General features: G+C 46.7%; 47 protein-coding genes and 3 pseudogenes (2 of these 50 cut by a window edge). 35 read left to right on the forward strand and 15 right to left on the reverse strand.

Annotated features, from left to right (window positions below):
• From PKOR_RS12390 to PKOR_RS25285, 16 genes and pseudogenes are all read left to right on the forward strand, one after another.
• On the forward strand, window positions 1-2,531 hold the 3' portion of the coding sequence (locus PKOR_RS12390) for a SusC/RagA family TonB-linked outer membrane protein (RefSeq protein WP_052738838.1). Its footprint begins 910 nt before the window's first position; the window shows 2,531 of its 3,441 coding nt (coding positions 911-3,441); its start codon lies beyond the left edge, outside the window; it ends in the stop codon at window positions 2,529-2,531.
• Between the two features lie 18 nt (window positions 2,532-2,549).
• Entirely contained in the window at window positions 2,550-4,196 is a 1,647-nt protein-coding gene (locus PKOR_RS12395; RefSeq protein WP_158453768.1) for a RagB/SusD family nutrient uptake outer membrane protein, read from the forward strand.
• A gap of 174 nt (window positions 4,197-4,370) precedes the next feature.
• Window positions 4,371-5,762 carry a DUF1593 domain-containing protein gene (locus PKOR_RS12400; RefSeq protein WP_235336217.1) on the forward strand — a complete coding sequence of 464 codons (1,392 nt, stop codon included), beginning with the start codon at window positions 4,371-4,373 and terminating at the stop codon, window positions 5,760-5,762.
• Between the two features lie 90 nt (window positions 5,763-5,852).
• Window positions 5,853-7,274, forward strand: coding sequence for an alpha-L-fucosidase (locus PKOR_RS12405; RefSeq protein ID WP_084694780.1), 1,422 nt, complete (start codon window positions 5,853-5,855; stop codon window positions 7,272-7,274).
• A gap of 142 nt (window positions 7,275-7,416) precedes the next feature.
• Window positions 7,417-7,545: pseudogene (locus PKOR_RS26185) on the forward strand (DUF5060 domain-containing protein); the annotation flags it as partial.
• A 158-nt stretch (window positions 7,546-7,703) separates the two neighbouring features.
• Window positions 7,704-8,975, forward strand: a complete 1,272-nt coding sequence (locus PKOR_RS25600) for a glycoside hydrolase family 140 protein (protein ID WP_476704246.1) — start codon at window positions 7,704-7,706, stop codon at window positions 8,973-8,975.
• An 81-nt stretch (window positions 8,976-9,056) separates the two neighbouring features.
• Complete coding sequence (locus tag PKOR_RS12420; protein ID WP_046311126.1) at window positions 9,057-10,085, forward strand: cellulase family glycosylhydrolase; 1,029 nt, start codon at window positions 9,057-9,059, stop codon at window positions 10,083-10,085.
• Between the two features lie 97 nt (window positions 10,086-10,182).
• Window positions 10,183-12,294, forward strand: coding sequence for a right-handed parallel beta-helix repeat-containing protein (locus PKOR_RS12425; RefSeq protein ID WP_084694781.1), 2,112 nt, complete (start codon window positions 10,183-10,185; stop codon window positions 12,292-12,294).
• 184 nt (window positions 12,295-12,478) lie between these two features.
• Window positions 12,479-13,834 carry an alpha-L-fucosidase gene (locus PKOR_RS12430; protein WP_235336226.1) on the forward strand — a complete coding sequence of 452 codons (1,356 nt, stop codon included), beginning with the start codon at window positions 12,479-12,481 and terminating at the stop codon, window positions 13,832-13,834.
• A gap of 62 nt (window positions 13,835-13,896) precedes the next feature.
• Window positions 13,897-16,629, forward strand: a complete 2,733-nt coding sequence (locus PKOR_RS12435; protein ID WP_084694782.1) for a PQQ-dependent sugar dehydrogenase — start codon at window positions 13,897-13,899, stop codon at window positions 16,627-16,629.
• Between the two features lie 278 nt (window positions 16,630-16,907).
• Window positions 16,908-17,108 carry a Gfo/Idh/MocA family oxidoreductase gene (locus tag PKOR_RS25610; protein ID WP_235336238.1) on the forward strand — a complete coding sequence of 67 codons (201 nt, stop codon included), beginning with the start codon at window positions 16,908-16,910 and terminating at the stop codon, window positions 17,106-17,108.
• Window positions 17,093-17,860, forward strand: coding sequence for a hypothetical protein (locus tag PKOR_RS12440; protein ID WP_235336245.1), 768 nt, complete (start codon window positions 17,093-17,095; stop codon window positions 17,858-17,860). The genes PKOR_RS25610 and PKOR_RS12440 overlap by 16 nt, the downstream gene beginning before the upstream one ends.
• A 62-nt stretch (window positions 17,861-17,922) precedes the next feature.
• The gene (locus PKOR_RS25265) at window positions 17,923-18,762 is read left to right on the forward strand and encodes a HEAT repeat domain-containing protein (RefSeq protein WP_200897365.1); all 840 of its coding nucleotides are present in this window, start codon (window positions 17,923-17,925) and stop codon (window positions 18,760-18,762) included.
• Window positions 18,763-18,929: 167 nt separating this feature from the next.
• Window positions 18,930-19,913 carry a HEAT repeat domain-containing protein gene (locus PKOR_RS25270; RefSeq protein ID WP_200897366.1) on the forward strand — a complete coding sequence of 328 codons (984 nt, stop codon included), beginning with the start codon at window positions 18,930-18,932 and terminating at the stop codon, window positions 19,911-19,913.
• Between the two features lie 15 nt (window positions 19,914-19,928).
• Entirely contained in the window at window positions 19,929-20,300 is a 372-nt protein-coding gene (locus tag PKOR_RS25275; protein ID WP_200897367.1) for a hypothetical protein, read from the forward strand.
• Window positions 20,297-21,337: pseudogene (locus PKOR_RS25285) on the forward strand (3-keto-disaccharide hydrolase). The gene PKOR_RS25275 and the pseudogene PKOR_RS25285 overlap by 4 nt, the downstream one beginning before the upstream one ends.
• Before the next feature lie 98 nt (window positions 21,338-21,435).
• Here the strand turns inward: PKOR_RS25285 and PKOR_RS12450 are convergent.
• A complete protein-coding gene (locus tag PKOR_RS12450) occupies window positions 21,436-22,311 on the reverse strand; it encodes an AraC family transcriptional regulator (RefSeq protein ID WP_046311130.1) in 876 nt (291 codons plus the stop codon).
• A gap of 537 nt (window positions 22,312-22,848) precedes the next feature.
• On the opposite strand from PKOR_RS12450, the gene PKOR_RS12455 reads away from it, so the two are divergent.
• On the forward strand, window positions 22,849-26,280 hold the full coding sequence (locus PKOR_RS12455; protein WP_046311132.1) for a HEAT repeat domain-containing protein: 3,432 nt from the start codon (window positions 22,849-22,851) through the stop codon (window positions 26,278-26,280).
• A gap of 86 nt (window positions 26,281-26,366) precedes the next feature.
• Here the strand turns inward: PKOR_RS12455 and PKOR_RS12460 are convergent, their stop codons facing one another.
• Complete coding sequence (locus tag PKOR_RS12460; protein WP_046311134.1) at window positions 26,367-26,996, reverse strand: L-threonylcarbamoyladenylate synthase; 630 nt, start codon at window positions 26,994-26,996, stop codon at window positions 26,367-26,369.
• A gap of 78 nt (window positions 26,997-27,074) precedes the next feature.
• The gene (locus PKOR_RS12465; RefSeq protein WP_046311136.1) at window positions 27,075-27,632 is read right to left on the reverse strand and encodes a GNAT family N-acetyltransferase; all 558 of its coding nucleotides are present in this window, start codon (window positions 27,630-27,632) and stop codon (window positions 27,075-27,077) included.
• Window positions 27,633-27,777: 145 nt separating this feature from the next.
• Here PKOR_RS12465 and PKOR_RS12470 point away from each other — a divergent pair, with 145 nt between their 5' ends.
• Both PKOR_RS12470 and PKOR_RS12475 read left to right on the forward strand, forming a co-directional pair.
• Window positions 27,778-28,371: an outer membrane beta-barrel protein gene (locus PKOR_RS12470; RefSeq protein ID WP_046311138.1), complete on the forward strand. Its 594-nt coding sequence runs from the start codon at window positions 27,778-27,780 to the stop codon at window positions 28,369-28,371.
• An 18-nt stretch (window positions 28,372-28,389) separates the two neighbouring features.
• Entirely contained in the window at window positions 28,390-28,938 is a 549-nt protein-coding gene (locus PKOR_RS12475) for an RBBP9/YdeN family alpha/beta hydrolase (protein ID WP_046311139.1), read from the forward strand.
• A 39-nt stretch (window positions 28,939-28,977) separates the two neighbouring features.
• Here PKOR_RS12475 and PKOR_RS12480 read toward each other — a convergent pair whose 3' ends face one another.
• The 5 genes from PKOR_RS12480 to fabG form a co-directional block, all read right to left on the reverse strand.
• A complete protein-coding gene (locus PKOR_RS12480) occupies window positions 28,978-29,643 on the reverse strand; it encodes a pseudouridine synthase (RefSeq protein ID WP_071843143.1) in 666 nt (221 codons plus the stop codon).
• A 17-nt stretch (window positions 29,644-29,660) separates the two neighbouring features.
• Window positions 29,661-30,242 (reverse strand): GNAT family N-acetyltransferase, encoded by a 582-nt coding sequence (locus tag PKOR_RS12485; RefSeq protein ID WP_046311141.1) that lies wholly within the window; start codon window positions 30,240-30,242, stop codon window positions 29,661-29,663.
• A 126-nt stretch (window positions 30,243-30,368) separates the two neighbouring features.
• Complete coding sequence (locus PKOR_RS12490) at window positions 30,369-32,273, reverse strand: vWA domain-containing protein (RefSeq protein ID WP_235336261.1); 1,905 nt, start codon at window positions 32,271-32,273, stop codon at window positions 30,369-30,371.
• Between the two features lie 209 nt (window positions 32,274-32,482).
• The gene (locus tag PKOR_RS12495) at window positions 32,483-32,992 is read right to left on the reverse strand and encodes a hypothetical protein (protein WP_046311145.1); all 510 of its coding nucleotides are present in this window, start codon (window positions 32,990-32,992) and stop codon (window positions 32,483-32,485) included.
• 161 nt (window positions 32,993-33,153) lie between these two features.
• On the reverse strand, window positions 33,154-33,900 hold the full coding sequence (fabG, locus tag PKOR_RS12500; protein WP_046311147.1) for a 3-oxoacyl-[acyl-carrier-protein] reductase: 747 nt from the start codon (window positions 33,898-33,900) through the stop codon (window positions 33,154-33,156).
• Window positions 33,901-34,181: 281 nt separating this feature from the next.
• On the opposite strand from fabG, the gene PKOR_RS12505 reads away from it, so the two are divergent.
• Window positions 34,182-35,519 (forward strand): peptidoglycan DD-metalloendopeptidase family protein, encoded by a 1,338-nt coding sequence (locus tag PKOR_RS12505; protein ID WP_046311149.1) that lies wholly within the window; start codon window positions 34,182-34,184, stop codon window positions 35,517-35,519.
• 322 nt (window positions 35,520-35,841) lie between these two features.
• Here PKOR_RS12505 and PKOR_RS12510 read toward each other — a convergent pair whose 3' ends face one another.
• On the reverse strand, window positions 35,842-36,450 hold the full coding sequence (locus PKOR_RS12510) for a tetratricopeptide repeat protein (protein ID WP_046311150.1): 609 nt from the start codon (window positions 36,448-36,450) through the stop codon (window positions 35,842-35,844).
• Between the two features lie 201 nt (window positions 36,451-36,651).
• Between PKOR_RS12510 and lpdA the strand changes: the two genes are divergently transcribed.
• From lpdA to PKOR_RS12550, 10 genes and pseudogenes are all read left to right on the forward strand, one after another.
• On the forward strand, window positions 36,652-38,046 hold the full coding sequence (gene lpdA, locus PKOR_RS12515; protein WP_046311152.1) for a dihydrolipoyl dehydrogenase: 1,395 nt from the start codon (window positions 36,652-36,654) through the stop codon (window positions 38,044-38,046).
• 138 nt (window positions 38,047-38,184) lie between these two features.
• Window positions 38,185-38,361: a hypothetical protein gene (locus PKOR_RS25065; protein WP_158453769.1), complete on the forward strand. Its 177-nt coding sequence runs from the start codon at window positions 38,185-38,187 to the stop codon at window positions 38,359-38,361.
• Window positions 38,362-38,379: 18 nt separating this feature from the next.
• Complete coding sequence (locus PKOR_RS12520; protein WP_046311154.1) at window positions 38,380-38,721, forward strand: DUF3108 domain-containing protein; 342 nt, start codon at window positions 38,380-38,382, stop codon at window positions 38,719-38,721.
• Window positions 38,722-38,774: 53 nt separating this feature from the next.
• A pseudogene (locus tag PKOR_RS26190) lies at window positions 38,775-38,933 on the forward strand (hypothetical protein); the annotation flags it as partial.
• Window positions 38,934-39,252: 319 nt separating this feature from the next.
• Window positions 39,253-40,365, forward strand: a complete 1,113-nt coding sequence (locus PKOR_RS12525; protein WP_046311155.1) for a fatty acid desaturase family protein — start codon at window positions 39,253-39,255, stop codon at window positions 40,363-40,365.
• A gap of 78 nt (window positions 40,366-40,443) precedes the next feature.
• Window positions 40,444-41,562, forward strand: coding sequence for a fatty acid desaturase family protein (locus PKOR_RS12530; RefSeq protein ID WP_046311157.1), 1,119 nt, complete (start codon window positions 40,444-40,446; stop codon window positions 41,560-41,562).
• A 123-nt stretch (window positions 41,563-41,685) separates the two neighbouring features.
• The gene (locus tag PKOR_RS12535; RefSeq protein WP_046311159.1) at window positions 41,686-42,207 is read left to right on the forward strand and encodes a GNAT family N-acetyltransferase; all 522 of its coding nucleotides are present in this window, start codon (window positions 41,686-41,688) and stop codon (window positions 42,205-42,207) included.
• 104 nt (window positions 42,208-42,311) lie between these two features.
• Window positions 42,312-43,292 (forward strand): YpdA family putative bacillithiol disulfide reductase, encoded by a 981-nt coding sequence (locus PKOR_RS12540; RefSeq protein WP_148561682.1) that lies wholly within the window; start codon window positions 42,312-42,314, stop codon window positions 43,290-43,292.
• Between the two features lie 2 nt (window positions 43,293-43,294).
• Window positions 43,295-44,107 (forward strand): 4,5-DOPA-extradiol-dioxygenase, encoded by an 813-nt coding sequence (ygiD, locus tag PKOR_RS12545; protein WP_046311160.1) that lies wholly within the window; start codon window positions 43,295-43,297, stop codon window positions 44,105-44,107.
• A gap of 398 nt (window positions 44,108-44,505) precedes the next feature.
• Window positions 44,506-45,840, forward strand: a complete 1,335-nt coding sequence (locus PKOR_RS12550; RefSeq protein WP_046311162.1) for a DEAD/DEAH box helicase — start codon at window positions 44,506-44,508, stop codon at window positions 45,838-45,840.
• 106 nt (window positions 45,841-45,946) lie between these two features.
• Here the strand turns inward: PKOR_RS12550 and PKOR_RS12555 are convergent, their stop codons facing one another.
• The gene (locus tag PKOR_RS12555; RefSeq protein WP_046311163.1) at window positions 45,947-46,843 is read right to left on the reverse strand and encodes a DMT family transporter; all 897 of its coding nucleotides are present in this window, start codon (window positions 46,841-46,843) and stop codon (window positions 45,947-45,949) included.
• A gap of 78 nt (window positions 46,844-46,921) precedes the next feature.
• On the opposite strand from PKOR_RS12555, the gene PKOR_RS12560 reads away from it, so the two are divergent.
• The 5 genes from PKOR_RS12560 to PKOR_RS12575 all read left to right on the forward strand — a co-directional run bounded on the left by PKOR_RS12560 (window position 46,922) and on the right by PKOR_RS12575 (window position 52,583).
• A complete protein-coding gene (locus tag PKOR_RS12560) occupies window positions 46,922-48,067 on the forward strand; it encodes an AI-2E family transporter (protein ID WP_046311165.1) in 1,146 nt (381 codons plus the stop codon).
• A gap of 81 nt (window positions 48,068-48,148) precedes the next feature.
• On the forward strand, window positions 48,149-49,417 hold the full coding sequence (locus PKOR_RS12565) for a replication-associated recombination protein A (protein WP_046314432.1): 1,269 nt from the start codon (window positions 48,149-48,151) through the stop codon (window positions 49,415-49,417).
• Window positions 49,418-49,434: 17 nt separating this feature from the next.
• On the forward strand, window positions 49,435-49,638 hold the full coding sequence (locus tag PKOR_RS24755) for a hypothetical protein (RefSeq protein ID WP_158453770.1): 204 nt from the start codon (window positions 49,435-49,437) through the stop codon (window positions 49,636-49,638).
• A 163-nt stretch (window positions 49,639-49,801) separates the two neighbouring features.
• Window positions 49,802-51,565, forward strand: coding sequence for a signal peptide peptidase SppA (gene sppA, locus PKOR_RS12570; protein WP_046311166.1), 1,764 nt, complete (start codon window positions 49,802-49,804; stop codon window positions 51,563-51,565).
• 202 nt (window positions 51,566-51,767) lie between these two features.
• The gene (locus PKOR_RS12575; RefSeq protein ID WP_046311168.1) at window positions 51,768-52,583 is read left to right on the forward strand and encodes a purine-nucleoside phosphorylase; all 816 of its coding nucleotides are present in this window, start codon (window positions 51,768-51,770) and stop codon (window positions 52,581-52,583) included.
• Between the two features lie 75 nt (window positions 52,584-52,658).
• Here the strand turns inward: PKOR_RS12575 and PKOR_RS12580 are convergent, their stop codons facing one another.
• The 5 genes from PKOR_RS12580 to PKOR_RS12600 all read right to left on the reverse strand — a co-directional run.
• A complete protein-coding gene (locus tag PKOR_RS12580) occupies window positions 52,659-53,093 on the reverse strand; it encodes a CPBP family glutamic-type intramembrane protease (protein WP_338047482.1) in 435 nt (144 codons plus the stop codon).
• Between the two features lie 38 nt (window positions 53,094-53,131).
• Window positions 53,132-53,440 (reverse strand): hypothetical protein, encoded by a 309-nt coding sequence (locus tag PKOR_RS12585; protein WP_046311172.1) that lies wholly within the window; start codon window positions 53,438-53,440, stop codon window positions 53,132-53,134.
• Between the two features lie 166 nt (window positions 53,441-53,606).
• On the reverse strand, window positions 53,607-54,392 hold the full coding sequence (locus PKOR_RS12590) for a DUF4249 domain-containing protein (protein WP_158453771.1): 786 nt from the start codon (window positions 54,390-54,392) through the stop codon (window positions 53,607-53,609).
• Window positions 54,393-54,421: 29 nt separating this feature from the next.
• The gene (locus tag PKOR_RS12595; RefSeq protein WP_046311176.1) at window positions 54,422-56,731 is read right to left on the reverse strand and encodes a TonB-dependent receptor; all 2,310 of its coding nucleotides are present in this window, start codon (window positions 56,729-56,731) and stop codon (window positions 54,422-54,424) included.
• A 231-nt stretch (window positions 56,732-56,962) separates the two neighbouring features.
• Window positions 56,963-57,671, reverse strand: partial view of a TolC family protein gene (locus PKOR_RS12600; protein WP_046311178.1) — the 3' portion only. 644 nt of this gene lie beyond the right edge of the window; 709 of the gene's 1,353 nt are visible here — the last part of the coding sequence; its start codon lies beyond the right edge, outside the window; its stop codon occupies window positions 56,963-56,965.

The raw sequence follows: 57,671 nt of genomic DNA on the forward strand, positions 1-57,671 counted from the left end.
GGGGATCAAACGGCGTAATAATTATCACTACCAAGTCAGGAAAAGGCGGGACAGGCAGTTTTAATGTTGATTATTCACAGGGTATTTCAGACCTGACCCGCACAGCTGAAGACATAGGCTTTGTAAACAGTGCGGAATATTTTGCTTTGATGGACCAGGCGAGAGCTAATTCAGGGCTTGGGCCGTTTGACCCCATGCGAAACGTAAACCTGTTTCCTAGTCCTGGAGGCGGTGTGGCTGTTGATCCCATTACACGTGAGCAGGCAGAAAACACAAACACCGATTGGTTTGATCAGATTCTTCGCACAGGCAGTTTTCGTGATGTAAACGTGTCAGCCAGCCGAGGAGCTGAAAATCTTTCCTTCTTTACCTCAGCTAATTACCGCGAGGATGAAGGTGTTTTAAAGAATAACAAGTTTCAGCGTTTTTCTGGGCGTATCAACTTGGATTTCGAACCTGTAAAAAACCTGCGCACCGGCACAAGGCTTAATTTTGCCTACACTAATAACAACCGGGCTAAGTCTCTTGGTACTGGTATGTCAAATGGTTTTGGTTTCTCTCAGGCCGCAACATATGCTTTGCCTTGGTACCCTGTGTATCGCTTTGATGATCCTACACAGTACTGGAACCCGGTTGCATCTGTTAACCTGGCGGCGCAAAGTGATCCAAACAACATTCGTGATCAGGTGGACCAGTACAGAGGCATAGGCGGCGTGTGGGCCGAGTATTCCCTTCCTTGGGTGAAAGGTCTTTCTGTAAGATCAGAAGGGTCCTTCGATTTGATTCAGGCAAATACAGTTTATTGGGTGTCGCGTAACATCAGAAGTAGTACGGCCGAGAACGATGGCTCTTATGCACAGGAAAATGCTACTACCGTACAAAACTACAACTACAACCTGTACGCCAACTATATTCTTGATTTTGGTGAAAAGCATAACCTGAGCCTGACTGCTGGTACCGAATCTCAGCGTACATCAAGGTATAGCCGCAATATGTCTGGTATGAACTTAACAGGTTCTTACCAAGAATTAGGTAACCCTGGGTTAAGAACAGGTATGAGTGCAGGCCTAGGCGGTGAGCGCTACATACGTGCCTACTTTACCCGTGCTAATTATAAACTGCTGGATAGGTACTTGTTTGGTGTGAGCTTCCGTCGTGATGGCTCATCTGCTTTCAGCGAAGATCTGCGTTGGGGTAATTTTGCGGCTGTTTCAGCAGGTTGGATTATCTCTGAAGAGGAGTTTATGCGCTCTATTCCTTTTGTGAACTTCCTTAAAGTACGAGGTAGCTTTGGCCAGACAGGTAACCAAAGCATTCCAAGCAATGTGGATGTGATGACGTTCCGTGGAGACCGTAAGTATGGTTACGATGACATGGGTGGAAGTTTAGGTACACAAGTGTCGAATATAGGAGCGGCAGACATCACTTGGGAAACAACAGACAGTTATGACTTTGGATTAGATTTCGGAATTCTTCAAAACAGGGTGTCCGGCTCTGTTGCTTATTACCACCGAAACGTAACAGATCTGTTGTTGCAGGTTCCGCTACCTCCTTCCGTGCAGCCGAGCCAAATTTGGGCGAATATAGGAGATATGCAGAACAAGGGCTTTGAATTTAACATCTCTACTATAAACGTAACAGCTGGAGATTTCCAGTGGAGAACAAATATTAACCTTACGACCAACTCCAATAAAGTTATAAGCTTGAACCCACAGGCAGACAAGACAGGCAGCGGTATTATTGATGGCAACACGCTTACTAGAACAGGTGAAAGACTAGGCACCTGGTATATGGCAGACTATGCTGGCATAGATCCAGAAAAAGGTGTGGAGCTGATCTGGGAGCTAGACAAAGAAGTATTCGAAACAACTGGCCAAACTGTTAGAACAGGAAACACAATTCCTGCCACCATCAACAACCTGACTAACAATAGGTTCTTCCTGAAGGACAAAACAACGCTTCCAACTTATTTCGGGGGCTTCGATAACACCTTTACCTTCAAAGGCTTTGATCTAAATGCCTTATTTACCTTCTCAGGAGGAAATTACCTGTACGATAACTCTGAAAAGGCTACAAGCTATGCTGCTTACGGGCAAATGCTGTTGAGAAAAAGCCTGATAGGGAATACTTGGACTCCTGAAAACAGAGATGCTGAGTATCCTGAGTTGCGTTGGGACCACCAGTACTTGTACGACGATGAAGGAAACCCAAGCACAGGTACCAACTATAATAATGAAACACAGATACATAACAAGTATTTGTACAAGGGAGACTACATCAGATTGCGCAATGTGCAGCTAGGTTATACATTCTCTTCAGCATTTACGGAGCGCCTCAGAATACAAGGACTTCGGGTGTTTGTGTCAGGAACTAACCTTCTGACTTTCACGAACTTTCCAGGATGGGATCCTGAAGTAGTAACTAACGTTGGAAGTGGGCAGTCAGCTAACCTAAACCAAGGATTTATAAGCTCAAACCTGCCTGTACCCTCATTGAAAACATATACTGCTGGAGTTTCATTTAAATTTTAAAGTTTTAGAATCATGAGCATGAAAAATATTTCGAAACAAAGCCGTTGGATGCTTGCCATCGTTCTGCTCCTCATGTCTGTGAGTTCCTGTAAGGATGATGAGTTTTTCGAACAAACGAACCCACCCGAAACTCCTTGGCTAAACGTGAACGAGTTTGAGAGAGCCGTGATCGGAGCTTATGCTGCTTTGCTTACAGACTATTGGGGAGCCCCTATAAGTAGCCACAATTTTGTAAAGATTATTGGGTCGGATGTTACCTACTGGATTCCTGGTGAAGGAGGAAACATGGACTCAGATGCTATGTACTACCGCAAAACAAACCAGGAGACTGGCTATGCATCAGGTTTCTTTTCTACTAGTTACAGTGTTATCAACAATGTTAACGTCGCGCTTGATTTTATAGCCCAGCACAATGGAGATCCTTTCCCTAATGCTTCGCAAGCAGATAAGGAGCACAACTTGCCACGCATTGAAGGAGAGCTACTATTCCTTCGTGCTGTTACCTATCGATCTTTAGCTGCTATACACCTGCCTTGGTACAAAACAGAAGGAGGTAATGATGCACGCATCTTACCTTTGAGAACTACATTTCCAAGTACTGGAGAAGAAGCTGCTAGCTCTAAGATTGGAACAGTGGAGGAGATATGGCAGCAAATTGTTGCGGATTTGACTAAAGCGAAGGAACTACTGCCAGAGACTTACATGGCGGGAGTGCACCATCCTACTTATCAGCATGGAAGAGCAAACAAATTCGCAGCGGCAGCTATGCTGGCAAGAGTGCATTTCCAAATGGGCAACTGGGATGAAGCCATGAAAGAGCTGAATTTCGTAATCGATCAAAACGGTGGTCAGTATGACTTGAGCGAAGACCCAATAGACGCTTGGAACAAGGACTCTCCGATACGCGGCAGAGAAGTAATTTGGTACCAGTTGTTTTCTGACCCGAATGATGGGGGACGCAATTACCTTCACTATGCCAGTATAAATAAAAGCCACTACGAAGCAATGGGAGGTGGAGGACCGATTTCAACTGGTGGTAATAACAGCGTTGCCCCTTGGAACGGCTTTACCTGGAGCTACGATGCTTTAGCCCGTGTAGGTTGGATGGTAGATCCTAAAAACGGAGATTACACTGAAACAGAGGAGGCTAAAAGAGACAAGCGTTACCAACAGTTGTACTATCGTTACGAAGGCTATAAAGGCCCTCTAACACCAGAAGAGGAAGCGCTTGGTATATGGGAGGCGCGTTTCGAAGACGTTACCACACCAATGGTATGGGCAAATAAATATTACAGAGGCAACGTCGGAATCGAAACGAATGTACCCTTGCTTCGCCTAGCCGAGATGTACCTGACACGTGCTATCATTCGACACAGACAAGGAGACGTGGCAGGTGCGACTGCCGATGTGAACGTAGTTCGTGTTCGGGCGGGCCTAGATCCGCTTAGCTCAGTAACAGAGGAAGATATTCACAATGAACGCATCAAAGAGATGCACCAGGAAGGCGACCGCTTAGATTACTTGCGAGCACTCCACTTGCCAATTCCTCCGGGAGATCGTGATCCAAGCCAGCCATTTAGTACTATTGAGTATCCGTACACGGAGTATGCCTGGTCCATACCACAGCGTGAGAAAGATCTAAATGCGGGTTATACTGGATTATAAAATGTAACCTGGTAAGAAAAGAAGCGGTAAGAGCAGCCCGTAAGTTGCTCTTGCTGTTCTCTTCATTTCCAATTGCTTTTATAGCATAAATGATTGAAAGAGAATACAATCTTAAAGCATATGCCTTACAAACTACAGGCTTACTTGCCCTTATTGTGTCTAATGTTAAGCTTCATGCTTCCTTTTGCCTCCATAGCGCAAACAAGTGAGCGTCTGAGAACGCTTGTGCTTACAGATATCGAAAACGAACCAGACGATGCTCAGTCTTTGGTCAGGTTCCTGACTTACTCCAACCAATGGGATGTGGAGGGAATAATTGCTACCACATCTACCCACTCAAAGAGCAAAATAGCCGATTGGCGTGTTCATGAAATTCTAAAGGCTTACGATAAGGTGCAGCCGAACCTGCTTAAGCATGAAAAAGGCTTTCCTCCCTATGCAGACCTTAAAACCAAAGTTAAAAAAGGTTTACCCGTTTACGGAATGAATGGTGTTGGTGAAGGCAAAGATTCTGAAGGCTCTGAGTGGATTATCAGTGTGCTCGAAAAAAACGATGACCGGCCTGTTTGGGTGCTGGTTTGGGGTGGTCCCAATTGCTTGGCACAGGCCCTTTGGAAAATAAGAAAAACTAAAACACCAGCTGAAGCAGAAAAGCTATACAAGAAAGTAAGGGTGTATACCATTTCAGATCAGGATGATTCCGGCCCCTGGATACGTAAGGAGTTTCCTAACCTTTTTTATATCTGTAGCCCAGGTTTCGATGCAAAGGGTGGCTACCATCATGCTACCTGGACGGGGATCTCAGGTGATACATTTTTGGGCCGTTTTCAGGGAGCTAACAGAGAGGTTATCAGTAAAGAATGGTTACGGGAGAACATACAGGAAAACCACGGTCCGCTGGGAGCAGAGTATCCTGATGTGGCATATCTTATGGAAGGAGACACACCTTCTTTTTTGTACTTGATTTCTAATGGCCTTAATAACCCTGAGCATCCAAACTACGGAGGCTGGGGTGGAAGGTATGAGTTCTACAAACCCAGATCACAGAAATGGTTTTCCCAACCTGAAACCCGCCCAATTTGGGCAGATGCTGTAGATGAGTATTTCTCGCCAATTGATAGCCACTACCACACAAGTAATAAAGTAACCATCTGGCGTTGGCGTGAAGAATTTCAAAATGACTTCGCAGCCCGCATGGATTGGTGTGTGAAAGACTATAGGCAGGCGAATCATCCTCCTGTGCCAGCATTGGCTCATACAGAAAATCTATCAGCAAGATCAGGAGAAGAGGTAAAGCTAAGTGCCAAAGGAACCACCGATCCTGACGGGCACGAACTGACTTACCAGTGGTTTCATTATCCTGAGCCAGGCACATATGCTTCTTATGAAGGAGCTATAAAAGTAGAGCATGCGGATGCCATGGAAGCAAAAGTAAAGGCACCCCATGTTGATGCTCCTGAAACGGCACATTTTATCTTGAAGGTTACAGATAAAGGCAGTCCAAGGCTAACACGCTATAAACGGGTTGTCCTGCACATTCAGCCAGCCAAGCAGCAGGTTGAATAGCTACAGTATGAAACGCACAGCTTGACTAGAGTTTGTGTAGAAAGTAAAACGATAAGCCTTTCAGGTTTACTATTTAAAAGACCGGTAAAAATGAGGAAAGGAAAATTTCAGCTGGCCATATGCCTCTTGCTTCTATTAAGTGTGTGTGACTTACGTGCACAAACAAAGAACAAGAAAAAAATAACAGATCTACAGAGACGAACAACTACCGTCTCAGCGCAAGATACTGTGCCACAGATGCAGTGGTTTAAAGAAGCAAAACTTGGCATCTTCATTCACTGGGGAATCTACGCTGTGAACGGCATACCCGAATCTTGGTCTTTTTACAACGGCGAGATATCGTACAATGACTACATGAAGCAACTAGATGGGTTTACTGCAAGTAAATATGATCCGACGGCTTGGGCAAGTCTATTTAAGGAAGCTGGGGCGAAATACGCTGTTCTTACCTCGAAGCACCATGATGGGGTGGCGTTGTGGGATACAAAGTTGAGCAAACTGAATGTGGCAGACAGTACACCAGCTAAACGTGACTTGATAGGTCCTTTCGTAAAAGCACTTCGTGAAAAAGATCTGAGAATAGGCTTTTATTTCTCTCACCTGGATTGGTCTCACCCAGACTACGCCTCAATCCGCTACTCCAGCGACGACACAAGAGAAGATTTAAACTCGTTTGCTTTCCCGCCTGTGGGGAAAGAGGATCCTGCCCGTTGGGAGAATTTCCTGGCTTTCCATAGGGGGCAGTTAAAAGAGTTAGGCAGTCGCTACAAGCCAGATATCTTCTGGTTTGACGGAGACTGGGACAGAACTGTAGAGCAATGGCGCTTCAAAGAATTGCGGCGGCAGCTGCACGAGTGGGTGCCTGGGGTTATATTAAACGCCCGCATGAAAGGCTATGGCGACTACAAAACGCCTGAGCAAGGTGTGCCTGTCATACAACCTGATGGGCCATGGGAGCTGTGCCTGACTATTAACGACTCCTGGGGCTACCAAGGCCACGACCAAAATTATAAGTCAACACGGCAGCTTCTGCGCATTTTTACTGAGGTAATTGGTATGGGCGGAAATCTTTTGTTAGACGTAGGGCCTAAAGAAGATGGCACTATACCAAAGCCACAGGAGGAGCGCTTACGCGAAATAGGTAAGTGGATAAAGAAGCATGAGGAAGCAGTGTATCCAACAGTAGCAGGTTTGCCGCTAGGTCACTTCTATGGGCCAACTACCCTCTCAAAAGATAAGAAAACTATTTTTCTGTACCAATATGATATACCCCGCGATAAAATATACCTGAAAGGGGTGCGGAACAAAATTAAGCAGATAAGAGTGGTGGGGCAAGAAGGCAATATAGCATACACACGAAATGGAGGCGCGCACTGGGTTAATATACCAGGAGTGCTGCTGATAGATGTGCCGCAAAACATGCTCGATGAATACACCACTGTTATTGCTGTAGAGCTGGAGGGGGAGTTGGATCTATATCATGCTGCCGGAGAGGCGGTTGAAGTAAACTAGGAGAATCATATACAACTGTTAACCTGGAAAGGTTGGCACCTAAACAATATTCATGTTTAAGCTAAGATTTTCACTCATTCTAAGTATCCTTTATTTATTTATACTGTCCAAAACCTATGGGCAGGAGCAGATAGGCATCTGGATGAAGTTTGACAAAAGCTTTACAAGCGGAAAGAACTATGACAATCCGCTTTATGATGTCAACGAGTTTAAAGTACACCTTACCTCCCCCTCAGGCAGAAAGAAAATGGTGAACGCATTTTGGGATGGCGGCACTACCTGGAGGTTTCGCTTTGCGCCGGATGAGTTAGGTGACTGGTCTTACACCCTGTTTGCTCTGATGAAGAAAATAAAGGGCTGCATCAGGTACAGGGCTCCTTTACCTGTGTTCAGAACGAAAGCAAATTCGAAATTTATACTAAGGGAAGCATCACGCGTCTTAAAGCTGCTTATCATCTTACATATGCAGATGGCACTCCCTTCTTCTACACAGCCTGTACGGCCTGGAATGGCCCTCTCAAATCTACTGACGAAGAATGGAGAACTTACCTGCAGCACAGGGTAAAGAACAACTACAATGTTATACAGTTTGTGACAACCCAATGGCGCGGGGCCGACAAAAACAGCCTTGGACAAGTGGCTTATGAAGGCAACGGCAAGATCAGCATCAATCCTGAGTTTTTCCAGCACCTGGATGGTAAAATTGACGAGATAAATAAATATGGCTTAGTGGCAGCTCCTGTTCTATTGTGGGCACTTCCTTTTGCAGATGGCAAAGAGCTTAACCCAGGCTATATTCTACCCGATCCCGAAGCCGTTTTGTTGGCAAAATACCTGGTGGCCCGATATGGTGGTAACCAGGTTATCTGGATTTTAGGTGGCGATGGGCAATATGAGTATCACTATGAACAGCGCTGGAAAAATATAGGGAGAGGTGTATTCGGCAACATGCAGCACCCAGGGGTTGTTTCGTTGCACCCCTACGGTGCCTCGTGGATCGGCGATGAGTATGCAAATGAAGAGTGGCTTGATATTGTAGGGTATCAATCGGGGCACAACAACAGCGATAAAACTGTGCAGTGGATTAACGAAGGACCCGTAGTAAAAGGATGGCAGCAGTTGCCACCTAAGGCCATCATCAATATGGAGCCTTGTTACGAGGAGATTTTCTTTAAAATTACAGATAAGGATGTGCGCAATGCTTCTTACTGGAGCCTATTTGCATCGCCCGTTGCTGGTATCACCTACGGGGCCAATGGCATATGGCCTTGGCTTAGACCGGGAGAGAGCATATTGAATCATGAGGATGCCACGGGCACACATCCTTGGTATGAGAGCATAGACTTCCCTGGCAGCAAACACATAGGTTATCTCGCTGGCTTCTTTAAACAACTAGAGTGGTGGCGGCTTACACCCGCCAACGAACTGTTGGCCGAGCAGCCAGGTAAGGAGACGCCCCACCAGTTTGTTTCGCTCTTAAAGTCAGACAACAGCACAACTATACTGGCTTATATACCTGAGAAGGCAACCGCCAAAATCTACAATAAGAGAAACGATGCTTATGATGCGCAGTGGTTTAACCCTGTAAGCAACCAGTACTCAAAAGCTAAAATAACAAACAAGGAAGGCATTATAGAAGCGATACCGCCAGCAGGAAATGATATGGTGTTGGTTCTTAAAAGAAAAGGAGGACAGAAGTAGTGACGCTTATCACAGTGAAGTTTAATGTGGTTGAAGCCATAAAATTATTGACCAAAAATCAATTTATAACATAAGATAAATATGAAGAAAAATTTATCCTCAATACTGTTAAGTCTTTGCCTGCTTTTATCAGCAGCTGCCTATGCGCAAAACCAGAATGAATTAACTATTTCCAATACTACCTTCTTAAGAAACGGACAGCCGTTCCATTATACAGGCATTGGTTTCTTTAACGCGTTATATAACCCTGCCTTTCATAAGAGTGCACAGGATAGGAACCAGTGGTTGGATAAGTTTGATAAGTATGGCATTAATGTGTTGCGGGTTTGGGCACAATGGAACAACACGCGTGGGTTTGTTGATGCTGCTCCAGATGCTACTTTGTACGCATCAAATGGCGAACTGCGTCAGCAACCGTTGGAGCGCCTGAAAGCGTTGTTAACTGATGCGGACAGTAAAGGCATGGTAATTCAGTTGGTGCTGTTTTCACATGAAACTTCAGAAGCAAACAATAAGCTAACGGCAAAGAGCTCAGATAGAGCTGTTGCGAATATTACCCAAGAACTGAAGCCTTACCGCAACCTGGTGTTCCAGATATGGAATGAATCTTCGGAGCGGGTGGAAGATTATTATAAAGCCATCAAAAAAATAGACCCGAAGCGGCTGGTAACGAACTCTCCAGGCCCGGGTGGTGACTTGGGTGATCAGAACCAAAACCACATGCTCGATTTTCTAACACCGCACACGACAAGGCAGTTTGCCGGAAAGCATTGGGAGATTGCTCCGAAAGAAATTGCTTATTTGCTGGAGCGCTACAAGAAGCCTGTTGTGGACGATGAGCCTGCCCGTAACGGTACTCCAGATTATGGTGGGCCGCATGATGGTTCTTCTCCTTACGACCATATCCTGCAGATTTACCAGGTGTGGCAGCAGGGCGGCTATATGGTGTATCATCATGACATGTTTCAGAAAGACTATGGGCACCCTTCTATTTCGCCATCGGGTATACCCGACCCAGAATTCAACCCTTACCACAAGCAGGTGCTGGAGTTTATAGCCATGCAGCCACGCTACCGCCCTGAAGTAGAAAAGCATGAGAGGGTTGAGTAAATGGACCGTGTTTAATGAGCCGTTCTAACCTCCTAAGAAGAATTTTATGTGTTTTAAGCAAGGAAGAGATAGCGTTCCAGAGTAAATAAGTAGGGATATGAAATATAATTGTGCCCATTTGTTGTGGATCTTGTTTTGGTTGCAGTTGCTCCCGTTTTCTTCTGGTGCCAAAGCTGTAGAACAAGTTACAGGTGACACACTCACTTTTTTAGTTGCCAAAGGAGGTGGAACTTCTAAGTTGATCCAGGCGGATCAGACTTTTAAGAGCGTTCAGGAGGCAAAGCACGCTGTAAGGGATTTGAAGCAGAAAGGTAGATTGAATGCTCCGGTTAAGGTTTACATTGAGGCAGGAAGTTACTTTCTAGACAGCCCTTTGCTGTTTACTTCTGATGATTCTGGAACCGAAGACAAACCAATTATATATACTTCTCTGAATGGGAAAGTGCTATTGCATGGTGGTAGAAGATTAGAGAATTGGAAAAAGTACAAAGGCAATATTTATTGTACTACTATACCAGAAGTAAGGAAAGGTAACTGGAAATTTAACCAGCTATATGTAAACGGTGAGTTAAGGCAGCGTGCCAGAACACCGAACAAAGGATTCTACAGAGTAAAGGGTTTTCCTGACGGAGGACCCGAAATACACTACCACACCGACTGCCAAAGATTTGAGTTCGAAGAAGGGGATATAGATCCTAAGTGGACAAACCTGGAGGATGTGGAGGTAATCGTTTACCACTTCTGGACCGACTCACATTTACCGATCCAATCCATCGACACCAAAAACAACATCGTGACCTTTAAACACAAAGCTGGGAAGGTGTTTACAGATGGCTTTTCGGATGGAGGAGCCAAGTATGTGGTAGAAAACGTATGGGAAGGGCTGGAAGAGCCTGGGGAATGGTACCTGAACAGGAAAACAGGCAGGCTCTACTACATTCCTTTACCTGGTGAGGACCTTTCCGAAGCAGAGGTAATTGCACCCGCTACGGAGAAGTTTATTACCTTAGAAGGAGCAACCTTGGAGAATAAGTTTGTAGAACATATAACGTTCGATAATCTTGACTTTATGTACACAAATTGGAGCCTGCCCCCTGGTAACTCCAACGATGACCAAGGCTCTGCGAGTGTACCAGCAGCTATTACGCTAACAGGTGCACGGCACATTGCTTTTACAAACTGCACGGTAAAAAACATTGGCACCTTTGCCTTTGAGGTGGCAGCAGGTAGCTCACACAACAGATTTACACATAATACCATTAGCCACATTGCAGCAGGAGGTTTTAGAGTTAACGGCGGAACAGACGAAGACCCTCCTTTGCTAAGAACGGGTAATAACACCATTTCTGACAACGACCTGCACCACTTCGGCCAGGTATATCCGTCTGCTGTAGGTGTGCTACTTATGCAAACATATGGAAACAAGGTTACACATAATAACATCAACAACGGCTGGTACACAGGTGTTTCAGTAGGATGGGAGTGGGGTTACCAGCGCAGTATCAGCAGGGATAACATCATTGAGTACAACCACATTCACACCATTGGGCAGGGGCTGTTATCAGATATGGGAGGCATCTACACCTTGGGTGTTTCACCAGGCACCATTATCCGTAATAACCTTATCCATGATGTACAGGCAAATCAATACGGTGGCTGGGGTATCTACAACGACGAAGGCTCATCTTATATACTCGTAGAGGACAACATTGTATATAATACCAATTTTGCAGGTTATAATATTCATTATGCTAAAGAGATAACCGTACGAAACAACCTGTTTGCCTTAGGTAAACAGGCTCAGCTAAGTCGAGGTAAAGTGGAACCACATAAGAGTGTATTCTTTGAGAATAACATTATCTACTGGAAAGAAGGAGAGCTGCTAAGTGAGCAGTGGGGCGATCAGCCTTACCTGTTTTACAGAAAGCCAGAAAATGGGATAAAAGAGGAGACCAGCACATTTGAAATGGATTGGAATGTTTATTTCAACCCAACTGTGCCCTTAGATAAAGTGAGCTACAACGGAAAGAGCTGGGAAGAGTGGCGTAAAACTGGAAAGGACCAGCACTCTTTGTTTGCAGACCCTCTGTTTGTAGATCCAGATAATCAAGACTTCAGGTTACGGGCAAATTCTCCCGCTTTCAAACTTGGGTTCAAACCAATAGATATAAGTACAGTTGGCCCCAGAAAAGCAAGAGCGCTTTATTGAAGGAATTTCTATAGGGAATGACAAAATAGCTTAATACTGAGATAACAAATGATTGGGAAAGAACCAAGAATAGATTTTTCTTTGGTTAAGACCATTCGATATCGACAGAAGATTTATAACTGCCTATTTTACATTTTAGCACTATATGATATCCATATACATGACAAGAGCTCTTTTCTTAGCTATGTTTTTAATGTTTGCGGTAAGTACAGCACAGGCTCAGCAGTATGAATCAAACTGGGCATCGCTGGATAAGCGGGAAACTCCTAAGTGGTGGACAGATGCCAAGTTTGGCATATTTATTCACTGGGGACCTTATGCGGTACCTGCCTATGCTCCGGTAGACGAGGTGGAAGGTGTTTATGATAAATACGCCGAACACTACGAGAACAGGATGATTGCCAAAAATGAGCTATTCATGAAGCACCATAAAAAGCATTTTGGAGAGAACTTCACTTATCAGGACTTCGCCCCGATGTTCAAAGCCGAGTACTTCAATCCTGACAAGTGGGCTGATCTGTTTCAAAAGTCAGGTGCCAAGTATGTGGTGCTTACCTCCAAACACCATGATGGCTTCTGCCTTTGGCCGAGCGAGCAAAGCCCGCGTTGGAACAGTGTTGCTGTTGGTCCGCACCGTGACCTGGCTGGTGAGCTGACGGAGGCGGTACGAAACAAAGGCCTGCGCATGGGCTTTTATTATTCTCTTTTGGAGTGGAGCCACCCTTTGTATAAAGAGTCTACTATAAACCAGTGGGTGGATGAGCACATGATTCCGCAGATGAAAGACCTGGTAACACGCTATAAACCCGAAGTGGTTTTTTCTGATGGAGAGTGGGACTATACCAGCGATAAGCTAAAGAGTGAGCAGTTCTTGGCCTGGCTTTACAATGAGTCGCCGGTGAAAGAAACGGTTGTGGCTAACGACAGATGGGGAAGCGAGACACGCAGCAAGCACGGTGATTACTACACCACCGAGTATGACTTAGTGCACAGTGAAGAAGGCATAGGCGAGGCAGGCTCTCACCCTTGGGAGGAAAGCAGAGGTATAGGCACCTCTTACGGCTATAACCGCTTCGAAACCACCGATCACTATTTCACTTCGAAGCAACTAGTAGATCTGCTCATCGACAAAGTGAGCAACGGTGGCAACCTGCTGCTTAACATAGGTCCAAAGGCGGACGGTATGATTCCAGTGATTATGCAGGAGCGCCTGCTGGATATAGGGGCATGGCTGAAGGTGAACGGCGATGCTATCTACGGTACCAGAGCGTGGGAAAAGCGGCCGCAGGACATGAAGGAGCAAGGTGTCTTTTACACTGCCAAAGGCAATGACCTGTATGTGATCTGCACGAAATGGCCCGAACAGCCTTTCATAGTAAAAGGTGTGAACGGAGCAGGAAAAGTAAGCATGCTAGGCACTAAGGCGCAAGTAAAATCTTCTGCCAAGAATGGAAGGCTTACTATCACACCTCCAATCCTGAACCCGGGTAATGTGCCGTGCGACTACGCATGGGTGTTTAAAGTAGAAAGAGTAAAATAACCAAAGGCTTTCCCTGTCTTCAGTGTTCACCGAAGGACTTGGGTGTGTCCCTAATAGCCTATATGAAGATGTTAAAGAGGGTAAGTTGTGTTGTTTCTATTGTGTTGTTGGGTATTCTGTCGGTTTTAAGCCTATCCTGTTCTAACTCCATGCAGGAAAATGAGCGGACAAACCTTTCAAATAGTAAAGCTGCCACAGTACCCCCAGAGGAAAACCGGTTTACAGTGGAAGTACTGGAAACGAAACTTTATGAGCCAATGGAGTTGGCGGTAAGACCCGATGGGAAAGTCCTATATATTGAGCGCAGAGGCGTATTGCGGCTTTACGAGCCAGCGAAGAAGGCTAGTCGTACTGTTGGGGAGCTAAATGTATTCAGCGGGAACGAAGATGGCTTATTAGGTCTGACATTGGATCCACAGTTTGCTAAAAATAACTGGATATACCTGTTTTACTCTCCAGCTGGCAAAGACCCTATACAGCGAGTGTCCCGTTTCGATTTTGTGAAAGACAGCTTACTTCTGTCCAGCGAAAAGATCTTGATGAGCTTTCCAGTACTTCGGCAATGCTGCCACTCAGGTGGGGCGCTGGAGTTTGGGCCTGACGGAAGTCTATACATTTCTGTTGGCGATAACACCGTTGCAAGTACTTCTGATGGCTATGCTCCTATAGACGAAAGGCCGGACAGGCTTATCAGTGATGCGCAAAAGTCGGCAGCAAACTCCAACGACCTTAGAGGCAAAATCCTGCGCATCAAACCAAACCTAGACGGCACCTACAGAATTCCTGATGGAAACCTTTTTCCGAAGGACGGCTCTAAAGGCCGACCAGAAGTTTATACCATGGGCAACCGCAACCCATTCAGAATTTCAATTGATCAGAAAACGGGTAACCTGTACTGGGGAGAAGTTGGACCTGATGCTGGAAAGGACGATAACACTCGGGGACCAAAGGGATACGATGAAGTGAATCGCGCTACGAAAGCAGGTAACTTTGGGTGGCCGTATTTTGTAGCAGATAACAAGCCCTATAGGTATTATAACTTTCAGGATAGTACCTCTGGCGAACTTTTTGACCCACAGGCTCCTATAAATAATTCACCTAATAACACTGGCCTGAGAGAGTTGCCTCCTGCTCAAAAGGCCCTGATCTATTACCCATATGATGCATCTTCGGAATTTCCTATTGTTGGAGAGGGGGGGCGAAACGCCATGGCTGGGCCAGTCTTTTATATGGACCTGTTCCCCTCTGATGCACGAACCTTTCCGGAATTTTACGAAGGTCGGCTGTTTATTTATGATTGGATGCGGGAATGGATTATGACGGCAAGGGTAGGAGAGGATTCTGTCGAGCTTGAAAGGTTCCTGCCTAACACTCATTTTGCCCACCCGATTGATATGCAGTTTGGTGCCGACGGAGCTTTGTATGTGCTGGAGTATGGAACTTACTGGCATGCAAACAATGATGACTCCAAGCTTATTCGAATACAGTATCACGCCAATAACCGAAAGCCTCTTGCTCGAGCATCAGCCGACAGAACAGAGGGTGCTGTACCATTCACCGTTAACTTTTCATCTGAAGGCACATTGGATTATGACGATGGCGACCAACTTACTTATGCCTGGTCTTTTGACGGAATCAAAATTCACTCAAAGGAAGCTTCTCCTACTTTTACCTTTACCAAACCAGGTGTTTATCAGGTAGCTTTAAAGGTAACGGATAAGGAAGGCTATACTGATGAAGCTAAGTTGGAAATAAGAGCTGGCAACGAACCTCCGAAAATTAGCATACAGACAGATAATAACCGCTCTTTCTACTGGAACAATCATTCTTTCAACTATGCTGTGAAAGTGGAAGACCGTGAGGACGGAAACATTACAGCTGGATCGCCACAGGGGAATGATGTAAAAGTGTTTTTCGATTACCTGCCCGAAGGCTATGATCTGGTGCAAACGGCCTTGGGGCAGGACTTGTCTGCTGTTAACGCCAACCTGAAAGGAAAGATGCTAATTAAAAATAGCGATTGCAAAGCCTGCCACTCTCTTATGAACAAATCTGTGGGGCCGAGCTACATGGATGTTGCTACACGACACAAAGGGAAAGACAGTAAAAAAGCATTGGCTTCTAAGATCATAAAAGGTGGCTATGGTAACTGGGGCGAAGTGCCTATGGCTGCTCATCCACAACTTTCGCAGGAAGAAGCCGAGGAGATGGTAAAATACATACTTGGCTTAGCCGATCCACAAACAGACCTGAAGCCGTTGCCTATGAAAGGGAAGGTAACAACCAATCAGCATAAAGGAAAAGAAGGTACTTATTTTCTTACGGCTAGTTATACTGACAAAGGGCATAACAGTATAGCTCCCATTACTACCCGTGAAGTAATTGCCTTGCGACACCCTCAGGTGGACCCTTCTACTTGTGATGCGAGCAAAGGCGTTATGATTCGGAAAGATATTGGGCGTGTCCGGTTCACAGAGAACGAGTCTTATATTGTCTTCAGAGGGGTAGATCTAACAGGTGTCAGCAGCCTCACAATCAAAACTGTTCCGTCTAAGGTTACGGCTACGCTTGAAGTTCAGACAAATTCTTTGGGTGGACAGACTATAAGCAGTGCAAAGCTATCTGCCAGTGAAAAGGAAAATAAATATACAATAGATGTCAAGCCTTCAGCATCAGTGCATGGCCTGTACTTTGTATTGAAGGTAGATAGCAAAGAAGAAATAGGCATCTGGAATACGCTGGACATCGAGCAGATTGAATTTAATCAGGAGAGGCAGAACCATAAAGTACAGTAAGAGTTAGTCCCTCTTTGGAATTAGTTTACCATACTATAAAATAGTCGTTATGAGAAAGTGTACTTTCTTGGCTTTCTGTTAGTTTCTACTCCACCGTAGTTAATGATACCTAAACTCATCATACGGCAAAAGAGGGGACAAACCAAAATTCCGTCATCGTCGGCTATAGGGGCCGTTGCTTTTCCCGCAGGTCTAAACTTATAAATCCATCCTATAAACTTCATCTTCCATGAAATCCAGACGAGACTTTTTCAAGAAGTCTGCGGCTGCATTTACCATTGTCCCGCGATTTGTGTTGGGGGGCAAAGGGTACGGCAAGAGCTGGTAAGGATATTGGGTGCGAGAAGCCAATGACCCGCACCATTGGCGAAGGCAAACGCGTGGTGGAGGCCGTACAGCAGCATGGGCGCATCTTCCGCCTGAATACCTGGTTTCGTTTCGGTTCGATGACATTTTTTACGGAATGGGCACCCCTGTAAAACCCATCAAAAAGCTGGTGGATAGCGGCCTGTTTGGTTGGCCTTTGAAAGTGACGGTAAGCCGCCACACAGGCTATGATTGGAAGTTCTATTGGGTGGGTAAAACTAACCTGGATCCTGTGCCAGTACCACAGGAGCTTGATTACAACATGTGGTTAGGACCAGCACCGTACCGGCCATATAATCCGCACCGGGTGCACGGTACATTCCGAGGGTACTGGGATTATGATGGAGGAGGCCTAGGCGATATGGGGCAGCACTACATGGATCCTGTTCAGTACTTCCTAGGTAAAGACAACACTAGTCCAATATCGGTGGAAATAGACGCGCCACAGCAGCATACCGACGCCGTAGGTACGTGGTGCAGAGTCGTGTACACCTACGAAGATGGCTGTCAGATTATTTTAGATGGAGAGGGTAAAGATGAACATGTACCTTTCATAGAAGGGCCCAACGGCAAGCTATACCCAGGCTTCCGCTCCGATATTGCTGACTTGCAGCGCAAACTGGCGGCTTTCCCCGATCCTGAGCCACAGGTGACAAACTTTGTGGAAGCCGTGAAGAATCGTACAAAGTTCGCCCTTAACGAGGAAAATGGCCATCGTTCCTGCACACTTGTTAATATGGGCCTTGCAGCCCTACGCCTGGGTCGTTCCCTGAAATTTGACCCAGTAAAGCAGGAGTTTATTAATGATGAAGGAGCTAATCGTCTGGTTTATCAGCCAATGCGTTCGGGCTGGACACTGGTATAGCTTCACCCTAAAATCAATTGCAAATATTCAAAAGAGGAACAGAACTCTGTTTTGCTATGATCATGAAAAGAACATCATTACTGCTCCTTGCTATGGCTGCGACAAGTTCAATGGCAATGGCGAAACGAGAAAACGACCAACGCACCCTAACTACCCGAGTTGCCGATCTGCTAGCCGAAATGCCAGCCCGCGACCAGCAGCACCTGGAAGCCAGTATGAGCGAAATGGCAGCTATGGGAAAAGAAGGCATTTTAGCAATGAAAAGTATGCTCTCTACACCAGGTAAGGGCGACGATTCTAAAATCGAATTTGCGCTGGACGGATTCTCTTATTATGTCATGCAGTCGGCAAGGGAGGACTGGAGAAAAATGAGTGTGGATGCCTACTGCGAATCTTTGGCTAAAGCAAGCAATCCAGAAAATAAAGCATTTCTTATACAGCAGCTTCAGAGGGTTGGAAACGAAGATGCTGTACCCTGTCTGCAAGGTTATCTGGGTGATGTACGCCTTTGTGCTCCTGCCGCCAATGCTCTAACCAGTATCAACTCAACAAATGGTGAAACAGCCTTGCTGCAGGCGTTGCAAAGTATAGAGGGCGACTGCCGTTTTTCGTTAGTAGAAGCTCTCGGAGATACCCGGCATGCTGCTGCTGTAGCCTCCCTGACACCTTTGGCAAGCAGTCAGGATGTTAAACTACGAAAGCTGTCTCTTTATGCCTTGGCCAATATTGCAGATCTTGCATCGGAGGATGTGTTAGCAAGAGCAGCACAAGAAGACGGCTATACCTACGACCATGACAATGCTACTGCCGCTTACATTTTATACGCCAGCCGTTTGGCTGAGGATGGAAAGCAACATCAGGCCGAGAAGATAGCAGAAACACTGTTGCATAATACTAGCTAGGAGAGCCAGGTGCATACCCGCACCGCCGCTTTAAAATTGCTTTCTGAGTTACAGGGTGAGAAAAGTGTTCCACTGCTTTTAAATGCATCTGGCGACAGTAATCCTGCTTATCGTGCTGCTGCACTAGGTTTTTCTTCTGCATTCATCACTCCCGCTACCACAGCTTTTTGGGTAAAGAAACAAAAAAGTCAGATGCCGAAGTGCGGGCAGACATCATTACTTTGCTTGGTGACAATAGAGCAGAAGAAGCCATGTCTGCCGTGAAAAAAGCGCTCAGGAATAAAAATGAGAAAGTAAGGTTGGCTGCCGTTGCCGCAGCTGGGAAAATAGGCCAGGAAGAAGTGCTGCCAGAACTGCTTCGTGTCATGCAAAAAGGAGATGAAAGAGATGCAGTTGCCGTAAAGAATGCTTTGCTGATAATGAAAGGCAATAGCATTATTGATCAGGTAGCTGAAGCTTTGCCTAAAATGCCTGCAGTGGCCCAAGCCGAACTTCTTTCTGTGATGGGTGCTCGCGCCGCACATAGCAGGATAAACAATGTACTTTCTTATGCTGATGATAAAGACCCGAGAATACGTATGGCTGCTCTGTCGGCTCTTGGGCAGATGGCTAGGAAAGAAGACCTTCCTCAGTTATATGTTTTGTTAGACAGAGTGTCACAGCCAGAGGAGCTTGAAGCAATGCAGAAAGCTATTATTGTAGCCGTAAAAGAGTATGAATCACAACAGCAACAAGCCCAGTTGGTGCTGCAGCAAATGGAGAAAGCTCCTGCTAATAAAAAGTCAGCCTATTTTAATGTTTTAGCAGGTATAGGTGGGCAGGAAGCATCAAATACCGTGGCTCAGGCATTCAGTAATGGCAACGAAGCAACTAGAATAGCTGCTGTAAATGCTCTGTCGCAATGGTTGGATGTGAGTGCAGCCAAAGCGCTTTATTGCATAGCAAAAGAACCAGCAAATGGTGCTTACTTAGATGAAGCACTGAGAGGGTACATCCGGACAGTAAGTACTTCCAAATACCCTGCAGATCAGAAAGTGCTGTTGCTGCGCGATGGAATGGAGGTGGCTCAAACGCCAGAGCAAAAGAAGCTGATACTGCGGGAAGTAGAGAAAAACAAAACATTTCCAGCTTTGGTTTTTGCTGGCAGATAGCTCGATGACCCAGCTTTGCAGCAAGAGGCTGCCCGAGCTGTTATGGGTATTGTGCTTGCGAATAATGTATTTCAGGGCAATGTGGTGCGGCAGCATCTGAATAAAACCTTGGGGGGGTTAACGGGACCAGATAGCGAATATTCGAAAGCATCAATTCGTAAGTTTTTGGACGAGATGCCAGAGGGCGAGGGCTTTGTCGCGCTTTTTAATGGCAAAGACCTGACAAGCTGGAAAGGTTTGGTGGCAAACCCGATAGAGCGTGCTAAAATGGATAAGAACACACTGGCGCAGAAGCAAAAGCAGGCTGATGAACAGATGCGCCAAAGCTGGGTAGTAGAAAAGGGGAACTCATTTTTACAGGCAAAGGCGATAACATCGCCACTGTGAAAAACTATGGCGACTTTGAAATGTTTGTCGACTGGAAAATTTTCGACGGTGGCCATAAGGAAGGTGATGCTGGTATCTACCTGCGAGGAACGCCACAGGTACAGATTTGGGATACTTCCCGCGTGAATGTGGGTGCACAGGTCGGTTCTGGTGGTTTGTATAATAACCAGGTACATGAAAGTTAACCGCTTAAGGTGGCCGATAACGCGCTAGGTGAGTGGAACAACTTCAGAATTCTGATGCAGGGCGACCGTGTAACAGTATACCTGAACGGTGAGCTGGTAACGGAAAATGTAATTCTGGAGAACTACTGGGACAGAAAGCTTCCTATATTCCCTGAAGAGCAACTGGAGTTACAGGCGCACGGCTCTCGGGTAGCGTATCGTGTTATTTACATACGCGAGATACCACGGCCTAAGCCTTTTGAACTTAGTGCCGCTGAGAAGAAGGAAGGGTTTAAAGTGTTATCTAATGGATCTAACATGCACAACTGGCAAGGAAACACGACAGACTATGTTGTCGAGAACGGAGAGCTGGTGGTTCGGGAGCCTAAGTTTGGCAGCGGAGGTAATCTGTTCACGAAAGATGAGTTCAGTGACTTTGTCTTCCGTTTTGAATTCAAACTAACACCTGGAGCAAACAATGGCTTGGGTATCCGTACGCCGCTGGAGGGAGATGCTGCCTACGAAGGTATGGAACTGCAAATCTTAGATAATGACGCCGACATTTATAAAGACCTGAAAGAATACTAATACCACGGTTCTGTGTATGGTGTCATTCCAGCCAGGCGTGGTTATTTAAAGCCAGTGGGGGAGTGGAACTACAAAGAAGTGATGGTAAAGGGTAACAAAATAAAAGTGGTTTTAAACGGAACCACCATTTTGGACGGAGACATAGCACAAGCTAGCAAGAATGGTACTCTGGACGGTAATGAGCATCCGGGCCTGAAACGTGCCAAAGGGCACATCGGATTCTTAGGACACGGCTCTACTGTCTGGTTTCGCAATATTCGGGTGAAAGACTTGAGCAAAAAATAAGGTTCAACTCAAAGAAAACTAAAGTACCCTGTTAGCCATATTAGAAAGGTTAGCAGGGGTACTTTAGTTTTGCAAGATGAAAAAACTGGCAGTATATTTTAAGCTTCTGCTCTCAAGTACTCTTTTTGGTAGCCTTGCGGAGTTGTGCCCACAATCTGTTTGAAATTTTTATGGAAGCAGCTAAAGTTATTGAAACCACTTTCAAAGCAGAGTTGCTTAATGCTCATTTTATTGTCTATGATAAGTTTACAGGCAAAGCCTATTCGTATCTCTGTAAGAAATTGGGAGTATGTTTTGCCTGTTCTTTCTTTAAAGTAGCGGCAAAATGAGTTTGGAGTCATGCCAGCTATTTCAGCTATTTCATCCAACTGAATCTTTCTTTGAAAACAGGAAAGGGTATGTTCATAAATGGCATTAATGCGTTCGTTCTCGGTGTCTGAAAGTTCGGCCTGAAAACCTATAGAAGAGAGCAGCGTGAGATCTGTTTCTTCAGCTATAACCACTAAGCATTTCATCAAGATAATCATTCGATGTGCACCTGTTGCCTGGTATGCTTTCCCCATCAATTTGCTTACTGTCTTTGCGGCCCTGCCATTTATCAGAATACCTCTTTTGGCTTTGTCTAGCAGCGCTTTTACTTGTTTGTTTTCAGGTAGATTAAGGAACCTGTCCCCCCAAAAATTCTCAGTAAAATGAATGGTGGTTGTATAAGCTACTGTGTTATTGACATCATATAAGTATTTGTCGTCAAACCTCCAGTAGTGGGGCAGATTTGCGCCTACTAATACAACGTCGTCAGGACCGAAACGCATAATGCTATCTCCTACGAACTGCATGCCACTTCCTTTATGGAAATGGATGAGTTCTACTTCAGGGTGGAAATGCCATCTGTTGTTCATGTACGGGATCATATTCTGGCGTACACTGAAGGAATTAGTTGGTCCGGTTGCAACTTTAAGTAAATGTGGTTTCATAGGTGAATTTTAGAATAAGTGTGTGGTATAGGGTAAAAAAAGAACAATGGGGGTGTTGTTGAGTGATCACTTTCCTAAAGTAGGATTTTTTTTAATTATTATCAACTTATTAATCAGTTAATTATAAATGAGTGATTCTTGTACAAGTAATGTTAAGATGTAGTTGGCGGTTTGGGCTCGGACAGCTATCAAAGCCATTTGAGAAATAAGGCGCCTTTCTCACCGACAGTTGGGAGTTCTGTCTGAGGTGAGGGTACAGAAGGGCCTTTCTGTAGATGACTCTAAGAAAAGCCGGTCGAGCAATAGAAACTAGATGAGCTTTTCTACGCTAGGCTCACCGGTCGCTTCCAAACATAGGCAACACAAAGATTTTATCTCATGCAGAAGGCTGCGCAGATGCTGTGGGGATTATAAGCGGGTATCAGAACGCCTTTGGAGGAATGGCAAGAGCTACAAGCTTATCTTTTCCTGTTGAATATTAGCCTTATATTTTTATATTAGTACAAATGTACAGGTGCTATCTATTCAACATTCTGCATGAAAAACACTGCTTTCTCATTCCTCAAAAGTAAACATAGGACATTCTTGTTAGCTGCCTTGCTTCCTGGTCTGCTTCTTCCAGGGTGCAAAGAGTCTGTTCCCACTGATACAAGAATCACAGAAATGCCTCCGGAGGTGACTGCTCAGATGGCTACTTCAATTGAGGCCCTTGTTAAACCTGAGCTGGCGGAAGGGCTGAGCTTTCGCTTATGGGGCGTAGACTCTTTGGTAGCAGATCCTATCTCTATTGATATAGACGACCATGGCAGGCTATACTATACCAGAACCAACAGGCAGAAAAATTCAGAGTTTGATATCAGGGCGCACCAGGATTGGGAAGTAGGATCAATTCAGCTGCAAACGGTAGAGGATAAACGAGCTTTCTTACGCAAAGTGCTGTCGCCGGAGAACAGCGAGAAGAACAAATGGCTGAAAGACCTAAACAATGATGGTTCGCACGACTGGCGGGATATGACCATAGAGAAAGAGCATGTGTATCGCTTGGAGGATACTTCCGGAGATGGTGTTGCTGATAAATCTCAGCTGGTAGTAGAGGACTTTAATGACGAAGTAACTGATGTTGCTGGAGCCATATTAGCGCATGGCGAAGATATTTTTGTGGGTGTGGCTCCTGATTTGTGGCGCATGCAGGACAGCAACGGGGATGGCATTGCAGATGAAAAGACTTCTCTTTCTCATGGATATGGCATACATCTCGGTTTTAGTGGCCACGGTATGTCTGGCCTGGAGATGGGGCCAGATGGAAAAATTTACTGGGGTATTGGCGACATAGGTTTTAACGGCAAAGGCTTGGATGGGCAGAAGTGGGAGTATCCTAACAGTGGTGTTATAGCCCGCTGCAACCCTGATGGCAGCGATTTTGAGATTTTTGCAGGAGGCCTTCGCAACACCCACGAGTTTGTTTTTGATGAATACGGCAACCTTATAAGCGAGGACAACGACGGCGACCACCCTGGCGAGAATGAACGTCTGGTTTATATTGTAAACGGCTCCGATACAGGCTGGCGCATTAACTGGCAGTTTGGTAAATACCGTGACCCGGATAACAACACCTACAAAGTGTGGATGGATGAAAAAATGTATAAACCACGCTTTGAGGGACAGGCGGCTTATATCACTCCAGCCATTGCCAACTATGTGAGCGGACCAACAGGGATGCTATATAATCCCGGCACTGCATTAAGTCCAAAGTATAAAAACACCTTTTTTATAGTTGAGTTTGTGGGAAGCCCTGCACAGTCAGGTATACATGCTTTCAAGCTTAAGCAAAAAGGTGCTGGCTTTGAGCTGGGAGAAAGTAACAAAATCATGAGCGGCGTATTGGCTACTGGTATCGACTTTGGCCCAGATGGCGCCATGTATGTAGCCGACTGGGTAGACGGGTGGGGCACCAAGGACCATGGACGCATCTGGAAGCTAGATGACAAAGAAGGAGCAGCATGGCCAGAGCGCCAGTTAACTCAGAAGCTTTTAGCGGAAGATTTTACCAAACGCAAAGATAATGAGTTAGGTGAGTTGTTGAAAAACGAAGACATGCGTGTGCGTCAGAAGGCGCAGTTTGAATTAGCCAAACGTGGGGCGAATGGGGCCAAGGTGTTTCAGTATAGCATTACCCAAAAAGACCATCAGTTAGCCCGGGTGCATGGCATCTGGGGCATCAGCCAGCTGGCCCGCCAGGATGAGAAGTATGCAAAGCTGTTGTTCCCTTTACTAAAAGACCAGGACCCTGAGATTAGAGCACAAGCTGCCAAATGGTTAGGCGACGTGCGCTATAAAGAGGCTGGTGCAGCTCTTATACCACTACTGAAGGATTCCAACAGCCGTGCCCGTTTCTTTGCTGCGGAAGCGCTCGGGCGTATAGCTTATGAGCCAGCAGTTAATCCAATAATTGAGCTGCTGAAAGCGAACAACGACGAAGATGTTTACATTCGTCATGCCGGTAGCCTGGCCCTTGCCCGTATAGGAAAAGCTGAACCGATAGTAGCACTGGCAAATCATTCGTCACGCGCCCTACGCATTGCGGCTGTAGTAGCACTCCGCCGTATGCAGCATCCTGGTGTTGCCAACTTCCTGAAAGATCAGGATGAGTATGTAGTAACAGAAGCGGCAAGGGCTATAAATGACGACCTTTCCATCAAACAGGCACTTCCTGCTTTAGGAAACGTGTTGCAGAATCCCCGCTTGACAGATGAGGCTCTTGTCAGACGCGCAATAAATGCCAACCTGCGCGTTGGTACGCCGCAGGCCATGCAAAACCTTATTGACTACGCTCAACGAGAAAGTGCGCCAGTGGCTATGAGAGCAGAAGCAATGGATGCTCTAAGTACCTGGGCAAGTCCTTCTGTGCTAGACCGTGTTGATGGCCGCTACAGAGGCGTAATCAAACGTGAGCCTGCATTGGTGAAGAGTAAGGCTGCTGATGCGCTAGTAACAATTTCGACACATAAAGAAGCACCCTTAAGATTAAGTGCAGTTAAGGCTTTGGGTAAACTAGAGATCAGTCAGGCAGCCCCTCAGCTGTTTTCACGCTTGAAAAATGATAAGCAGCCAGAAGTGCGTGTGGCGGCGTTAAAATCGCTTGCAGCACTTAAAGGCCCAGCAGTAGGAGAAGCCATTGAACAGGCGCTTGCTGACCAGGAGAAAAGTGTTCGTGTGGAAGGATTGAATATGCTGGCAGATATGGATATATCAAAAGAATTGATGGTGTCCTTGCTTTCTGATGTAATCAACAAGCGAACAGCGGAAGAAAAACAAGCAGCACTCCTGACGCTCGGAACATTACCGCTACAGTACTCTCAACCAGTATTTGAGCAACTATTAACTAAGTTGGAGAAGGGAAAACTGCCATCCGAAGTTCACCTGGAATTGGCAGAGGCAATCGACAGTACAAAATCTCCGCAATTGATAGCCAGGTATAAGGAAGTAAGTGCCAGTCAGTCGCCAGATGCGCTAGCAGCTTCATTTGAAGGAAGTTTATTTGGAGGCGATGCTGAAAGAGGCCGCAGGATCTTCTTTAGCCATCAGACAGCTCAGTGTATACGCTGCCATTCCTATGATGACATGGGCGGCAATGCAGGTCCTCGTTTGAATGGTATCTCCAAAAAACTTACTCGTCCGCAATTGCTGGAGGCTTTGGTGAACCCTAGTGCACGTTTAGCACCAGGCTATGGTGTAGTAACGGTTGAGCTTAAAAACGGACAGTCGGTAAGCGGAATTTTGCAAGGAGAGAAGGAGAACAGCTTGCTTGTCAGAGTAGGCGGACAACCAGATACCTTAATTCGCAAAAGTGATATTGCGAAGCGTGTTAATGCGGCTTCCAGTATGCCTAGCATGCAGCATCTGCTCTCAAAAAGAGAGATAAGGGATGTGGTAAGCTTCCTGGCTACTCTGGAAGAGGACCATATCTAAGTCAAAAGGCTAGAAAGGCAGAAAGTTGAGAGGTTTAGAATACTTTTACCTTAACTTTCTGCCTTTCTAATTTATTGATTTCTTAACTACAAATACTGTTCGATATCGCCGGCGCCTTCGCGTAGCACCTCAAAAGTATTGTTGGTGGCATCCACTACAGTTGAGGCTATGTTGTTCCCATATCCTCCGTCCACTACAGCATCTACCAGGTTTCTATACTTCTCAAAGATCAACTCCGGATCGGTGCTGTACTCAATCACCTGGTCGTCGTCGTGAATGGAAGTGGAGATGATAGGGTTTCCCAGTTCCTTCACCAGCTGTAGCGCAATGTTGTTGTCGGGCACACGAATGCCTACTGTTTTCTTTTTGGCGCTGGCATACTTTGGTGTGTTGCTTGTGGCATTTAGTATAAAGGTAAAAGGGCCCGGAAGCGCCTTCTTCATTACCTTATATGTAGGCGTGTCTATCTTAGCGTAGTCTGAGATGTGGGTAAGGTCAGAGCAGATGAAAGACAAGTTTACCTTGTCGGGCTTCACACCTTTTATCTGACAGACACGCTCTATGGCACGGGCATTATGGATATCGCAGCCAAGGCCATAGATAGTATCTGTTGGATAAATAATCACCCCTCCATTACGTAGGATGTCCGCTACTTCGCGTACTTTGCGTTCCTGAGGGTTATCGGGGTGTATCTGTATAAAGGCTGCGTTACTCATAGTTTTAGATATCTGTTAGGTGTTCAAAAATAGAAATACTCTTTTGCCAGCATAAGCGTTGCAAATCTATACTTGCACCTAGCCATTGAACTCGCTACGGAGCAGGCTGTATATCTCCAAGTCGTGGAAATGTCCGTTCAGGATTTCCCCGTGGCGTTGCACACCTTCCAAAGTAAATCCGAGCTTCTTGGGTATATTGCTGCTGCGATCGTTGCCTACACCTACCCTTATCTCTACACGGTTCATGCGCAGCTTTTCAAATGCATAGCTTAACAAAGTTTGGCAGGAGCGACGCATAATGCCCTTCCCTTGCATACCTTCAGCCAACCAATAGCCAATTTCTACTTTCTTGTTTAGCTTGTCAATGCCTTTGTAACCGATAAGCCCGCAGACTTCCTGCTCATGCACAATCACAAATACCATATCAGAAGTGTTTGTTGGTGCTGTCACATACTTTAGGTAGGCTTCGGTGTCGGCTACATCCTGGCTGTAATCTATGAAAGGCAGCCAGCGGCGGAGGTAAGGCCGGTCACGGTCGATGATGTAGTAGAGGGCTGCGGCATCAGCGGGAGTAGCCCGGCGCAGGTACAAATCAGTAGCAACGGGCAACTGCAGCAAAGGGGCAGTGGTTTTCATAGTTTTATTATTTGCATCGTATATGTAGACAAGATAGAGAACTTACTGCAAAAAAACGCAATCCTATCTCTGTTCAAACAAAGAGTAAAAGCAGTAGCTGGTAATATTGCAGCGGAGGCTCCTGATAAGACTAAACAGTACAGCTATGAAAAGAATCACACTACTTACCCTCCTGCTAATTTCTTACTTTACTGCTGCTGCGCAGGATCAACCTAACCTTACCGTAGGAGCAAAGGCAGGGATAAACCTCTACAGCATCAGCAGCGATGCACTTGTGGAAGATGATGATGTAGGTTTAAGCTATGAGTTTGGCATTTATGGGCGAATCGGCGATCGTTTGTTCGTGCAGCCGGAGCTGCACTTTGTAAGCCACAAAACACATTTGATCACCTTAACACAGCCAACCCCTGGTGAACGGGATGCTATTACGGTACGCTACCTGCGGCTACCAGTGTTACTAGGGTATCGCACCGATTATGATGGCAGGTTGGCCTCAAGAGTACGCTTTATGGCAGGGCCTTCCATCTCGTATGCCGTATCTGTGGCAGACAATAACCTAAACATACAGCGTAACGATATTCATAATGCCCAATTTGCCCTTAACGGCGGAGTTGGTTTCGAACTTTGGATATTGCACCTGGACCTCATGTACAATCACTACCTTACTTCATTTTTTAATGATGGACGATCGGAGGGAAAAGGACGCGCTTTTTCTATAACGGCAGGGCTTGGTTTCTAACTTGATATACTGTAGCACATGCAGCAAAGTACTGTAATACTTGTACCTGGCCTCGGTGATTCAGGGCCGCAGCACTGGCAAACCCTATGGCAGCAACATCATCCTTCTTTCGAGCGGGTAAAGCAGGAGGATTGGGACACACCTAACTGTGATGACTGGGTTGAGGTGCTGCAGGATGCGGTGCAACAGTATAAACCCAATCAGGTGGTGCTGGTGGCACACAGTTTGGCTTGTATAGCTGTTACCTTTTGGGCACAGAAATATAAAACCAGCATTAAAGGGGCTTTACTGGTGGCGCCTGCTGACACCGAAGCTGCTTCTTTTCCAAAAGGAGTTACTGGCTTTGCACCCATACCCATGGAGAAGCTACCTTTTAAGAGCGTTTTGGTGAGCAGCAGCAACGATAGTTATATCTCTGCCAAACGGGCGCAGCAACTGGCTAGGGCATGGGGTAGCCAGTACGTTAATCTGGGTTTGGCAGGGCATATTAACAGTACCTCTGGTTACGGCCGATGGGACGAAGGGCTGGAGTTGCTAAGGAGCCTCTGCGGTACCACACGCCTCTGATGCTTTATAACAAATGAATAGGGAGGGAAGAAGAAACTCCTAGTTAATCTGCTTCCTGAAACCTCCTTTGCCATTGCCCCGGCCGCCCTTGTTTTTGCTTCCGAAGCCTTTGGTGCGGGTGGTGCCGGTGTCTTTGCTGGCAACGCTTTTCAGTTGTTCTATTTCTTCAGGTATCAATTCGCGCCACTCACCGGGTTGCAAGTTACCTAATGTAAGAGGGCCGATGCTTGGGCGTATCAGGCGTAGTGTCGGGTAGCCTACAGCGGCAGTCATGCGGCGAACCTGGCGGTTCATGCCTTGTGATATCTTAATTTCTAACCAGGAAGTTGGGATGTGTTTGCGGTAGCGTATGGGTTTAGTGCGCTCCCATACTTGCGGCTCTTTTTCCAGCAGCTGTACTTTGGCTGGGGTAGTTTTGCTGCCCTTGATCTGTACGCCTAGTCTCAGCCTTGTCAGCGCTTCGTCTGCGGGAATGTCGTCTACCTGTACCCAATAAGTCTTTTCTACCTTAAACTTAGGGTCGGACAAGCGGTGCTGCAGCTGTTTGTCATCTGTCAAAAGCACAAGGCCTTCGCTATCGTAGTCGAGGCGACCAACAGGATAGATGCCAGGTACGGGCACATAATCTTTTAATGTGGCACGGCCTTCCTCATCCGTGAACTGAGTTAATACTTCGAAAGGCTTATTTACTATAATGTATCTCAAAGGATGTGTGTTTAAATTTAATCTTGATCTGGTCGGTTGTTAGACTGCCATTCCTCAAACTCTGGCTTCAGGAGCGAGAACAGGAGGGTGTCCTGCATCTGGCCGCTTATCTGGTAACGGTTACGCACCAGGCCCTCTTGCTTAAAGCTGAAATGCTGTACTAGCTGCAGCGAGGGTGTGTTGCCGGGGGCCACAAAAGCTTCTACCCGGTACAGGTCCATCTGGCTGAATCCAAAGGTAAGTATACTTTCCAGCGCTTCCTGCATTAGCCCTTTGTTTTTATACTTTTCATCCGTCATGGCATAGCCTATCTCTGCCCGCCGATGACTTGGCACCCAGGTATGAAAGTCGCAGTGGCCAATAACCTGGTGCGTGTCCCGGTCGAGCAACTGAAAGCCTTTATAGTCGGTGTAATAGGTTGTGATGCCTTTCGTATACCGTTCCTCCATTTCCTCAAAGTCCTGTTCTGTTTTCAGGTGCAGGTAATCCATTATCTCCTGCTTTGTCTTCTTTAGGAACAGTTGGTTAAAAATAGTAGGCGATAGTTCACGGAGTAAGAGCCGTTTAGTAGATAGTATGATAGGGGAGGCATTAAACATAGTACAGCGTATAAAACCGATCTATGGATTATACTTCTGTAGCTGTGTCATGTTGCCTTGTCAGGCTAAAGCCACGAACAAGTATAAAGTTGAGGTTGTCGCCCTTTCACTAATACATGTTAGAAGTTAATAGCTGCCGTTATACTTGCGCACAAACCATTCGATGCACACCAAGCCAAGCAGCAGGAAGAAGAGCCATTTCAGGTCTACCACATCGCTTAACTCTTCCTGGCTGTAGATAACGTTTTTGTGTTCGGCCTGCAGAATGTCCTGTTCCAGTTGTTGTACCTCTTGTGGATAGTATAGCCTGGAGCTGCTGTTGCTGGCTAGCTGGTAGAGCAGGTTATGATCGGCTACTGCATTAAGGGCCTCCAGCTGTAACTCTTCTACTATAAACTCGCCTTCATCTTTCTGCCGTTGGCCATTTATACTTGCTGTCGCGGAGTAAGTGTAGCGACCACCGGGAAGTGTGCCAATGTTTACACCGCTCTGGTTCTCGCCATTAGCAAAGGGGAAGGTTCTGGCCTGCTCGTCTTCGCCGGTTACAGTTAAGGTGATGTTCTGGCCATAGATGGGCTCCAACGCTTCATTATAGGCCTCAGCATTAAAGCGGATTTCGTCTGTGCTGGTGTACTCGGTCTGCACCGGGTAAACGTTCAGGCGCTTCTTGTTTCGAGGGGCGCTTAGTAGCTGCACCATGTTTGTGATGAGCTGGTTATATACCTGCGGTTGCTCGTGATTAGCAGCCTCCTGAAGGCGCCACTGCCAGGTGCCAGATGCTAGTAACACAGCATTTCGTTTGTCGCCCGAGGTTTGCACTGCCAGTAGTGGCTTATTGGTACGTACGCGGCCAACCTGCTGGTAAAGCACTACCTCTGTGTTAGGGGCTAAGCTAATCTCGCCGAAAGGTACACGAGCCGGAGGATATTCCTGTAGCCGCTCTGTAGCATTCTCTGGCAGCTGAAAATTGCTAAAGCTGGAGTTTGGCACTGCCGTTACCTCATCTGTCTGTCCGGTGGTTCTTAAATTCACACCAACATTCAGACGGTTGAAATTAGCCAAGTCGCTCTGCGGGCCAAGAATGTAAAGGGCAGGCAGGTTTTTCTGGCGCACCAGGTTCAGGGCAGGCTCAGCTCCGGCCATTCGTCCCGGTAGCTGGTGTAGCACCGCCACATCGTAATCCTGCTGCTGCAGTTCGTTAAGCGAAGGTATAAACAGTGTAGTCTCGTAATTCTCGTTGGACTCAATGGCCGTTCGGATAGCTTTTATATCAGGGTGAGGGGCGGCGGCGGCGATAAGAACTTTAATTTTACCCTTCACCACATCGATGTACGCGTGCTTAGTGTTGTTGAGTGTGGTAAACTCGCCCTGAAGCGGCTCTACCTGTACCACGTAATGTCTTTTGCCCAGCCCATTGGCCAGCACCTGGAAAGGTACCTGTTGTATAGGTTGGTTTTCGCGGAGCAGCACCTTTTTAGAGGCTATGGTTCTGCCATTCTCCTGTAGTATAACGTTGGCAGTTCTTCCGCCAAAGCCCTCATGCTGCAGCTCTACTTCCAATGGGAAGCGGTTGCCGCTATAGTTTACTTTGTTGTACCGCAGTGACGTTACCACTACATCCCTTTTAGGAACAGTATCGCCGACAGCCACAGGGTATAAAGCAAAGCCGTAGTTGGCGTAGGTAGGCGACATTCCCTGGTTTACGATTCCGTCTGAAAGTAACACCACACCTGCCAGGTTTTGTTCTGCATAGCTATCCTGTACCTGCTGTAGCATCTGGCTCAGGTTTGTAGTCTCAGAGCCATACCTTACTTCGCTTATACTTTGTACTTGCTGTTCCTGGCTTAGTGTCTGTACTGCCGTAGCGTATCCTTGTTCCTCCAGTCGCTCACGTACCTGCTGTAACCGCTCTTGTACTGTCCGTAGCTCAACCGAATCGGAAAACAGCTCCATCGACTGCGAGTTGTCTATAGCAAAAACAATAGTAGGCGGCACAGTAGTGTTGGATACGTACCTTACAAGCGGCTCCATCAGCAGGAAAGACAGTATACTTACTACGACAAACCGCAGTGCTGCCAGCGCATAATTAATAGGCTTTGGCCAGGGGGCCTTTTTACTGTATAATAGCCAAGCGTATAATGCACCTGCGGCCAGACATGCAAGTATAAGCCAGGGTGAGGCCGAAGTTATAAGGCGGAAGCTGTTCAATGCTATATATAATTTGAATTATGTATGCCGTATTATGAATGCTTGTACGGTTGATCTTTAAAAGCTACTTGCCCAAACTTAATTTTTGTGTCAAGTATATCGATACACCTGAAATTACCAATTGCTCTAACTTCATTCTCAGAGGTTCTCAAGGTAAGCAGTTCGGTGCCAAACCAGTTGTTAAGCATCCTGGTATACTTTTTCCCAGATTCCAGCACTGTCATGTTATCCTCTGTTGACTTTATGCGCATACCATTTAGTTGCAGTAGTTCCACAGCCCACTTTGCAACGTAAGCCGGATCATTTACCTCCGAGATGATAAGCTCATGCTTGCGTGAAGAATAGGCAAAAGCAGCGGCATTAAATAAAGGCAGCAGAATATAAAGAACTGCAACAGAGCTAAAATATTCTGGCAGTGACTCTCCTTTGTTCACAATCAGGTAGAAGCCGGCCACCATTACGGTAAACAGGCTTAGCATCAAGGCAAAGTACGCCAGAAAATTTTTGAGCTGAGGTTTGTAAGATAGAGATGCTGTTTTCATAGTTGGTTTAGGTGAAGAGTATTAGCTATTGCCAGTACTAAATATAAAAGAAAAAGGCCAATACAGCTAACATAAGTGCAGCGGCATTGGCCTTTTGAAAGTATAAATCAGGAATGGCGAGTTACAAAGTACAGTAAAAGCTCATCCTTGGATTTAGATTATTAAGTAAGCATGCCGCCATCTACCTGCAGCACCTGGCCGGAGATGTAGGCAGAATCGTCAGATGCCAGGAACACGGCTGCTTTGGCTACATCCTCTGGAGTACCTCCGCGCTTCAACGGAATAGCCTTGCGCCATTCGTCTACCACCTTCTGGTCCAATTCGCCCGTCATTTCTGTTTCGATAAAGCCAGGGGCAATAGCGTTGCAACGGATATTACGTGAGCCCAGCTCCAGCGCTACAGACTTAGTAAAGCCAATGATACCAGCTTTAGAAGCCGCATAATTAGCCTGGCCTGCATTGCCTTTTATACCCACAACAGAGGTAATGTTGATAACAGAGCCGCTTTTTGCGCGCATCATATGTTTCGTAGCGGCCTTGGTTACTGCAAACACAGACTTCAGGTTCACGTTCATCACGGCATCCCACTGCTCTTCGTTCATACGCATCAGCAGTCCGTCTCGCGTGATTCCGGCATTGTTCACCACAACGTCGATTTTGCCAAACTCTTTTACCACGTCCTCTACCAGTTGCTCAGCCTGTACATAGTCAGAGGCGTCGGAGCGATAGCCTTTTACTTTGCCACCGTCAGCTGCTAGCTCCTGCTCCAGTTGCTGTCCTTTTTCTACACTTGAGAGGTAGGTAAACGCTACCTGTGCACCCATCTGCACAAATTGTTGTGCTATGGCGCGGCCTATTCCTTTTGATGCTCCGGTTACCAGAGCTACTTTTCCTTCTAATGCTTTCATAAGAGCCAAAGTTAAAAAAGATTTCTGTAATCGGAAGGGAGGTACGGGGCGCGAACCAAAGCTCTGGGTAAAGCTGCTGTTTTGTAAGCTATTGTGCCAAGTATAGTAAAGGTAAAATAGAAGCAAAAAGCATGATATAAGCTGTGCTGATGCTATGTGTTATCTTATGTTATTTATTGCAACATATTTATAATCTGATTATTGTGGAGGAATTGACTTTTATTTTTATAGGTTAAAGTCTATTTTCGTGGCGAATTCTAACCAAAGGTACATTAAAACTCATGTTGAAACGCAGTAAAGGACTTGCCATCCTGATCGCGTTGTCGTTGTTTATTTGCATTACGGCTGCGCAAACTTTGGACTTTTCCCCAGCTGACCTGTTCGGTGCTAAAAGAGCAGAAGCGGCTCCTTCCGCGGGATTTTTAAAAGATGTAGAAGGTAAAAAAGGCCCCGCACCCGTTGTCTACGGCATCGCCACCGATTCGATGGAAATTGTAGAAGGAGTGGTAGAGCGTGGCGAGGTGCTCTCGCAGATACTTGCGCAGTACAACATAGATCCCACCACTGTTTACAACCTGGCTCAGAAAGCCAAAGAAATTTATAATGTGCGTCGCATAGCTGCAGGCCGAAACTACATGATCCTGCACAACCGGGACTCTGCGCAAACCGCCCGATATTTTATTTATGAGCCTAACCAGGTAGAGTACGTTATCTACGACCTGCGCGACAGCCTGGCTGTTACCCTAAACAAGCGCAAAGTGGAGGTAATTGAGCGAACTATCGCCGGTGAAATCAACAGCTCGCTGTATGTAAGTATGGTAGAGGCTGGAGGGTCCCCACAATTGGTAAACAGCTTTGCCGACATTTTTGCCTGGCGCCTCGACCTAAACCGTTTGCAGCCTGGCGATAGCTTTAAGCTAATTTATGAAGAGAAGGTGGTGAATGGAGCAACAATAGGCTTTGGTGAGCTGAAGTCAGCTGTTTTTGAGCATGAAGGCGAGGAGATCTATGCCATCGGCTTCGATGAAGGCAGCGGCTTGAACTACTACGACCAAAAAGGGCAGAGCCTGAAAAGAGCTTTCCTGAAAGAGCCGCTGGAGTATACACGTATCAGTTCCCGCTTCTCTAAGCGCCGCTTCCATCCGGTGCAGAAGCGCTATAAAGCTCACCTGGGTACCGACTTTGCCGCGCCACGAGGCACTCCTATCCGAACTGTTGGCGATGGTGTAGTTGTGGCCGCCCATTATACCAGCGGCAACGGCTACTTTGTAAAGGTTCGTCACAACGACACCTATACTACACAGTACCTGCACATGTCTAAATTTGCGAAGGGAATTCGTAAAGGGGCACGTGTAAAGATGGGACAAACTATCGGCTATGTTGGTAGCACTGGCTTGGCTACGGGCCCGCACCTTTGCTACCGCTTCTGGAAGAACGGTCGCCAGGTAGATGCTCTCGGTGTAAAGCTGCCAGCAGCTAACCCTATCAGCAAAAAGAACAGAGGCAAGTTTGACATGGTGAAAGAGGAAACCATGCAACGTATGCAGGCTATTGATATCAAGAGTGTGAAACAGGAACTGTTAGCTTCCGGCAAAGACAAAAAACCAACAGATGCATAGAACTATACTTTGAGTGAACATTTGATTATATAAAGCAAGAGGCGCTGTTTTCAGCGTCTTTTGTTGTTTTAAGCAGGGTGGTAGGGCAGAGAGAGCAAAGTTATACTTATGACTCCTCATCTTTTGTGGGGGAGCAAGCTGTAATTTCAAAGCCTTAGTTAACCTGATTCCTGACCAAGAAACCCATAGCTATACTAGTGCTGCTTCCTTATACAGTTACTGTGTATCAGTTGAAGTGGCTAGGCGCTCATATAAACAAAAGAGACGCAGGAATGCGTCTCTTTTTACTGTATAATTTAATCAAGCTTAATCTCCCAGGTTCTTACTCGCAATACTTTTTGAGGTACTGCTCTGCCTCTTTTATGCCTAGCTGCTTAGCTTTAGTCCAGTCGGCACAGGCGTTAGTTTTCTCGCCGATATTGTAGCGTGATGCTCCTCGGTTGTAATAAGCTTCAGCATATTTTCCGTCCAGCTGAATAGCTTTGGAGTAATCGGTGATGGCGCCTCTATAGTCCCGCAGGGCGTATCGAACTAATCCACGGTTATTGTAGGCCCTGGCATCTTTGGGTTCCAACTCAATGCCTTTGTTGAAGTCTTGCAGTGCCATGCGGTAGTCGCGGAGGTTGTACTGCGAGAGTGCACGGCTCAGGTAAGCCTCTGTATACTTTGGGTCAGCAGCAATGGCTTTGGTGAAATCTTCAATGGCTCCCCTATAATCGCGAAGCCTGTCTTTAGCCACACCGCGGTTGGTAAGGGTAGGAGCGTGCTTTGGCTCTACCTGCAATACCCGGTCATATTCCTTTATGGCTTCCGTATACTTGCCAGCTTTAAACTTTTCATTTCCACGCACAAAGAAGTCCTTTACCGACTGCTGTGCCGATACATTTAGTGATACCAGGAAAAAGAAGATGAGAAGTAAATTTTTAGGCATACGAACTTTTGTTATACTTTCGGGACCCAAAAGTACGGTAGTCAACCGCAGTCTCAAAACCATTCCGGTGTTTTCAGTGCAAATATGCCTTTTTATTCAATCGGTTTCCATTTAATGTCCTAATTCACTGAAGCTTTAAAGGTGGTTTTGCAGAGTTGGGATTATCGTTTAATTTTGTCTGTCAACTATAATAAAGAAACTATGGCATCAAAATATGATTTAGTAGTGCTAGGTAGTGGCCCGGGTGGCTATGTTGCCGCAATTCGTGCCTCGCAGCTAGGTATGAAAGTAGGTGTGATCGAGCGTGAGTCGCTTGGTGGCATCTGTCTTAACTGGGGCTGTATCCCTACAAAGGCATTGCTGAAAAGCGCAAGTGTATTTGAGTACATCAACCACGCTGCTGACTATGGCATTTCTGTAGGCGACGCTTCGGTTGATTTTAATAAAGTGATTCAGCGCAGCCGTGGTGTTGCCGACGGCATGAGCAAAGGTATCCAGTTCCTGTTCCGCAAGAACAAGATCGATGCAATTATGGGTTCTGGTAAAGTGGTTGCCAAAGGTAAGCTGGAGGTAACTGATGCAGAAGGCAAGAAAAGCACAGTAGAGGCTGATAACATTATCCTGGCTACTGGTGCCCGCTCACGTGAGCTGCCTAACCTGCCCATTGATGGTAAGAAGATTATTGGCTACCGCCAGGCAATGGTGCTTGACAAGAAGCCTGAGAGCATGGTAGTGGTTGGCTCTGGTGCTATTGGCGTGGAGTTCGCCTACTTCTACAATGCCATGGGTACGAAAGTAACTATTGTAGAATACATGCCTAATATCGTTCCTGTAGAGGACGAAGAAGTATCCCGCCAGCTGTCTAAGTCATTCCGCAAGTCTGGTATTAACATCATGACAGAGGCTTCTGTTGAGGCTGTAGATACAAGCGGTGACATCTGCAAAGTAAAAGTGAAAACTGCCAAAGGCGAGGAGACACTTGAGGCGGAGGTTGTACTTTCTGCTGTAGGTATCCAGACAAACCTGGAGAACATCGGTATTGAGGAGCTGGGCATCAAGACAGACAGAGGTCGTGTATTGGTTGATGAGTTCTACAAAACAAACGTGGATGGCATTTACGCTATCGGCGACATCGTGCCAGGCCCAGCGCTAGCGCACGTAGCCTCTGCAGAAGGTATTATCTGTGTAGAGAAAATTGCTGGTCATAACCCAGAGCCGTTGAACTACGGAAACATCCCAGGCTGTACGTACTGCTCTCCTGAGGTTGCTTCTGTTGGTTTAACAGAGAAAGCTGCCCGTGAGCAAGGCCTGGAGATCAAGGTAGGTAAATTCCCATTCTCTGCATCTGGTAAGGCTAGTGCAGGTGGTGTAAAAGATGGCTTTGTGAAAGTAATCTTTGATGCTAAGTATGGTGAGTTCCTGGGTGCGCACATGATTGGTGCTAACGTTACTGAGATGATTGCTGAGGTAGTAGTAGCCCGTAAACTGGAGACCACAGGCCACGAAATCATCAAGTCGGTACACCCTCACCCAACTATGAGCGAGGCTGTAATGGAAGCCGCTGCTGCTGCTTACGATGAAGTGATTCACCTGTAACAGGTAAGTATAGCGATACAAAAAGGGGGGTGGTCGAAAATTCGGCCATCCCCCTTTTTATTTTCTGGGTTTAGGAAAATTTTTGTGCCTGCTGCTAGTTCTGCTACAGCATATACACTACCTAACCTAAATAAAACTATGAAGAAGTACCACTTTTTAGCAGGAACCTGCCTGCTATGCAGCCTTGCCGCTGCTGCAACACCCGATACGCTGCACGTAAAACCCATGGACCTGCGCATGCACCAGCTTAAGACCGGCCTGCGGCAGTACATAGTCACTATTCAGAAACCCGATGCTCCCAATGTATTGAACTAGTCGCTGTGGAACCGTGATGTGCGCTTTGAGAAACGAGATGGTAAGGAACACCTGGTGATTCGGCAGCACTGGATCGGTGCTGAAAGTACAGCCAACCGGAAAATCCTCTCTATCTGTGAAAAAGATTTTACTCCGGTTTACCACACCAGCACTTCTTTTAGAGGCCCAGCCGCCTTCGAATTTCAAAAAGGGCAGGTAGTTGGCTCTGACACTACGCAGCAAAATGCTTTCAAGGGCTTTCGTGTACCATCACCGGAGCAGTCGTTTAACTGGGAACTGGATCTGGAGTTTTTTGAAGCACTGCCGCTGAAGGCAAATACAGTGTACAGCATCAATTTTTATGGCCTGGCCCTGGAGTAAAATATTACCAAGTAGTAGGCTCCGAAAAAGTAGATACCTTAAACAACACCCAAACTGACTGCTGGAAGCTTCGCACAGATTATGGCAACGGCAACTATTCAGTGTTCTGGATCAGCAAGAAAGGACACGAAGTGCTGGAGATGGAGGAAAGCTTTAACAGCGACATTCGCCATAAAGTAAAGCTAAGCACTACCGCCGGTAGGTATATCTAGAGCGCAGCAAGTATAGTCAAATAAGTGTGGCTCGCTTTATTTTTCAATCTAGCTAACTTTATACTAATCTTTTATGTTGGAAAGTAAAGCGAGCTGCTGCGACTTCATAATTTATTCCTACCTTCGGCGTTTTTAAAGCGGTAAAGTGTCGGTTGTATGGTGTTTTCAGCAAGCTTATTACTTAGTAGCAGTTCCTGCAGCCCTCAAAGTTTAGATCTTAGATCGGGGTTTCCGTACTGTTTTATTACGCAAGCATTTTTCCTCCGAGTTTTCTGCCTCTAAGCGTTAATACTGATTTTCACAGCATCAATCCAATTAAATGAAGCTTAAAGGCAAAGTAAAGTTCGTATCTAAAGACAAAAACCTCTTTTTCGCCACCCTCCGAAAGCGGGTAGACGCCTACTTTACCGAAAATAATATCTCCCGCACTGCCAACACTGCCATGATCGTAAAGAGCGTGGTACTGTTGTTAAGCTATGTCCTGCCATTTATCGTCCTTCTGGTGTTTCAGCCAGTGTTTCCAGCTAGCTTGTTGCTTTGGTTCGTAATGGGATTGGGCGTGGCTGGCATTGGCATGAGTGTGATGCATGATGCCAACCACGGTGCATTTTCAAGTAATAAAAGAGTAAACTTCCTGATGGGGCATACCCTGAACCTGGTAGGTGGCTCCGCCTTTAACTGGAAACTGCAACACAACATCCTGCACCATACCTACACCAATGTGGTGGAGATGGATGAGGATATACAGGACAGGCTGGTGCTTCGTTTTTCGCCACACACCAAGGTGAAGTTCTTTCATCAGCTGCAGTGGGTGTATGCGTTTCTGTTTTACGGCCTGCTTACGCTGTATTGGGTAGTGGCAAAGGACTTTGTGCAGTATAAGCTTTTTATAAGGAATGGTGTGAACGCTAACACAGTTACCGAGAACAGAACCATGCTCCTGAAGCTTATTACCATGAAGGTGCTGTACTTCTTTGTGGTGCTAGGGGTTCCTACGCTGTTTTTGGGAATTCCTTTCCTGGAGGTTATACTTGGTTTCCTGCTGATGCACTTTGTGGCAGGCATTATACTTACGGTGGTGTTCCAATTGGCCCATACTGTGGAAGGTACCAGCCACCCCAGGCCGGACGAGAACGGTAACATCGAGAACGACTGGGCCATACACCAGCTAAACACAACCGTCAACTTTTCACGTAATAACAAGCTGCTGTCCTGGTACGTAGGAGGTCTGAACTTTCAGATCGAGCACCACCTGTTCCCTCGTGTTTGTCATGTGCATTACCCGGCCATTGCCAACATTGTGAGAGAAACTGCCGCTGAGTATGGTATACCTTACCTGGAGAACAATACATTTGGCCAGGCAGTACGCTCCCACATAACCACTCTGCACCGCTTCGGCAGGTTGCCGGACATAAATGAGGCGATAGGCTAATATTGGTTACCCGTCGCTAACACACTGCTACAGTTACCTCTATCCGGAAGCCCATATTATCAACTATCAAAAGAATACATGAAGTTAAAAGGCAAAGTAAAATTCGTCAATAAAGACAAAAACCTCTTTTTCGCCACATTGCGCAAACGCGTTGACACTTATTTTTCAGATCATAATCTTTCTAAGTCAGGCAACGGTAAATTGCTGACAAAGAGTGTCGTGCTGCTGCTACTCTACCTTATACCGTTTGCTGGTCTGCTAGCTTTTACTCCATCCTTAGGTATAAGCCTGGTGCTTTGGTTCGTAATGGGTTTGGGCGTTGCCGGTGTTGCCATGAGTGTAATGCACGACGCTAACCATGGTGCTTTCTCCAAGAACAAAACCATAAATTACCTTATGGCGCACTCTGTGAACTTATTGGGCGCGTCGGCTTTCAACTGGAAGCTGCAGCACAATATCCTGCACCATACCTACACGAATGTGGTGGAGATGGACGAGGACATAGATGATATCGTGTTTATGCGTTTTTCACCACATACCAAAGTAAAGTTCTACCACAAGATACAATGGGCTTATGCCTTTATGTTTTATGGTTTGCTCACGCTCTACTGGGTTATCCTAAAGGATTTTTTGCAGTTCTTCCGATACATCAACAATGGCGTAAATGCTAATTCAAAAGAAAAAAACAGGGTCGCCTTCACAAGGATTATAGCCCTCAAAGTGTTCTATTTCTTCTCTCTATTAGCGGCTCCTACGCTGTTCTTTGGAGTTCCTTTCCTGGAGGTGGTACTTGGCTTCCTGTTGATGCACTTTGTATCAGGCATTATACTATCTGTGGTGTTCCAGCTGGCCCATACTGTGGAAGGTACCAGCCACCCCAGGCCGGATGAGAACGGTAACATCGAGAATGACTGGGCCATACACCAGTTAAATACCACAGCCAATTTTTCGCGTAAGAGCAAGTTGCTGTCGTGGTATGTAGGCGGACTCAATTTCCAGATCGAGCATCACTTATTTCCGCGCATATCACACGTGCACTACCCGGCCATTGCAACCATTGTAAAAGACACGGCTGCAGAATATGGCATCCCTTACATAGAAAGCGAGACTCTTATGCAGGCTGTGCGATCGCACCTGGCTACATTGCACCGCTTTGGCAGGCTGCAGCTGCCGCACCTGAGCGAGGTAATGGCATAAACTCATATCAAACTTCAAGAGAAAGGCAGAAGCAAAACTTCTGCCTTTCTCTTTTATGCTATTTTCAAGCCTTTAAGTGTCTTGCCTATTTTTAAGTAAATTAGCGTTTAAATACCTGTTTTCATGCCTGATGTACATCTCATGCCCTGCACCCTTGCAGAGCTTTATACCTTACAAGACATTGCTATTCGCTCCTATAACGACCACTATCTATACTTGTGGTTCGACGGAGGAGCCTGGTACGTAGACCGAAGCTTTAAGGAAGAAACGCTGCAAGAGGAGCTAACCGACCCCAATGCCGTTTTTTACCTGATCTACCACGATGGGGAGTTAGTTGGTTTCCTGAAGCTGAACCTGCACCAAGAACTGGAGAGCCATACTGCAGAGGAGGCGCTGGAGCTGGAGCGGATTTACCTGACCAAAGCTGCCTCTGGCATAGGCATTGGCCGGAAGGTGGTAGAGTTTACCAAAGAGGTAGCCGCAAAGCTCAACAAGCGCATGGTCTGGCTCAAAGCAATGGATAGCAGCCGCTCGGTAAATTTTTACGAACAGAATGGCTTTGTAAAGTGCGGCACCTATACCTTGCCTTTCGAGCAGATGAAGCCGGAGTACCGCGGCATGTACGTGATGAAAATGGAGCTGTAGATTCGAGAACTGGAGAAGATTAGGTGTAGGTACACTAAACTTTAACTCACTTTCACCTGTTTTACAAAAGCACACCTGAAAGTGCTCTACCAGAAAATATAATTTTGAAAGATATCCTAGACATACTCATTATTGGGGCAGGTCCAATCGGGCTGGCTGCAGGGTTGGAGGCGCAGCGGGAGGGGTTAAGCTACCTCATTGTAGAACGTGGTTGCCTTGTAAATTCTATCTACAACTACCCGCTCAACATGACCTTTTTCTCTACTTCGGAGCGGTTGGAGATTGGTGGTATACCTTTTACTTCGCTAAACGCCAAGCCTACACGCGCTGAGGCATTGGAGTATTACCGTCGTGTGGCCGACTCGGCTGACCTGAACATTAACCTGTTTGAAGAGGTGCAGCACCTGCAGCCGGAGGACGATGTCTACCGCATTTTCACTAGCAAGGGCGAGTATCCGGCACGTAATGTAGTTGTGGCGCTAGGCTTCTACGGTATTCCTAACCTGCTGAATGTACCAGGCGAGGGGCTGCCGAAAGTACGCCATTATTACTTTGATCCGCATTACTACTTCCGCCAGAAAGTGGTGGTGGTGGGAGCCAACAACTCTGCCGCCGATGCTGCCCTTGAAACCTGGCGAAAGGGTGCTGATGTAACGATGGTCGTGCGCCAACCCGAGCTCGGAAGTATAAAATACTGGACAAAACCCGACCTGGAGAACCGCATTAAAGCCGGTGAGATAAAAGCATACTTCAATTCAAGTATAACGGATATCCGTGAGCGTGAAATTGATATTCAGACGCCGGAAGGCAGATTGACGCTGGAGAACGACTTCGTGCTGGCCATGACCGGCTATCAGCCAAACTTTAGTTTTCTGGAGAAGATTGGTGTGAAGTTGAGCAACGATGAAAAGCGCTACCCGCAGTATGATTCTGAAACGATGGAAACAAACCTACCAAGGGTGTATTTGGCTGGTGTGGTCTGCGGCGGTATGGATACGCATGTGTGGTTTATTGAGAACTCGCGTGAGCATGCCGTAAAGATTATAAAGCATATAAAAGAAGAGCAGCAGGCAGAGAAAGTATAAGTATGGATGTGTTGAAGAAACTGCAGCGTTTGCCTGATCAGGAGGCAGTAATGCCAGCTTTGTTTGTGGGCCATGGCAGTCCCATGAATGCTGTGGAAGAAAACGAATTTACCCAAGGCTGGGCAAGTATGGCACAGGGCATAGCTAAACCAAAGGCTATACTTTGTGTGTCGGCGCATTGGCAAACCAATGGAACTGCCGTAACAGCCATGGCGAATCCCCGCACCATCCACGACTTTTATGGTTTTCCGCAACAGCTTTTCGACGTGCAGTACAATGCGCCTGGCAGTCCTGAAACTGCCGAAGAGCTGAAGCAGCTTATAAAGAAAACAGAACTGCACCTGGACCATGAGTGGGGCCTCGACCACGGCACCTGGAGTGTGCTCAAGCACATTTACCCTGATGCCGACATACCAGTGCTGCAACTCAGCCTTGACTACACCAAACCTGCCCAATGGCACTACGAGCTGGCTCAGGAACTGGCACAGCTACGCAAAAAAGGAGTGCTGGTGGTAGGGAGCGGTAACATCGTGCACAACCTCCGTACACTTAATTGGCATAAACCTGACGAAGCCTTTGACTGGGCTACAGAAGTGAACGAGCAGGTAAAGCAGCAGATTTTGTCCGGCGACCCTCAACCGCTCATTAAGTATGAACAGCTTGGAAGAGCCGCCTCACTGGCCATACCTACACCAGAACATTACCTACCACTGCTTTATACTTTAGGGCTCCAGCAGAAGCAAGAGCAGGTACAGTTTCTTAATGATAAGATGCAGCTCGGCTCAATTTCTATGACATCAGTTAAGATTGGGTAATGATTACATCCTTCTTCATTGGGGGACTTAATTAAGTTGTATAGCCGTAGCTATCGGGTCTGATTTCAGTCTTTTGGTTGTGCACTAGGGTCAGAAATAAAACAATCCGGAAGCAAGGTAAAAGATAAGCAGCAGCCAGAAACCATTGCTCAACAGGAATCCTCCTCAAAGTATAAAGCCGGCTAAAATAGGATGTGACCAAACCTGGTCGTATCTTTGTAGCTTCTTTAAACCTAAACCTCCTAAAGGAAACTATATTCTAATGTTTTAGGTTTTAGAGAACAATACCGGTCGGGAATGGCCCTGTGCAGCAAAAAGCACCTATATCAAATTCCGGCCAACCCACCGCAAAGCAGAGCACAAGGCACTGCGCGGTTTTTTATCTGAAAAACCATTTGATGACATTCGAGAATCTTAACTTGATAGAGCCAATCCTAAAAGCTCTCAAAACAGAAGGATACACACAACCAACCCCAATCCAAGCCAAATCCATCCCGCTTATACTTCAGAAGAAAGACCTGTTAGGCTGTGCCCAAACCGGTACAGGTAAAACAGCAGCTTTCTCTATTCCTATTCTGCAATTACTGCACGAGAAACAAGGAGCTGACAAAGGCCTACGCAAAGTTAAAGCACTCGTCCTGACTCCTACGCGTGAGCTGGCGATGCAAATTGGCGATAGCATGACAGCATATGGCAAGCATACTGGTTTAAGGCATACTGTGATTTTTGGAGGCGTGCCGCAGAAAAAGCAAACAGATGCGCTTCGTGCTGGTGTAGACATATTGGTGGCAACACCGGGGCGTTTGCTCGATCTAATGAACCAAAAGTACATTAACCTACAGCACCTGGAGCTGTTCGTGTTGGACGAAGCAGACCGCATGCTGGACATGGGTTTTGTAAATGATGTGAAAAAGGTACTGAAGGTGTTGCCGGAGCAAAAGCAATCTTTGTTTTTCTCAGCTACCATGGCTCCTGAAATCATGAAATTGGCCGATACTATTCTGGTAGACCCTGCTAAGGTAGAGGTAACGCCGGTATCGTCAACAGCCAACACCATACAGCAGTCGGTATACTACGTGAAAGGCCCGGATAAGCGCAAACTGTTACTTCACCTGCTTAAGGACGAGGAAATGGAAAGCGTGTTGGTATTTACCCGCACCAAGCGTGGCGCCGACCGTGTCGCCAAAGATATAGCTAAAGCCGGTGTAACAGCCGAAGCCATACATGGCAACAAAGCCCAGAATGCACGCGTGCGTGCGCTGGATAACTTTAAGTCACGTAAAACGCGTGTGTTGGTAGCTACTGATATTGCCGCACGCGGTATTGATGTGGACGACCTGAGCCATGTAGTGAACTATGAGTTGCCAAACGAACCTGAGACTTACGTGCACCGCATTGGCCGCACGGGTAGGGCAGGGGCAAGCGGGATAGCTTTGTCTTTCTGTGGAGCTGATGAGGTACCATACCTGGCCAGCATTCAGAAGCTTATTTCAAAAAACGTACCGGTGATAGACAACCACCCATTCCCGCTTACAGCCAAGGATTTTGCCGAGGCAGCCAGCACCATAAAGGAGCAGAAGAAAAAAGGCGGCAGGGGCGGACGCGGTAACTGGGGCAACAAACCATCTGGTGAAGGCCGCAGCAGCGCAGGCAGTGCAAATGTCAACAGACCAGCCGGCGGACCCCGCAACGGTGGTAACCGTAACCGTAGCAGATCGCACCAACCAAGCTAGTACTTGTTGTTAGCTTGATAAATATAAAAAGTCCTGCCAGAGATAATCTGGCAGGACTTTTTGCTTTATAGGAGGATGTGGAAATTGATAGTCTGAATCAATAAGCTTAACTTGGTGCTACACGTTGACGTGTGCGGCTAACCAGGTAAACCCCAGCAAATATTAACAAGGCATATAGGCCTTTTTGAAGCGTAAAAACGTCTTTGCCCATACTTATAGCCATGACAATTGCCAGAACAGGCTGCAGGTAAATATAAGCTCCCACCAACGAAGGGTTAGCATAACGAAGCGCCCAGGTGTTAAACAGGTAAGCAATAATGGTTACAGCTATCACCATAAAGGCTATGGCTAACCAGATGGAGAAAGGGAAAGAGTTATAGTCTGTTGCCAACACCTGCTGAAAGCCAAATGGCAGAACAATGACAGCACCCACCGAAAAAATGCGGCTAACTATAGTTATGGCATTATACTTCTGCATTAGTGGCTTAACCAGCACCAGGTAAAGGCCAAAGGAGGTCGCATTTAATATGATGAGCAGGTCACCCCACAGGTTACCGGTAGTATGCTCGCCGCTGGAAGTATAAATAAGCAGAAACGCCCCAACAAAAGCCATGGATATGCCCGACACTTTACGCTTGCTGATGCGTTCGCGTAAAAGTATGGCAGAGAATACCAGTACCACTACTGGCACGATGACCATCAGCAGGGCTGCATTGATGGGCGCTGTAAGGTTAAGCCCGGCAAAGAAGCAGAGTTGGTTAACAGCTACTCCAGTTACACCGCAAAGTATAGCACGCAGGTTATCGGACCAGCCTGTTATCTTCTCCTTCGTTACAAATCGGGCAAAAATTCCGAAAAATATAGCTGCCGAAACTACCCGTACTACTATCAAACCAAAGGGACCCATGTAGGTTGGCATCACCTCTTTTGCTATGCTATAGTTACTGCCATAGATCAGTGCCACTAAAAAAAGTGCCCCGTGCACCTGTAATTGCTTGTTCATGCGGCAAAGTTACGTGGTTATTCTTTCTGCACCGTATAAGGATGACGACAAAGAATAACTACCATAACCATAGGTATTATGAATAACATGCCGTTAACCGTCCGCAGGTCGATCGAAGTAATGGGGCTGTTCTTCCTGGGGTGGATTGTTGTACTAGGTAAAGGCCTGCTGACCCCCTTGCTGATGGCTTTTTTTATCAGTATTATGTTGTTGCCAATCTACCGCTTCTTCCAGGACCGCAAGTTTCCAGATGCCGTATCGATCGGTATTAGCCTGCTGACGCTCATTATCGTATTAGCAGGCATTGTCTGGTTCTTCTCTTCGCAAATGAGCATTTTGATCCGTGATTTCCCCACCATTCAGAAAAATGTGATGAACCACCTTACCTCCCTGAGTGAGTGGGTTGGCAGCAAAACCCCTTTCTCATCGCAGGAGCAGACGAAGTTTATCCGGGAACAAAGTAACAACCTGCTGAACTATGCAGGCAATCTGCTGGGCAGTGTGGCAGGCGGCGTTACAGGTATACTGGTGTTTCTCGGTTTATTGCCCATCTATATTTTCCTGCTGCTTTTTTACAAAAACCTGCTGCTACGCTTCGTGTTTCTGTGGTTTCCCAGGGATAGGCATGAAAAAGTTGGGGAAACATTGGGTGAGATACAGGTGATCATCAAAAGCTACCTATTCGGCCTGTTGATCCAGGTTACCTATATGACCATACTTTTAGGCGGCATCTTGATGATCATCGGCATAAAACACGCATTGCTGATAGGGGTAATCTTCGCATTTCTGAACCTGATACCTTATGTGGGCGCGTTACTAGGAAACGTTATTGGTGTGCTGCTAACACTGGCCTCGTCTGATGAGCTGTGGCCTATACTGGTGGTGCTGGGTACCATTGCGGCAGTCCAGTTCCTGGATAACAACATCCTGATGCCACGCATTGTGGGCTCTAAGGTAAAGATAAACGCATTGGCAACCATCGTGGGAGTGGTATTGGGTGGCGAGATTGCAGGTATAGCTGGTATGTTCCTCTCTTTGCCCGTTATTGCCATGCTAAAAGTGGTTTTCGACCGCACCGATCAGTTCAAGCAATGGGGCGTGCTGTTTGGCGACGAGCGACCGGAGCGTAGCCCTATGGATGTGCCGGTGCTGCGGTGGCGGAGCGACAGAGTGCGCAAAAAGCTTGAGGAGGAGAATAAGATAGAGCCACCGCATAAGGATTAAGGCCACTCGTTTTATACTTACCTCTTTGCCTGCAAATTTGTAGCTTTGTCTTTGACCGAACCCGGAGAAAGTTTAGAGCAGATGAATCACCCGAACATACCTTTGGCCGAACGCATGCGGCCGCATAACCTTGATCAGTATTACGGACAGAAGCACCTGGTAGGGCCAGACGGAATACTACGGCGCTACATAGAAGGCGGCGTGATACCGAGTATGATCTTGTGGGGACCTCCGGGAGTGGGAAAAACCACGCTGGCTAACATTATCGCTAACCAGATGAAGGTGCCTTTCGTGGCGCTGAGTGCCATTAACTCTGGCGTGAAGGACATCCGGGAGGTGATCGATCAGGCCAAAAAACGTCAGGGCACAGTACTGTTCATCGACGAGATACACCGCTTTAACAAATCGCAGCAGGATGCCTTGCTGGGCGCTGTAGAGAAAGGTACAGTAACGCTAGTTGGTGCTACTACCGAAAACCCCTCCTTCGAGGTTATTTCAGCTTTGCTATCGCGCTGCCAGGTATACATTCTAAAGCACCTTACAAAGGATGAGCTAATAGAGCTGGTAGACAAAGCACTGGAACAGGACGAGTGGATGCGCCACCGCAAAGTGCGGGTGCAGGAGCATGAAGCTCTGCTGACAATTTCTGGCGGTGATGCCCGGAAGCTTTTGAACCTGTTAGAGATCGTTGCCGAAGGCGTACAAGGGGATGAGGTTGTAGTTACCAATGAGCTGGTGAAACAGGTAGCGCAGCAGAATATTGTAATGTACGATAAGTCTGGTGAGATGCACTACGACCTGGTTTCAGCCTTTATCAAATCAATTCGTGGCTCTGATCCGAATGCTGCCGTATACTGGCTGGCACGCATGATAGAGGGCGGCGAAGATCCAAAATTTATCGCACGTCGTCTGCTTATTGCTGCTTCAGAAGATATCGGTCTGGCTAACTCCAATGCCTTGCTTATGGCAACAAACTGCTTCCAGGCAGTGCAAATGATCGGCTACCCCGAGGCAGAAATTATTCTTTCGCAGTGCACGGTATACTTAGCCACATCTCCTAAGAGCAACGCTTCGTACAAAGCCATCAAAACGGCGCGGGCGTTGGTGCAGCAAACAGGTAACCTGCCGGTGCCCTTGCACCTGCGTAATGCGCCTACCAAGCTGATGAAGGAGGTGGGTTATGGTAATAACTACAAGTACGCGCACGACTACGAAGGAAATTTTGTGCAGCAGGAGTTTATGCCGCAGGAGCTAAGTAATACTGCAGTTTACCAGCCTGGTAACAACGCCCGTGAGCGCGACATGCTAAAGCAGCTGCAGGCACAGTGGGGCAAAAAGTATCGATATTAACACCAGAGCTGAAGATCGTGAACAGATTGGTATTTATACTTTCGTTTGTGCTGTTAATTTGTTTGTATATTGTGTGGGGACTGCTGGGGTATGCCTTTGGAGGTATTCTGATAGTAATTGGCACCATGGCACTAGTGTACTGGCGCCGCCGTTACCTGCACATGAAACCCTATTGGGCTGGCAAGCTTTCCGATATTCCAAAGTATTTTACACTACCTTAGCTAATTACCCTTTCTGAGGCAGTGGCTAAGAATGTTTGTCTATAAAAAGGTAATGTTGGTCGAGAAGAGGTGAGGTAGATGAACTTTAAGCTCTATTTTTGTTTATGAAGTATGAAGCAGTAGGCTTCTCAAGTATAAAGAACAAACCAAACCCTAACCTAACATGCTAAATTTCCTGAAGTATGTGCTGGCTACAATTGTAGGCCTGCTCATATTCTTCTTCATCAGTATACTCCTGCTGATTGGAATTGCCGCCAGCACTGCCTCTAAAGATGAGGTGAAAATAGCCGATAGCTCAGTGCTGGAACTTAAGTTTGACAAACCAATCTCTGAGCGCGACCCTAAAGATCCTTTCTCTGAACTTGGCTTATCTTTTGGTGGTTTTTCCAGCACCGATGGCTTAGATCAAATCAAAGCTTCTATCCGCCGTGCTAAAAACGATGATAAGATTGAGGGTATCTTCCTGAACATGACCTTTGTTGATGCCGGTATGGGCAAACTGGAGGAAATCCGTAAAGACCTGATCGACTTTAAGAAGTCTGGTAAATTTATCGTTTCCTATACAGACCTTTCAACTGAAAAAGCTTACTACTTAGCCTCTGTTGCTGATAAAATCTACATGAACCCAATGGGTACGGTAGAATTTAACGGCATGAGCTCTGAGCTGTACTTCTTTAAGCGCTTGCTCGACAAGCTCAACATCGAGGCACAGATCTTTAAGGTAGGTACTTATAAGAGTGCTGTAGAGCCTTTCTTCCTGGAGAAGGCCAGTGAGGCTAACCGCGAGCAGCTGAACTCTTTCCTGAACTCTATCAACAACTACCAGCTGAAGCAAATTGCTGATTCGCGTGGCATGACGACAGAGCAGCTGAAAGAGGTGCAGGACAACCTGCTGGTACGCGATCCTGAAGATGCCAAGAAGTATAAGCTTATCACTGACATCGGTTATTACGACGAGGCGATCTCCTACATGAAAGAGCAAATGGGTATTGAGGAGAAAGAAAAGCTGGAGATGGTACAGCTGTCGAAGTATAAGAAGACACGTGCCGATGGAGAAATCAGTACTTCTAAAAACCGCATTGCCCTAGTATATGCCGAGGGAGATATAGTAGACGGAGAAGGTGATGAAGATAACATTGGAGGTCGTCGTTTTGCTGATGCCATCCGCGATGCCCGCCTGGATGAGAATGTAAAGGCAGTGGTGCTGCGTATTAGCTCGCCGGGTGGTAGCGCCCTTGCTTCCGACGTGATCTGGCGTGAGATTCAGCTGACTAAAAAGGTGAAGCCAGTGATTGCCTCTATGTCTGATGTAGCTGCCTCTGGAGGTTATTACATTGCAATGGGCTGCGATACTATTGTGGCGCACCCGAACACCATTACAGGCAGTATCGGTGTGTTCGGTATAGTGCCGAATATCCAGGGCTTCATGAACGACAAGTTGGGTATTACCGTAGATCACGTGAACACTGGTAAATTCTCTGATATGCCAACGCTGACCCGCCCTATGACAGCGCAGGAAAAAGAGATCATGCAGCACCAGATCAACCAGATTTATGAAGTATTCACTAGCAAAGCTGCCACTGGCCGTAACATGACGCAGGACCAGCTGAAGGAATATGCCTCAGGCCGCGTTTGGTCTGGTATAGAAGCCAAAGAGCGTAACCTGGTGGATATGTACGGCGGTTTGGATGAAGCCCTTGCCATTGCAGCTAAAAAAGCCGGCATAGAGGATGACTACCGCTTGAAAGAGCTGCCAGCCCGCAAATCTTTCCTGGATGAGTTTATGAGTGGTATGGGCTCGCAAGCGAAAGAGCAGGCTATTAAGGCAGAGATGGGCGAACTTTACCCATTCTATAAGCTCTACAAGAAAGCTTCTACATTGAAAGGCATTCAGGCTCGTATGCCTTATGAATTAACAGTAGAATAATGAGTTAAATTGAGCGATCTGCTCAGCATAGCCACAACTTTAAAACCGCTTTCAGGTATTATGCCTGAAGGCGGTTTTTGTTTTATGGCAAAGCTATTTTTCGCAACTTTGCCCAGAAGGCTTTCAGTTACTAGCCTATCATGAAGTAACACTAAACGGCAGGGCCTTTGCCTTTCCATACAACTTCTCATTTACATAAACTATGATGCAGCAACTACAGGAATCAGCGGAATATTTAAAGAAGCACATCGGGGACTTAGCACCTGAATTTGGAATTATACTGGGCACAGGCTTAGGAGCCTTGGTAAACGAGCTGGAGATAAGCCATGCTATCTCTTACGCCGAGATTCCAAACTTTCCTGTTTCTACCGTAGAGAGCCACTCAGGCAAGCTTACCTTCGGACACTTGGCAGGACGCCCTGTGGTGGTCATGCAAGGCAGGTTCCATTACTACGAAGGGTATAACATGGACCAGGTGGTATTTCCGGTGCGTGTAATGAAGCTGTTAGGCGTTAAGAAGCTGTTTGTTTCTAATGCAGCCGGAGGCTTGAACCCACGCTTCGACACCAGTGACCTGATGGTGATCACGGATCACATAAACCTGCAGCCAAGCAACCCACTTATTGGTAAGAACCTGGATGAGCTGGGCCCACGTTTCCCGGACATGAGCGACGTGTATGACGAGCACATGGTACGTGAGGCAATGGTTATTGCTGAGGATGCTGGATTTACTGTGCAGGAAGGGGTGTACGTAAGTGTACCTGGCCCTATGCTGGAAACACCTGCTGAGTACAGGTACTTAAGCTTTATCGGTGCCGATGCAGTTGGTATGTCTACCGTGCCTGAGGTAATTGCTGCCCGCCACATGGGTATGCCTGTATTTGCTGTTTCGGTTATTACAGACATGTGTACTCCAGATCGCATTAAGAAAGTAAAGCTGTCTGACATATTAGAAGCAGCCGCCATAGCAGAGCCCCGTATGACTTTGCTTATCCGGGAGTTAGTACGACGCAGCTAAGAGTTCAGAAAATATACTTGCAAAGGCAGAAACGGTGGTCGTTTCTGCCTTTGCTGCTTTATAGAAGCCTCACTGTTACAATACAGAACTATGTAAGTACCCATAAAGTAGCAGCAGGGCCACCATGTTGTTGAACATATGCAGTGCCACCGCCCAACCTAGGCCTAAGCGCAGGCGTGTGTAGCCCAGAAATATACCTCCTATAAACTTAGGCAATAGCAGTATCAAAAGGAGGTAGAATGGCAGAGAGGTTCCTTGATAGTTGACCAGGTGCATAAGCGCAAACAGCGCTGTAGAAGTATAGAATACCAGCCCAAAATGCCGCTTCCAGAGCAGGTAAGACATAGCCTTCAGCCGTCTTAAAGTAAAAAAGGCTATCATAGCACCGGCCAGTACTAACACAGCAACTACACAAATCAGCAAGTTGCCATCCAGCACATAAGCGACTACCGGACCATAATGAAATAGAAAGACAAGAACAGCTACCAATAAAAGACTGCGGGAGTACACCAGGGGCAACCTGAATATAATCTCTTCTGCTAGTGAGCTTAGCAGCACGACCGATACCAGTAAAGAAAGGGCAGGTCTGCAGTATAACTTTTTGCGAAGTTGGCATCAGCGTAGCCCATACCAAGCATATTGGAAAGGTAAGCAGTACCGCTCAGCAGGACTATCTGAATAGCCAGCTCTATGAATGCGAGCTGAAAAATTAGCGGGAGCTTTTTCTCCCCTACATTATGCTCACGCTTTACTTGCTTTGGCTGCCGTGCAAATAACCACAGCTTTTCAAGCGTGTCCAGCAAATGAGGTGGAGGAGTAGCTGGTGCCGCTGCCGTGTAGAGGAATGGTGTTTTCATAGTTTATGGGTAGCGTGTAGGGTGGCAGGTATACTTGTCATCGTAATTCACAAAGTAGGCTGAAAGTAAGCTGGAATACTAAAGTGTACTCTGTTAGGCAGGGTATGGTTAGGGCATAAAAAAACGGCTGCCCGTAGAGCAGCCGCTGGTAACTATTGTAGTCTGTTTACTTCTTTATGACGACCATTTTTCTGTCATAGACAAGGTTAGTAAAGATACCGAAGCCTCCCTCCACCGACGACTTAATTTGTGAAGGCTGTGCAAAAGGGTTTCCATTAGCGTCTTTGGCATCAGAGATAGAGCGCAGGAAGTTGTGATACTGCTTTTCGATATGGTACAGCGTTATGATAAGGGTATCGCCTTCATCATACTTGTAAGACGAACCGTATGATACGCGCTTGCCATTGGTCAGCTCATCAGAAGTAACCATATCGCGGTCCGAGCCCCCACTCAGGCTATCTACGTGAACCATATAGCGGTAATAATTATCCGTGTTAGGGTCATCATGAAAAGAGGTAAGCAGGAGTGCTTCGTCTTTGTCGTTAAATTTCCACTCAACCTCCTCTATAGGCACTTTGGCCAATAACTTGGTAAAGCCGGTTACTTTGCGCCCTTTGCCGTCAGTTACTTCTATCTGGTAAACCTGGCCTGGCTGACCATTCACGATCTCTGTGGAAGTATGGGTATAAAAGCGGCCGGTACTTTTTATAAGAACCGGTTTATACTGTAGCTTTACCCGCTTTCCGGTATGGGTGGTAACGTATACCTCTGCATCTGGTACCAAGGGTGGCGTAGGCTCTTCAAAATACCCGGCACTCTCCAGCACCGAGGCACGTATTGGTGCTCCCTTCTCCAGGTAACATTCTACCACCAACTGCGGCTCATGCGCTGGTAAGTCTACATCTATATCCTTCTCCAGATCGCAGGAAGAAAGAATTAAGAGTAGGGGCATGAGCAAGTTTAAAAGTAGCTTTTGCTTCATCAGAATCTAAAATTATAGGTAACTGAAGGGATAACAGGGAACAGCGATACCTGCTTCGCCTGAAAACCGATCGTTTCCTCGTCGTGGATATCCTTCTGCTGCTCAAAGTACACAAAGTACGGGTTGCGGCGGTTATAGGCATTGTATACACTAAAGGTCAGGTCTGCTTCGCCGCGCTTGGGCTTTAGCTTGAGTACAGCACCAAGGTCCAGGCGGTGATAAGCTTCTAACCTGTAGGCGTTTCGGTCTTCATAAATAGGCACAACCGAGGCTGACTTGCCCTCCACATCCTGAAAAGCAAACCGTGCGACAGGTACCGAATATGCATTGCCTGTGCCGTATACAAAGGCTCCTGTCAGGGTTAGCCGTTTGTTAAGCTTATGCATGACCACTAGGCTTACATCGTGGCGTCGGTCGTAACGAGCCGGAAAACGCCTGCCTCCGTTTATGCCGTCGAACTGGCGCCAGGTCCATGAGAGGGTGTAGCCTAACCAACCAGTAGTTTTACCCCGTACTTTTTCCAGATAGATTTCATTGCCGTAGCTATAGCCCTTTCCGAACAGGAAATCATTCTCCAGGCTATCGTTCACAAACAGATTTGCTCCGTCTCGGAAGTCGATCTGGTTCTGCATCCATTTGTAGTATACTTCATTAGAGATAAGGTACTTGCCTCTGCCAAAAATATGGCTCAAACCAAGAGCTGCCTGCTGGGAGCGCTGTGGCTTTACTCCACGGTTAGAAGGATACCAGATATCGGTTGGAAGGGATGCGCCGGAATTAGTGAGCAGGTGCACGTACTGCATCATGCTGGCATAGCTCGCTTTTAGGGCTGTACTCTCGTTGAAGGTATACTTAACTGAGGCACGTGGCTCCAGGGCAGCGTAATTTTTGCCAGCACTGTTGAATCCTGATAGGCGGAGGCCATAATTCAGCGAAACCATCGGGCTTATAACATAATCGTCGGAAACGTAAAGCCCAAACTCACTGCCGCTGTAAGAGTTGCCTGTCCCATAGTTCAGAGTACTGTCCTCCGATTCAAAGTTCAAGCGCCCCACAGTAAAGTTGTGGTGTGTGGCTTGGGCTCCAAACTTCAGGCTGTGCCCTTTCCCTAAAAACCAATCAAAGTCGGTCTTCAAAGTATAATCCTCCACAGCAGAAGTTAGGGTAAAGCTGAAAATATCAATCTTGTTGTTTATGTTATACTTGTATCCGGTATAACCAAGGGAGGTAGAGGCGTATAAATTGTCATTGAACTTATGGCGCCAATTAAGGTTGCCCATTGTATTACCCCAATCGAAGCCAAACGAAAAGCCGCTGTCGTTAAAGCCAAAGAGGTCACGGCCATAGTAACCCCCTAGGGTTAGTTCATCCTTCTTGTTTAGCTTATAACTTACATTACCGTTAAGGTCGTAGAAGTAATAATCAGGTATAGGGTTATAGTCTTTATTGCCTTCGTTCAGGCGGTTAATCTGGCGTGTAAAAATGTCGGCATAAGTGCGGCGCCCGGAAACAGAAAAGTTCAGCTTATCTTTCACGATGGGCCCGTCTACCGTTAAGCGGGAGGAGATAAGGCCAATACCGCCTTTGGTGCTTATGCGCTCGTTGTTGCCCTTATGCATGCTTACATCCACCACCGATGAAAGCCGTCCTCCAAATTGGGCAGGAAAGCCTCCCTTGTAGAGTTCAACACTCTTTACGGCATCCGGGTTAAACACACTGAAGAAGCCGAACAGGTGAGAGGGGTTATAAATCATAGCCCCATCCAACAGTACCAGGTTCTGGTCAGGGCCGCCGCCGCGCACATATAAACCCGAGCTGCCTTCTCCGCCCGACTGTATGCCAGGCTTTAGCTGCATCGTTTTTACCAGGTCCACCTCCCCGAAAAGAGCAGGCAATAAACTTGCTTCTCTGGATGAAAGCGACTCGACACTCATGCGGGTATCGTTCAGTCGCTGGCGAAGTGAGCTGGCTTCTATCTCCACCACCTTCAGTTCGTTACTGGCGGGTTCTAAGGTAAAGTTAATGCTCTCGGGGTTGCCGCCTTTTAAGTTGATGTTGCGGGTATCTGTGGTATAGCCCACATAGGTTGCCTGAAGGGTATGTTTTCCTTCCGGCAGGCTTAAAGTATAAAAGCCTTTTTCGTTAGTGATGGTGCCTGCTGCAGCTTCTGCTACAGAAACTGTGGCACCAATAAGTGGTTCTCCATTTGTAGCAGCGCGTACGTAGCCCTGTACCACCTGCTTTTGCGCCCAGGAAGGCATAGGGACCATCAGTAATAGCAGAACAAAAAGAGTATAAAGAGTACGCATCTATGCTGCTGTTACGCTGGCTTTTTTACTAAGTTAACTAAAGTATAACGCAACAGAATTGAATTTATGTTTCCAGTAACATCAAAACCACCCTTTGCTGCTTTTGGTTTTCTTAATCTCCTGTTTTCAGTATAAAACAAAGGCCGTTACCTCAATGATAACGGCCTTTAGAGTAGATTGGTAGTAGTCGCGTATCTTTAAGCTTTCTTTCGGCTATGAATGTTGTGTAACCTACCCCTGGTATAGCTCCAGTATGCGCTTTTTGAGGTAAAACTCACATTTGCTTTGTAACAGCTCTGCCTGTGCTTTGTTCATGTTGTTGAGCGATTCCATATAAGCAAAGAAGTCTAAGTTACCCAACTCGTAGCGACGCTTGGCTGACTCGAAGGCTCGTTGGGTATATTCCAGGTTGGCTGTAACTGTATTGTATTTCTCGCGGGCTGCCAGCACATCCTGGTATGCCTGTTGTACTGTCTGGCGCAGTTGGTTTTGGCTGGCTACGTAGTCCAGCTCGGCATTGCGCAGGTCCAGGCGGGCTGTCTGTGTATCAAAGTGCCTGCTCAGGCCATTGAAAATCGGTATACTCAGGTTGAGCGCCACCACCTTGCGCTGGTTCAGGTCCAGCTGGTCTAAGTAGGGCATAGTGGAGAGGTCGCCCTGCTCTGGGTTCTTTAGAATGTTGCTGGAGTAGTTAGAGCCTATCATGCCCTCCAGGGTGAGGGTAGGAGAGAAGTTGCTCTTGACCACCTTCAGTTCACTTTTGGCCGCCTCCAGGTATGCGGCAGATGATTTTACCAGCGGCGAGTAGGCCAGCGCATTGGCCATTACCTCAGCTTCAGTTGGTAGCTCCATGCTTATATCCTGCGGAGTGCTTGGCATCTGCAGCGCATAATCGGGGTTGCCCTCTACGTTCATTTCCTGTACAAGCTGTAGCCTTGCT

It is taken from the genome of Pontibacter korlensis (assembly GCF_000973725.1).
Lineage (GTDB): Bacteria > Bacteroidota > Bacteroidia > Cytophagales > Hymenobacteraceae > Pontibacter > Pontibacter korlensis.

Excerpts from the sequence above, each read along its gene's own strand:
- PKOR_RS12395 (WP_158453768.1), top strand. The coding sequence starts at position 2,550 with ATGAAAAATATTTCGAAACAAAGCCGTTGGATGCTTGCCATCGTTCTG.
- PKOR_RS12400 (WP_235336217.1), top strand. The coding sequence starts at position 4,371 with ATGCTTCCTTTTGCCTCCATAGCGCAAACAAGTGAGCGTCTGAGAACG.
- PKOR_RS12405 (WP_084694780.1), top strand. The coding sequence starts at position 5,853 with ATGAGGAAAGGAAAATTTCAGCTGGCCATATGCCTCTTGCTTCTATTA.
- PKOR_RS12420 (WP_046311126.1), top strand. The coding sequence starts at position 9,057 with ATGAAGAAAAATTTATCCTCAATACTGTTAAGTCTTTGCCTGCTTTTA.
- PKOR_RS12425 (WP_084694781.1), top strand. The coding sequence starts at position 10,183 with ATGAAATATAATTGTGCCCATTTGTTGTGGATCTTGTTTTGGTTGCAG.
- PKOR_RS12430 (WP_235336226.1), top strand. The coding sequence starts at position 12,479 with ATGTTTTTAATGTTTGCGGTAAGTACAGCACAGGCTCAGCAGTATGAA.
- PKOR_RS12435 (WP_084694782.1), top strand. The coding sequence starts at position 13,897 with ATGAAGATGTTAAAGAGGGTAAGTTGTGTTGTTTCTATTGTGTTGTTG.
- PKOR_RS12440 (WP_235336245.1), top strand. The coding sequence starts at position 17,093 with ATGGGCACCCCTGTAAAACCCATCAAAAAGCTGGTGGATAGCGGCCTG.
- PKOR_RS25265 (WP_200897365.1), top strand. The coding sequence starts at position 17,923 with ATGAAAAGAACATCATTACTGCTCCTTGCTATGGCTGCGACAAGTTCA.
- PKOR_RS12450 (WP_046311130.1), bottom strand. The coding sequence starts at position 22,311 with ATGAAACCACATTTACTTAAAGTTGCAACCGGACCAACTAATTCCTTC.
- PKOR_RS12455 (WP_046311132.1), top strand. The coding sequence starts at position 22,849 with ATGAAAAACACTGCTTTCTCATTCCTCAAAAGTAAACATAGGACATTC.
- PKOR_RS12460 (WP_046311134.1), bottom strand. The coding sequence starts at position 26,996 with ATGAGTAACGCAGCCTTTATACAGATACACCCCGATAACCCTCAGGAA.
- PKOR_RS12465 (WP_046311136.1), bottom strand. The coding sequence starts at position 27,632 with ATGAAAACCACTGCCCCTTTGCTGCAGTTGCCCGTTGCTACTGATTTG.
- PKOR_RS12470 (WP_046311138.1), top strand. The coding sequence starts at position 27,778 with ATGAAAAGAATCACACTACTTACCCTCCTGCTAATTTCTTACTTTACT.
- PKOR_RS12475 (WP_046311139.1), top strand. The coding sequence starts at position 28,390 with ATGCAGCAAAGTACTGTAATACTTGTACCTGGCCTCGGTGATTCAGGG.
- PKOR_RS12485 (WP_046311141.1), bottom strand. The coding sequence starts at position 30,242 with ATGTTTAATGCCTCCCCTATCATACTATCTACTAAACGGCTCTTACTC.
- PKOR_RS12490 (WP_235336261.1), bottom strand. The coding sequence starts at position 32,273 with ATGGAGCCGCTTGTAAGGTACGTATCCAACACTACTGTGCCGCCTACT.
- PKOR_RS12495 (WP_046311145.1), bottom strand. The coding sequence starts at position 32,992 with ATGAAAACAGCATCTCTATCTTACAAACCTCAGCTCAAAAATTTTCTG.
- fabG (WP_046311147.1), bottom strand. The coding sequence starts at position 33,900 with ATGAAAGCATTAGAAGGAAAAGTAGCTCTGGTAACCGGAGCATCAAAA.
- PKOR_RS12505 (WP_046311149.1), top strand. The coding sequence starts at position 34,182 with ATGTTGAAACGCAGTAAAGGACTTGCCATCCTGATCGCGTTGTCGTTG.
- PKOR_RS12510 (WP_046311150.1), bottom strand. The coding sequence starts at position 36,450 with ATGCCTAAAAATTTACTTCTCATCTTCTTTTTCCTGGTATCACTAAAT.
- lpdA (WP_046311152.1), top strand. The coding sequence starts at position 36,652 with ATGGCATCAAAATATGATTTAGTAGTGCTAGGTAGTGGCCCGGGTGGC.
- PKOR_RS25065 (WP_158453769.1), top strand. The coding sequence starts at position 38,185 with ATGAAGAAGTACCACTTTTTAGCAGGAACCTGCCTGCTATGCAGCCTT.
- PKOR_RS12525 (WP_046311155.1), top strand. The coding sequence starts at position 39,253 with ATGAAGCTTAAAGGCAAAGTAAAGTTCGTATCTAAAGACAAAAACCTC.
- PKOR_RS12530 (WP_046311157.1), top strand. The coding sequence starts at position 40,444 with ATGAAGTTAAAAGGCAAAGTAAAATTCGTCAATAAAGACAAAAACCTC.
- PKOR_RS12535 (WP_046311159.1), top strand. The coding sequence starts at position 41,686 with ATGCCTGATGTACATCTCATGCCCTGCACCCTTGCAGAGCTTTATACC.
- ygiD (WP_046311160.1), top strand. The coding sequence starts at position 43,295 with ATGGATGTGTTGAAGAAACTGCAGCGTTTGCCTGATCAGGAGGCAGTA.
- PKOR_RS12550 (WP_046311162.1), top strand. The coding sequence starts at position 44,506 with ATGACATTCGAGAATCTTAACTTGATAGAGCCAATCCTAAAAGCTCTC.
- PKOR_RS12555 (WP_046311163.1), bottom strand. The coding sequence starts at position 46,843 with ATGAACAAGCAATTACAGGTGCACGGGGCACTTTTTTTAGTGGCACTG.
- PKOR_RS12560 (WP_046311165.1), top strand. The coding sequence starts at position 46,922 with ATGAATAACATGCCGTTAACCGTCCGCAGGTCGATCGAAGTAATGGGG.
- PKOR_RS12565 (WP_046314432.1), top strand. The coding sequence starts at position 48,149 with ATGAATCACCCGAACATACCTTTGGCCGAACGCATGCGGCCGCATAAC.
- sppA (WP_046311166.1), top strand. The coding sequence starts at position 49,802 with ATGCTAAATTTCCTGAAGTATGTGCTGGCTACAATTGTAGGCCTGCTC.
- PKOR_RS12575 (WP_046311168.1), top strand. The coding sequence starts at position 51,768 with ATGATGCAGCAACTACAGGAATCAGCGGAATATTTAAAGAAGCACATC.
- PKOR_RS12585 (WP_046311172.1), bottom strand. The coding sequence starts at position 53,440 with ATGAAAACACCATTCCTCTACACGGCAGCGGCACCAGCTACTCCTCCA.
- PKOR_RS12590 (WP_158453771.1), bottom strand. The coding sequence starts at position 54,392 with ATGCCCCTACTCTTAATTCTTTCTTCCTGCGATCTGGAGAAGGATATA.
- PKOR_RS12595 (WP_046311176.1), bottom strand. The coding sequence starts at position 56,731 with ATGCGTACTCTTTATACTCTTTTTGTTCTGCTATTACTGATGGTCCCT.